55 protein-coding genes, 1 tRNA gene, 3 pseudogenes and 1 other annotated feature (1 of these 60 cut by a window edge) are annotated in these 57,671 nt (G+C 38.7%); of the genes and pseudogenes, 42 read left to right on the top strand and 17 right to left on the bottom strand.

The features are described 5' to 3' along the window. The first annotated feature begins 152 nt into the window (after positions 1-152). From msrB to HT725_RS10280, 11 genes and pseudogenes are all read left to right on the top strand, one after another. Positions 153-1,091 carry a peptide-methionine (R)-S-oxide reductase MsrB gene (msrB, locus tag HT725_RS07980; protein WP_173219099.1) on the top strand — a complete coding sequence of 313 codons (939 nt, stop codon included), beginning with the start codon at positions 153-155 and terminating at the stop codon, positions 1,089-1,091. Positions 1,092-1,151: 60 nt separating this feature from the next. Next, positions 1,152-2,876 (top strand): ABC transporter ATP-binding protein, encoded by a 1,725-nt coding sequence (locus HT725_RS07985; protein ID WP_173219096.1) that lies wholly within the window; start codon positions 1,152-1,154, stop codon positions 2,874-2,876. A 1-nt stretch (position 2,877) separates the two neighbouring features. Continuing rightward, on the top strand, positions 2,878-4,626 hold the full coding sequence (locus tag HT725_RS07990; RefSeq protein WP_112444054.1) for an ABC transporter ATP-binding protein: 1,749 nt from the start codon (positions 2,878-2,880) through the stop codon (positions 4,624-4,626). Positions 4,627-4,740: 114 nt separating this feature from the next. Next, on the top strand, positions 4,741-6,000 hold the full coding sequence (locus HT725_RS07995; RefSeq protein WP_173219093.1) for a TRZ/ATZ family protein: 1,260 nt from the start codon (positions 4,741-4,743) through the stop codon (positions 5,998-6,000). Between the two features lie 65 nt (positions 6,001-6,065). Continuing rightward, positions 6,066-6,201, top strand: a sequence feature (ribosomal protein L10 leader region). Positions 6,202-6,239: 38 nt separating this feature from the next. Then, positions 6,240-6,740, top strand: coding sequence for a 50S ribosomal protein L10 (rplJ, locus tag HT725_RS08000; RefSeq protein ID WP_001287277.1), 501 nt, complete (start codon positions 6,240-6,242; stop codon positions 6,738-6,740). Between the two features lie 72 nt (positions 6,741-6,812). Continuing rightward, a complete protein-coding gene (rplL, locus tag HT725_RS08005) occupies positions 6,813-7,181 on the top strand; it encodes a 50S ribosomal protein L7/L12 (RefSeq protein WP_001196965.1) in 369 nt (122 codons plus the stop codon). Positions 7,182-7,754: 573 nt separating this feature from the next. Next, entirely contained in the window at positions 7,755-7,982 is a 228-nt protein-coding gene (locus tag HT725_RS08010) for a hypothetical protein (RefSeq protein WP_050243459.1), read from the top strand. A 152-nt stretch (positions 7,983-8,134) separates the two neighbouring features. Continuing rightward, positions 8,135-8,611, top strand: a complete 477-nt coding sequence (pezA, locus tag HT725_RS08015; RefSeq protein ID WP_112445231.1) for a type II toxin-antitoxin system antitoxin PezA — start codon at positions 8,135-8,137, stop codon at positions 8,609-8,611. Continuing rightward, entirely contained in the window at positions 8,611-9,372 is a 762-nt protein-coding gene (gene pezT / locus HT725_RS08020; protein WP_173253370.1) for a type II toxin-antitoxin system toxin PezT, read from the top strand. Before pezA ends, pezT begins: the two co-directional genes overlap by 1 nt. Positions 9,373-9,399: 27 nt before the next feature. Beyond that, positions 9,400-11,898: a Spaf_1101 family AAA-like ATPase gene (locus HT725_RS10465; protein ID WP_173253371.1), complete on the top strand. Its 2,499-nt coding sequence runs from the start codon at positions 9,400-9,402 to the stop codon at positions 11,896-11,898. A gap of 88 nt (positions 11,899-11,986) precedes the next feature. Beyond that, positions 11,987-13,258, top strand: a pseudogene (locus HT725_RS10280) (SAG1250 family conjugative relaxase); the annotation flags it as partial. 44 nt (positions 13,259-13,302) lie between these two features. Here the strand turns inward: HT725_RS10280 and HT725_RS08045 are convergent. Then, a complete protein-coding gene (locus tag HT725_RS08045; RefSeq protein ID WP_050243183.1) occupies positions 13,303-14,154 on the bottom strand; it encodes an Rgg/GadR/MutR family transcriptional regulator in 852 nt (283 codons plus the stop codon). Between the two features lie 487 nt (positions 14,155-14,641). Here HT725_RS08045 and HT725_RS08050 point away from each other — a divergent pair, with 487 nt between their 5' ends. Together HT725_RS08050 and HT725_RS08055 are read left to right on the top strand one after the other, a co-directional pair. Continuing rightward, positions 14,642-15,205 carry an ATP-binding cassette domain-containing protein gene (locus tag HT725_RS08050; protein ID WP_226946486.1) on the top strand — a complete coding sequence of 188 codons (564 nt, stop codon included), beginning with the start codon at positions 14,642-14,644 and terminating at the stop codon, positions 15,203-15,205. Positions 15,206-15,296: 91 nt separating this feature from the next. Beyond that, complete coding sequence (locus HT725_RS08055; protein WP_050243184.1) at positions 15,297-15,467, top strand: hypothetical protein; 171 nt, start codon at positions 15,297-15,299, stop codon at positions 15,465-15,467. A 290-nt stretch (positions 15,468-15,757) separates the two neighbouring features. Here the strand turns inward: HT725_RS08055 and gdhA are convergent, their stop codons facing one another. Next, on the bottom strand, positions 15,758-17,104 hold the full coding sequence (gene gdhA / locus HT725_RS08060) for an NADP-specific glutamate dehydrogenase (RefSeq protein ID WP_173219087.1): 1,347 nt from the start codon (positions 17,102-17,104) through the stop codon (positions 15,758-15,760). A 441-nt stretch (positions 17,105-17,545) separates the two neighbouring features. Between gdhA and HT725_RS08065 the strand changes: the two are divergent. Next, positions 17,546-18,083 (top strand): annotated as a pseudogene (locus HT725_RS08065) (transposase); the annotation flags it as partial. Between the two features lie 105 nt (positions 18,084-18,188). On the opposite strand, the gene HT725_RS08070 reads toward HT725_RS08065, so the two are convergent. Further along, entirely contained in the window at positions 18,189-19,400 is a 1,212-nt protein-coding gene (locus tag HT725_RS08070; protein ID WP_173219084.1) for a CAP domain-containing protein, read from the bottom strand. Positions 19,401-19,782: 382 nt separating this feature from the next. Here HT725_RS08070 and HT725_RS08075 point away from each other — a divergent pair, with 382 nt between their 5' ends. Further along, positions 19,783-21,180: an N-acetylmuramoyl-L-alanine amidase gene (locus HT725_RS08075; protein ID WP_173219081.1), complete on the top strand. Its 1,398-nt coding sequence runs from the start codon at positions 19,783-19,785 to the stop codon at positions 21,178-21,180. A 157-nt stretch (positions 21,181-21,337) separates the two neighbouring features. After that, a pseudogene (locus HT725_RS08080) lies at positions 21,338-21,820 on the top strand (EfeM/EfeO family lipoprotein); the annotation flags it as partial. 114 nt (positions 21,821-21,934) lie between these two features. On the opposite strand, the gene HT725_RS08085 reads toward HT725_RS08080, so the two are convergent. The 4 genes from HT725_RS08085 to HT725_RS08100 form a co-directional block, all read right to left on the bottom strand. Then, positions 21,935-22,294: a type II toxin-antitoxin system RelE/ParE family toxin gene (locus HT725_RS08085; RefSeq protein ID WP_173219078.1), complete on the bottom strand. Its 360-nt coding sequence runs from the start codon at positions 22,292-22,294 to the stop codon at positions 21,935-21,937. Beyond that, entirely contained in the window at positions 22,284-22,568 is a 285-nt protein-coding gene (locus HT725_RS08090) for a type II toxin-antitoxin system RelB/DinJ family antitoxin (protein ID WP_173214141.1), read from the bottom strand. The genes HT725_RS08085 and HT725_RS08090 overlap by 11 nt, the downstream gene beginning before the upstream one ends. 177 nt (positions 22,569-22,745) lie before the next feature. Continuing rightward, complete coding sequence (locus tag HT725_RS08095) at positions 22,746-22,988, bottom strand: type B 50S ribosomal protein L31 (protein ID WP_000710764.1); 243 nt, start codon at positions 22,986-22,988, stop codon at positions 22,746-22,748. A 95-nt stretch (positions 22,989-23,083) separates the two neighbouring features. Further along, a complete protein-coding gene (locus HT725_RS08100) occupies positions 23,084-24,019 on the bottom strand; it encodes a bifunctional oligoribonuclease/PAP phosphatase NrnA (protein ID WP_173219075.1) in 936 nt (311 codons plus the stop codon). Between the two features lie 103 nt (positions 24,020-24,122). Here HT725_RS08100 and HT725_RS08105 point away from each other — a divergent pair, with 103 nt between their 5' ends. The 6 genes from HT725_RS08105 to HT725_RS08130 all read left to right on the top strand — a co-directional run bounded on the left by HT725_RS08105 (position 24,123) and on the right by HT725_RS08130 (position 26,222). Next, a complete protein-coding gene (locus tag HT725_RS08105) occupies positions 24,123-24,566 on the top strand; it encodes a flavodoxin (protein ID WP_001162128.1) in 444 nt (147 codons plus the stop codon). Between the two features lie 115 nt (positions 24,567-24,681). Beyond that, entirely contained in the window at positions 24,682-24,948 is a 267-nt protein-coding gene (locus tag HT725_RS08110; RefSeq protein ID WP_173219073.1) for a chorismate mutase, read from the top strand. Further along, entirely contained in the window at positions 24,945-25,319 is a 375-nt protein-coding gene (crcB, locus tag HT725_RS08115) for a fluoride efflux transporter CrcB (protein WP_049524402.1), read from the top strand. The genes HT725_RS08110 and crcB (HT725_RS08115) overlap by 4 nt, the downstream gene beginning before the upstream one ends. Next, the gene (crcB, locus tag HT725_RS08120; protein ID WP_173219070.1) at positions 25,313-25,642 is read left to right on the top strand and encodes a fluoride efflux transporter CrcB; all 330 of its coding nucleotides are present in this window, start codon (positions 25,313-25,315) and stop codon (positions 25,640-25,642) included. Before crcB (HT725_RS08115) ends, crcB (HT725_RS08120) begins: the two co-directional genes overlap by 7 nt. Before the next feature lie 118 nt (positions 25,643-25,760). Beyond that, complete coding sequence (gene rplS, locus HT725_RS08125) at positions 25,761-26,108, top strand: 50S ribosomal protein L19 (RefSeq protein ID WP_001068669.1); 348 nt, start codon at positions 25,761-25,763, stop codon at positions 26,106-26,108. 42 nt (positions 26,109-26,150) lie between these two features. Beyond that, positions 26,151-26,222: transfer RNA gene (locus HT725_RS08130), tRNA-Arg, on the top strand. 225 nt (positions 26,223-26,447) lie between these two features. On the opposite strand, the gene HT725_RS08135 is transcribed toward HT725_RS08130, so the two are convergent. Genes HT725_RS08135 through HT725_RS08145 form a run of 3 tightly spaced genes read right to left on the bottom strand, consistent with a single transcriptional unit; the run spans position 26,448 to position 29,612 of the window. Then, a complete protein-coding gene (locus HT725_RS08135) occupies positions 26,448-27,446 on the bottom strand; it encodes an SAP domain-containing protein (protein WP_173219067.1) in 999 nt (332 codons plus the stop codon). Positions 27,447-27,488: 42 nt separating this feature from the next. Next, the gene (yidA, locus tag HT725_RS08140) at positions 27,489-28,295 is read right to left on the bottom strand and encodes a sugar-phosphatase (protein WP_000023518.1); all 807 of its coding nucleotides are present in this window, start codon (positions 28,293-28,295) and stop codon (positions 27,489-27,491) included. A 12-nt stretch (positions 28,296-28,307) separates the two neighbouring features. Continuing rightward, entirely contained in the window at positions 28,308-29,612 is a 1,305-nt protein-coding gene (locus HT725_RS08145) for an HD domain-containing protein (RefSeq protein WP_173253372.1), read from the bottom strand. A gap of 71 nt (positions 29,613-29,683) precedes the next feature. On the opposite strand from HT725_RS08145, the gene HT725_RS08150 reads away from it, so the two are divergent. From HT725_RS08150 to ffh, 3 genes are all read left to right on the top strand, one after another. Then, positions 29,684-30,061: a DUF1934 domain-containing protein gene (locus tag HT725_RS08150; protein WP_078374381.1), complete on the top strand. Its 378-nt coding sequence runs from the start codon at positions 29,684-29,686 to the stop codon at positions 30,059-30,061. A gap of 90 nt (positions 30,062-30,151) precedes the next feature. Next, a complete protein-coding gene (locus HT725_RS08155; RefSeq protein WP_000402066.1) occupies positions 30,152-30,484 on the top strand; it encodes a putative DNA-binding protein in 333 nt (110 codons plus the stop codon). Between the two features lie 11 nt (positions 30,485-30,495). Beyond that, positions 30,496-32,067 (top strand): signal recognition particle protein, encoded by a 1,572-nt coding sequence (gene ffh / locus HT725_RS08160; protein WP_112445211.1) that lies wholly within the window; start codon positions 30,496-30,498, stop codon positions 32,065-32,067. 190 nt (positions 32,068-32,257) lie between these two features. Here the strand turns inward: ffh and HT725_RS08165 are convergent, their stop codons facing one another. Both HT725_RS08165 and rsmG read right to left on the bottom strand, forming a co-directional pair. Next, positions 32,258-33,541: a solute carrier family 23 protein gene (locus HT725_RS08165; RefSeq protein ID WP_173214156.1), complete on the bottom strand. Its 1,284-nt coding sequence runs from the start codon at positions 33,539-33,541 to the stop codon at positions 32,258-32,260. Between the two features lie 204 nt (positions 33,542-33,745). Beyond that, a complete protein-coding gene (gene rsmG / locus HT725_RS08170) occupies positions 33,746-34,459 on the bottom strand; it encodes a 16S rRNA (guanine(527)-N(7))-methyltransferase RsmG (RefSeq protein WP_173253373.1) in 714 nt (237 codons plus the stop codon). Positions 34,460-34,552: 93 nt separating this feature from the next. Here rsmG and HT725_RS08175 point away from each other — a divergent pair, with 93 nt between their 5' ends. Further along, complete coding sequence (locus HT725_RS08175; RefSeq protein WP_050234186.1) at positions 34,553-35,113, top strand: LemA family protein; 561 nt, start codon at positions 34,553-34,555, stop codon at positions 35,111-35,113. A 1-nt stretch (position 35,114) separates the two neighbouring features. Then, complete coding sequence (htpX, locus tag HT725_RS08180) at positions 35,115-36,014, top strand: zinc metalloprotease HtpX (protein ID WP_173219055.1); 900 nt, start codon at positions 35,115-35,117, stop codon at positions 36,012-36,014. A gap of 148 nt (positions 36,015-36,162) precedes the next feature. Here htpX and HT725_RS08185 read toward each other — a convergent pair whose 3' ends face one another. Then, complete coding sequence (locus tag HT725_RS08185; RefSeq protein ID WP_173219052.1) at positions 36,163-37,722, bottom strand: ATP-binding cassette domain-containing protein; 1,560 nt, start codon at positions 37,720-37,722, stop codon at positions 36,163-36,165. Between the two features lie 449 nt (positions 37,723-38,171). Between HT725_RS08185 and HT725_RS08190 the strand changes: the two genes are divergently transcribed. The 6 genes from HT725_RS08190 to carB all read left to right on the top strand — a co-directional run bounded on the left by HT725_RS08190 (position 38,172) and on the right by carB (position 45,770). Next, positions 38,172-38,714, top strand: coding sequence for a DUF177 domain-containing protein (locus tag HT725_RS08190; RefSeq protein ID WP_173253374.1), 543 nt, complete (start codon positions 38,172-38,174; stop codon positions 38,712-38,714). Continuing rightward, positions 38,714-39,343 (top strand): endonuclease III, encoded by a 630-nt coding sequence (gene nth / locus HT725_RS08195; protein WP_088791027.1) that lies wholly within the window; start codon positions 38,714-38,716, stop codon positions 39,341-39,343. Before HT725_RS08190 ends, nth begins: the two co-directional genes overlap by 1 nt. Positions 39,344-39,553: 210 nt before the next feature. Further along, positions 39,554-40,075, top strand: a complete 522-nt coding sequence (pyrR, locus tag HT725_RS08200; RefSeq protein WP_088791028.1) for a bifunctional pyr operon transcriptional regulator/uracil phosphoribosyltransferase PyrR — start codon at positions 39,554-39,556, stop codon at positions 40,073-40,075. Between the two features lie 18 nt (positions 40,076-40,093). Then, positions 40,094-41,017: an aspartate carbamoyltransferase catalytic subunit gene (locus tag HT725_RS08205; RefSeq protein ID WP_088791029.1), complete on the top strand. Its 924-nt coding sequence runs from the start codon at positions 40,094-40,096 to the stop codon at positions 41,015-41,017. Positions 41,018-41,066: 49 nt separating this feature from the next. Beyond that, a complete protein-coding gene (locus tag HT725_RS08210) occupies positions 41,067-42,146 on the top strand; it encodes a carbamoyl phosphate synthase small subunit (protein WP_088791030.1) in 1,080 nt (359 codons plus the stop codon). Positions 42,147-42,593: 447 nt separating this feature from the next. Next, positions 42,594-45,770, top strand: a complete 3,177-nt coding sequence (gene carB, locus HT725_RS08215) for a carbamoyl-phosphate synthase large subunit (protein ID WP_173253375.1) — start codon at positions 42,594-42,596, stop codon at positions 45,768-45,770. Between the two features lie 69 nt (positions 45,771-45,839). Here carB and HT725_RS08220 read toward each other — a convergent pair whose 3' ends face one another. The 3 genes from HT725_RS08220 to tacF are packed head-to-tail and all read right to left on the bottom strand — an operon-like array spanning position 45,840 to position 48,951. Beyond that, the gene (locus tag HT725_RS08220; protein ID WP_173253376.1) at positions 45,840-46,649 is read right to left on the bottom strand and encodes a phosphorylcholine transferase LicD; all 810 of its coding nucleotides are present in this window, start codon (positions 46,647-46,649) and stop codon (positions 45,840-45,842) included. Position 46,650: 1 nt separating this feature from the next. Continuing rightward, a complete protein-coding gene (locus HT725_RS08225) occupies positions 46,651-47,454 on the bottom strand; it encodes a phosphorylcholine transferase LicD (RefSeq protein WP_173253377.1) in 804 nt (267 codons plus the stop codon). 9 nt (positions 47,455-47,463) lie between these two features. Then, complete coding sequence (gene tacF / locus HT725_RS08230) at positions 47,464-48,951, bottom strand: type IV teichoic acid flippase TacF (RefSeq protein ID WP_173253378.1); 1,488 nt, start codon at positions 48,949-48,951, stop codon at positions 47,464-47,466. A gap of 440 nt (positions 48,952-49,391) precedes the next feature. Here tacF and HT725_RS08235 point away from each other — a divergent pair, with 440 nt between their 5' ends. From HT725_RS08235 to HT725_RS08255, 5 genes are read left to right on the top strand one after another with little or no spacing between them, the layout of a single operon-like run. Continuing rightward, positions 49,392-50,099, top strand: a complete 708-nt coding sequence (locus tag HT725_RS08235; RefSeq protein ID WP_000638487.1) for a 2-C-methyl-D-erythritol 4-phosphate cytidylyltransferase — start codon at positions 49,392-49,394, stop codon at positions 50,097-50,099. A gap of 4 nt (positions 50,100-50,103) precedes the next feature. Further along, a complete protein-coding gene (locus HT725_RS08240) occupies positions 50,104-51,126 on the top strand; it encodes a ribitol-5-phosphate dehydrogenase (protein WP_173253379.1) in 1,023 nt (340 codons plus the stop codon). A gap of 16 nt (positions 51,127-51,142) precedes the next feature. Continuing rightward, the gene (locus HT725_RS08245) at positions 51,143-52,012 is read left to right on the top strand and encodes a phosphotransferase (protein WP_173253380.1); all 870 of its coding nucleotides are present in this window, start codon (positions 51,143-51,145) and stop codon (positions 52,010-52,012) included. Continuing rightward, positions 52,002-52,880: a DMT family transporter gene (locus HT725_RS08250; RefSeq protein WP_173253381.1), complete on the top strand. Its 879-nt coding sequence runs from the start codon at positions 52,002-52,004 to the stop codon at positions 52,878-52,880. The genes HT725_RS08245 and HT725_RS08250 overlap by 11 nt, the downstream gene beginning before the upstream one ends. An 11-nt stretch (positions 52,881-52,891) precedes the next feature. Continuing rightward, positions 52,892-53,581, top strand: a complete 690-nt coding sequence (locus HT725_RS08255; RefSeq protein WP_173253382.1) for a sugar phosphate nucleotidyltransferase — start codon at positions 52,892-52,894, stop codon at positions 53,579-53,581. A 241-nt stretch (positions 53,582-53,822) separates the two neighbouring features. Here HT725_RS08255 and HT725_RS08260 read toward each other — a convergent pair whose 3' ends face one another. Continuing rightward, positions 53,823-54,779 carry a hypothetical protein gene (locus HT725_RS08260; RefSeq protein WP_173253383.1) on the bottom strand — a complete coding sequence of 319 codons (957 nt, stop codon included), beginning with the start codon at positions 54,777-54,779 and terminating at the stop codon, positions 53,823-53,825. Between the two features lie 606 nt (positions 54,780-55,385). Between HT725_RS08260 and HT725_RS08265 the strand changes: the two genes are divergently transcribed. The 4 genes in view from HT725_RS08265 to ply are tightly spaced (at most 12 nt apart) and all read left to right on the top strand, a layout consistent with a single transcriptional unit that may run on beyond the window. Further along, positions 55,386-55,844 (top strand): DUF4231 domain-containing protein, encoded by a 459-nt coding sequence (locus HT725_RS08265; RefSeq protein ID WP_173253384.1) that lies wholly within the window; start codon positions 55,386-55,388, stop codon positions 55,842-55,844. Between the two features lie 12 nt (positions 55,845-55,856). Next, positions 55,857-56,465: a hypothetical protein gene (locus tag HT725_RS08270; protein ID WP_173253385.1), complete on the top strand. Its 609-nt coding sequence runs from the start codon at positions 55,857-55,859 to the stop codon at positions 56,463-56,465. Continuing rightward, positions 56,458-56,868, top strand: a complete 411-nt coding sequence (locus HT725_RS08275; protein WP_240149618.1) for a hypothetical protein — start codon at positions 56,458-56,460, stop codon at positions 56,866-56,868. The genes HT725_RS08270 and HT725_RS08275 overlap by 8 nt, the downstream gene beginning before the upstream one ends. A 10-nt stretch (positions 56,869-56,878) precedes the next feature. Further along, positions 56,879-57,671, top strand: the 5' portion of a protein-coding gene (gene ply / locus HT725_RS08280; protein ID WP_173253386.1) for a cholesterol-dependent cytolysin pneumolysin. The gene runs 623 nt beyond the window's last position; the window shows 793 of its 1,416 coding nt (coding positions 1-793); the start codon lies at positions 56,879-56,881; its stop codon lies beyond the right edge, outside the window.

Here is a 57,671-nt window from a genome sequence, read left to right on the forward strand (position 1 = left end):
ACGAAGTCAGCTCAAAACAGTGTTTTGAGGTTGTGGATAGAACTGACGAAGTTAGCTCAAAATACTGTTTTGAGGTTGCAGATGTAAGGTGACGTGGTTTGAAGAGATTTTCGAAGAGTATTAGTTAAAAACTTGATAAAGGAGAAATAAAGATGACAGAAATTTATCTAGCAGGCGGTTGTTTTTGGGGCCTAGAGGAATATTTTTCACGCATTTCTGGAGTGCTAGCAACCAGTGTTGGCTACGCTAATGGGCAAGTCGAAACGACCAATTACCAGTTGCTCAAGGAAACAGACCATGCAGAAACGGTTCAAGTGATTTACGATGAGAAGGAAGTAGCATTCAGAGAGATTTTACTTTATTATTTCCGTGTCATCGACCCTTTATCCATCAATCAACAAGGGAATGACCGTGGACGTCAGTATCGGACCGGTATATATTACCAGGATGAAGCAGACTTGCCAGCTATCTACACAGTGGTGCAGGAGCAGGAGCGCATGCTTGGTCGAAAGATTGCAGTGGAAGTGGAGAAACTACGTCATTACATTCTAGCTGAAGATTACCACCAAGACTATCTTAAGAAAAATCCTTCAGGTTATTGTCATATCGATGTGACTGATGCTGAGAAGCCATTGATTGATGCCTCTAACTATGAAAAGCCTAGTCAAGAGATGTTAAAGGAAAGTTTATCAGAAGAATCCTATCGTGTTACCCAAGAAGCTGCTACAGAGGCTCCATTTACCAATGCCTATGACCAAACCTTTGAAGAAGGGATTTATGTAGACATCACGACGGGTGAGCCACTCTTTTTCGCCAAGGATAAGTTTGCCTCAGGATGTGGTTGGCCAAGTTTTAGCCGTCCGATTTCCAAGGAATTGATTCATTATTACAAGGACATGAGCCATGGAATGGAGCGAATCGAGGTTCGTTCTCGGTCAGGCAATGCTCACTTGGGTCATGTTTTCACAGATGGCCCTCGGGAGTTAGGTGGCCTCCGTTACTGTATCAACTCTGCCTCTCTGCGCTTTGTGGCCAAGGATGAGATGGAAGAGGAAGGATATAGTTATCTATTGCCTTACTTAAACAAATAAAACAGAGATGGTGGGCGCTTCCCACTTTCTTCATTTCTAGAATACGAATAGAAGGGATTTATGAAACACTTATTATCTTACTTCAAACCCTACATTAAGGAATCGATTTTAGCCCCTCTGTTCAAGCTGTTAGAAGCTGTGTTTGAGCTCTTGGTTCCCATGGTGATTGCTGGGATTGTTGACCAATCCTTGCCTCAGAGAAATCAAGGGCATCTCTGGATGCAGATTGGCCTGCTCCTTATATTTGCAGTGATTGGCGTTTTAGTGGCCTTGATAGCTCAATTTTACTCAGCAAAGGCAGCAGTAGGTTTTGCCAAGGAATTGACAAACGATCTTTATCGTCATATTCTTTCCTTGCCCAAGGATAGTAGAGATCGTCTGACCACTTCTAGCTTGGTGACTCGCTTGACTTCAGATACCTACCAGATTCAGACTGGTATCAATCAATTCCTGCGTCTCTTTTTGCGAGCGCCTATTATCGTTTTTGGGGCAATCTTTATGGCCTATCGCATCTCAGCTGAGCTGACTTTCTGGTTCTTGGTCATGGTTGTCATTTTGACCATCGTCATTGTAGGACTCTCTAGACTGGTTAATCCTCTCTACAGTAGTCTTAGAAAGAAAACGGACCAACTGGTTCAGGAAACACGCCAGCAATTACAAGGGATGCGGGTTATTCGTGCTTTTGGTCAAGAAAAACGAGAGTTACAAATTTTTCAAACCCTTAACCAAGTCTATGCTAGATTACAAGAAAAGACAGGTTTCTGGTCTAGTTTATTAACACCTCTGACCTATCTGATTGTTAATGGAACTCTTCTCGTTATTATCTGGCAAGGCTATATTTCTATTCAAGGAGGATTGCTAAGTCAAGGTGCTCTCATTGCCCTTATTAATTATCTCCTACAGATCTTGGTGGAATTGGTCAAGCTCGCCATGCTGATCAATTCTCTAAACCAGTCTTACATCTCTGCTAAGCGAATCGAGGAAGTCTTTGCTGAAGCTCCAGAGGATATCCATTCAGAATTAGAGAAAAAGCAAGTTACCAGTGATCAGATTATACAAGTTCAAGAACTGACCTTTACCTATCCTGATGCGGCCCAGCCTTCTTTGAGAGACATTTCCTTTGATATGCAGCAAGGGCAAATCCTTGGTATTATTGGGGGAACAGGTTCTGGTAAATCAAGCTTAGTACAACTCATCCTTGGACTTTATCCAGCAGACAAGGGGAGCATAGACCTTTATCGAGATGGATTTAGTCCTCGTAATCTTGAGCAGTGGCGGTCTTGGATTGCCTATGTGCCCCAAAAAGTCGAACTCTTTAAGGGAACTATTCGTTCCAACTTGACTCTAGGTTTCAATCAAGAAGTAAGAGACCAAGAACTCTGGCAAGCCTTGGAAATCGCGCAAGCCAAGGATTTTGTCAGTGAAAAGGAAGGACTCTTGGATGCCCTAGTTGAGGCAGGAGGTCGAAATTTCTCAGGTGGACAAAAACAACGGTTGTCTATCGCACGAGCAGTCTTGCACCAGGCACCGTTTCTCATCTTAGATGATGCTACCTCGGCACTGGACACTATCACTGAGTCCAAACTCTTGAAAGCTATTCGAGAAAATTTGCCAAATACGAACTTAATTTTGATTTCTCAACGAACATCGACTTTACAGATGGCAGACCAGATTCTCCTCTTAGAAAAAGGTGATCTCCTAGCTATCGGCAAGCACGAGGACTTGATGAAATCTAGTCAAGTCTATCGTGAAATCAATGCATCCCAACATGGAAAGGAGGACTAGCATGAGACGACAAACTGCAAACCAGACTCTCAAACGTTTGGCCAAAGATTTAGCAAGCCATCCCTTCCTCCTTTTTCTAGCCTTTCTAGGAACTATTGCCCAAGTTGGTTTATCAATTTACCTACCTATTCTGATTGGGCAGGTCATCGACCAAGTCCTAGTGGCTGGTTCTTCACCAGTTTTTTGGCAGATCTTTATTCAAATGATCTTGGTGGTCATAGGAAATACCCTTGTGCAGTGGGCCAATCCTCTCCTCTATAATCGCCTAATTTTCTCTTATACCAGAGACTTACGAGAGCGAATCATCCATAAGCTCCATCGTTTACCGATTGCCTTTGTGGATCGGCAAGGCAGTGGGGAGATGGTCAGTCGGGTGACAACAGACATAGAACAGTTGGCAGCTGGCTTGATCATGATCTTTAACCAATTCTTCATTGGTGTCTTGATGATTTTAGTCAGCATTCTAGCCATGATTCAAATTCATCTCCTCATGACTCTTTTGGTCTTGCTGTTGACGCCACTGTCTATGGTAATCTCACGCTTTATTGCCAAACGCTCCTATCATCACTTCCAAAAGCAAACAGAGACGAGGGGAATTCAGACTCAGTTGATTGAAGAATCGTTGAGCCAGCAGACCATTATCCAGTCCTTTAATGCTCAAGAAGATTTTATCCAAAGACTGCACGAGGCGAATGCCAACTATGCAGGTTATTCGCAGTCAGCTATCTTTTATTCTTCAACGGTCAATCCTTCGACTCGCTTTGTCAATGCGCTTATTTATGCCCTTCTAGCTGGAGTGGGAGCTTATCGTATCATGATGGGTTCCACCTTGACCATTGGGCGTTTAGTGACTTTTTTGAACTATGTTCAACAGTACACCAAGCCTTTTAACGATATTTCTTCAGTGCTAGCTGAGTTGCAAAGTGCTCTGGCTTGTGCAGAGCGCGTCTATGCTGTCTTAGAAAGTCCTGAGGTTGCTGAAACAGGCAAGGAAGTCTTGACCAGTGACCAAGTTAAGGGAGCTATTTCCTTTAAACATGTCTCTTTTGGTTACCATCCTGAAAAGATTTTGATTAAGGACTTATCTATCGCTATTCCAGCTGGTAGCAAGGTTGCCATTGTTGGTCCGACAGGTGCTGGCAAATCAACCCTTATCAATCTCCTCATGCGTTTTTATCCCATTAATTCAGGAGATATCTTGCTGGATGGGAAATCCATTTATGACTATAGTCGTGCCTCTTTACGCCAGCAGTTTGGCATGGTGCTCCAAGAAACCTGGCTCAAGCAAGGGACTATTCATGACAATATTGCCTTTGGAAATCCTAAAGCCAGTAGGGAGCAGGTGATTACTGCTGCCAAAGCAGCCAATGCGGACTTTTTCATCCAACAGTTGCCACAGGGATACGATACCAAGTTGGAAAATGCAGGAGAATCTCTCTCTGTTGGGCAAGCCCAGCTCCTGACCATCGCCCGAGTCTTTCTGGCTATTCCAAAGATTCTTATCTTAGACGAAGCAACTTCATCCATCGATACGCGGACAGAAGTGCTGGTACAGGATGCCTTTGCTAAACTCATGAAGGGGCGTACAAGCTTTATCATTGCTCACCGTTTGTCAACTATTCAGGATGCAGATTTGATTCTTGTCTTGGTGGATGGCGATATTGTGGAGCATGGCAATCATCAGGACCTCATGGCTAGAAAAGGCAAGTATTACCAAATGCAGCAAGCTGCAGCTTTTAGCTCTGAATAAGCCATTCTCTTTTGAAAGTTTATGGACGAAAAAAGTTGCCTTCGGGTGACTTTTTTGTTACAATAGCTAGAAAAATTGTTCACTGTAAATTGTCTTTTAGAAAAGGAGCCTAGAATGAAAGTCTTTCATCATGTAAATATCGTGACTTGTGACAAAGATTTCCATGTTTATCTAGATGGAATCTTAGCTGTTAAGGATTCTCAAATAGTCTATGTCGGTCAAGAGCAGTCAGAGATTTTAGAGCAAGCTGAGCAGATTATAGACTATCAGGGGGCCTGGATTATGCCTGGTTTGGTCAATTGTCACACCCATTCTGCTATGACAGGATTGAGAGGAATTCGAGATGATAGCAATCTCCATGAATGGCTTAATGACTATATCTGGCCAGCAGAAGCAGGATTTACTCCCGACATGACTACAAGAGCGGTTAAAGAAGCTATGATAGAGATGCTCCAGTCGGGAACAACAACCTTTAACGATATGTATAATCCCAATGGTGTGGATATTGAACGGATTTATCAGGCAGTGAAAACTTCCAAGATGCGTTGTTATTTCTCACCGACTCTTTTTTCTTCAGAGGCAGAGACAACTGCTGAGACCATAAGCAGAACTCGAGCAATCATTGAGGAAATTATTGGATATAAAAATCCAAATTTCAAGGTGATGGTAGCCCCACATTCTCCCTACAGCTGTGATAGAGACTTGCTGGAAGAAAGTTTAGACATGGCAAAAGAGCTTGCTATTCCAATCCATATCCACGTGGCGGAGACCAAGGAGGAGTCAGGAATTATCCTGAAACGATACGGCAAACGCCCCCTCGCCTTTCTTGAAGAACTGGGTTACTTAGATCATCCGTCTGTCTTTGCTCACGGGGTCGAATTAAACGAGAGAGAAATTGAACGCTTGGCAACTTCTCAAGTGTCTATTGCCCACAATCCTATTAGTAACCTCAAACTGGCATCAGGGATTGCTCCTATCATTCAACTGCAAAAAGCAGGAGTAGCAGTCGGAATTGCGACGGATTCGGTTGCCTCCAATAACAATCTAGATATGTTTGAGGAAGGACGGACTGCAGCCCTTCTTCAGAAGATGAAAAGTGGGGATGCCAGCCAATTCCCTATTGAAACAGCTCTCAAGGCACTAACAATCGAAGGGGCTAAGGTCCTAGGAATGGAAAATCAGATAGGAAGTCTAGAAGTCGGCAAGAAGGCAGATTTTCTCGTTATTCAACCACAAGGCAAAATTCATCTCCAACCTCAGGAAAATATGCTTTCTCACCTCGTCTATGCTGTTAAATCCAGTGACGTTGATGATGTTTATATCGCTGGAGAACAGGTTGTTAAGCAAGGCCAAGTCCTAACAGTAGAACTTTAAAAGAAAAATCACGAAAAAAGTTTGCAAAAGTCTTGCATTCTTTTTTTGACTATGCTATACTTATATACGGTTTGAAAAAACTGCCTAAGACAGTAGGGGAGTTCGACTCATAAATATCCTACCGAGGACAAAACGTATCATGTAAAAAGAAGCGTATTGTACTTTCGTGTCTAGGTTTGGGCGCGTTTTTCTTTTGAAAAATTTCCCCAAGCAAAATAATAACGGAGGTGAACACACTAATGAGTGAAGCAATTATTGCTAAAAAAGCGGAACTAGTTGACGTAGTAGCTGAAAAAATGAAAGCTGCTGCATCTATCGTCGTTGTAGACGCTCGTGGTTTGACAGTTGAGCAAGATACAGTTCTTCGTCGTGAGCTTCGTGGAAGCGAAGTTGAGTATAAAGTGATTAAAAACTCAATCTTGCGTCGTGCAGCTGAAAAAGCTGGTCTTGAAGATCTTGCATCTGTATTTGTTGGACCATCTGCAGTAGCATTTTCTAACGAAGATGTTATCGCACCAGCGAAAATCTTGAACGACTTTTCTAAAAACGCTGAAGCACTTGAAATCAAAGGTGGTGCAATCGAAGGCGCTGTCGCATCTAAAGAAGAGATTCTTGCTCTTGCAACTCTTCCAAACCGCGAAGGACTTCTTTCTATGCTCCTTTCTGTACTTCAAGCGCCAGTGCGCAACGTTGCTCTTGCAGTCAAAGCGGTTGCAGACAACAAAGAAGACGCAGCTTAATCTTAAGCTACGCAGCGTAGCCTAGCTACGAAAATCTATTATAAATTTAAAACATATTTGGAGGAAATAACAATGGCATTGAACATTGAAAACATTATTGCTGAAATTAAAGAAGCTTCAATCCTTGAATTGAACGACCTTGTAAAAGCTATCGAAGAAGAATTTGGTGTAACTGCAGCTGCTCCTGTAGCTGTTGCTGCAGCTGGTGCTGCTGACGCTGGTGCTGCTAAAGATTCATTCGACGTTGAACTGACATCTGCAGGCGACAAAAAAGTTGGCGTTATCAAAGTTGTACGTGAAATCACAGGTCTTGGACTTAAAGAAGCTAAAGAACTTGTTGACGGTGCACCAGCACTTGTTAAAGAAGGCGTTGCAACTGCAGAAGCTGAAGAAATCAAAGCTAAATTGGAAGAAGCTGGAGCTTCAGTTACTCTTAAATAAGAGGCATATACCAATTAGAATTCGGGATACTATAGTATCAGCCTTTTAGAATCGTGAACACATTTTAGAAACTGATAAATTAATTTAGTTTCCTACCAAAAACCCTACCAAAAATTAATTTGGCAGGGTTTTTCTTTTTAATAAAATTATTTTGGAGAACAGGGTTCGTTTTAAATGACCAGAAGTAAGCTATGTATAGATTCGAATTATAGTAGAATTTCGTATTTCAAATTTTGTAGAAATTTTTAAGACCCCTGACTATCGTTGTCACTATTTTGCAAAACATAAAAAATCAGAGTCAGATTTAGATTTTGCGGAATTTGTCTTTCAAAATCGGGGAAATCCAGATGAATTACAACACCAATTTGGTTTTATCTATGGTGTTCAGACTGATGACAATCCACCCCAAGCTTTAGCTCGTTTTCGTCAGAATGAAATTACAAAAGAAGAAATGCTTGCTGAGTTTAGAAACCCCTATTCTTTTAAATAATTATCCATTCACAACCAATCTTTTTGTGATATAATGAAAATAGAGAAGGTTTATCAATCAAAAACAGGAGAGGAGTTACAAAAATGGCAGTAGTATCATTGGAAAATAATATTAAACTATATAGTTCAGAATTATTTCAAGCACTATTAAAAGCCTCCAATTATAAATTGGATGAGCGTATTGCTCAGACTGTTACAGAAGTCTATGCTCGTAATCTAGATTATTCTGATCCTGAACGGATGCATGTTGGTGTAACTTCTGTTGCTAACAATTTGCTTACAAAAATTAAACAAGAGTATTTTAATGTATAGTATTTTGAAAAGCCACCGAAAAAGGAATTACTCTTTAAGGTGGCTTTTATAGAAGTAAAGTTTAGGCTAGAAAAACAAGAAATAACGCACCATTTTTGGTGCGTTTTGCTTTTTTATGCTATAATGGATTTATAAAAATAAAGGAGTTTGCCATGATTGGAAAGAACATAAAATCCTTACGTAAAACACATGACTTAACACAACCCGAATTTGCCCAAATTATAGGAATTTCTCGCAATAGCTTGAGTCGTTATGAAAATGGAACTAGTCCAGTCTCTACGGAACTAATAGATATCATTTGTCAGAAGTTTAATGTATCTTATGTTGATATCGTAGGAGAAGACAAAATGCTCAATCCTGTTGAAGATTATGAATTGACTTTAAAAATTGAAATTGTGAAAGAACGAGGTGCTAATCTATTATCTCGACTCTATCGTTATCAAGATAGTCAGGGAATTAGCATTGATGATGAATCTAATCCTTGGATTTTAATGAGTGATGATCTATCTGACTTGATTCATACGAATATCTATTTAGTAGAAACTTTTGATGAAATAGAGAGATATATCGGTTATTTGGATGGAATTGAACGTATGTTAGAGATATCTGAAAAACGGATGGTAGCCTAATGGAAATCCAAGATTATACCGATAGTGAATTCAAACATGCTTTGGCACGGAATCTTCGTTCTCTGACAAGAGGAAAAAAGTTCAGTAAGCAACCTATAGCGATTTTGCTTGGAGGGCAAAGTGGTGCTGGCAAGACTACAATTCATCGTATTAAACAGAAAGAATTTCAAGGAAATATTGTTATCATAGATGGCGATAGTTTTCGTTCTCAGCATCCACACTATTTAGAACTGCAGCAAGAATATGGCAAAGATAGCGTTGAATACACCAAGGATTTTGCAGGGAAAATGGTAGAGTCTTTAGTAACCGAATTGAGTCATTTGGGATACAATCTTTTGATTGAGGGAACTTTACGAACGATAGATGTTCCAAAGAAAACAGCACAACTCTTGAAAAGTGAGGGATATGAAGTACAATTAGCCTTAATTGCGACAAAGCCCAAATTGTCCTATCTGAGCACCCTTATCCGATACGAAGAACTGTACGCTGTCAATCCAAATCAAGCACGCGCAACTCCAAAAGAACATCATGATTTCATTGTAAATCATCTAGTTGATAATACACGACAATTGGAAGAACTGGCTATCTTTGAAAGAATTCAAATTTATCAACGAGATAGAAGTTGTGTATATGATTCAGGAGAAGATAAAACTTCAGCAGCAGAAGTGCTACAAGAATGCCTCTTCGGAAAATGGAGCAAGGTAGAGAAAGAGATGTTGAAGGTGGGGGAAAAGAGACTTAATGAATTACTTGAAAAATAAACAATTGATATTTTTAGGAGAGTAGAAGTGAGAGGATTTAATAACAAGATAAAGTTTGTTTATCAAGAACTAACAAATTCCAAAGAGAAATTCGGTAGCTTTCACAAGACTTTAATTCATTTGCATACACCTGCTTCTTATGATTACAAGCTATTTTCTAATTGGACTGCAACGAAATATAGAAAAATTACTGAAGATGAACTATATGATATATTTTTTGAAAATAAGAAAATAAAAGTTGATAAGACAATTTTTTTTAGTAATTTTGATAAGGTTGTTTTTTCTAGTTCAAAAGAATATATTAGTTTTCTTATGTTAGCAGAGGCAATCATAAAAAATGGAATAGAAATAGTTGTAGTAACTGATCATAATACTACCAAAGGTATTAAAAAGTTACAAATGGCAGTCTCAATCATAATGAAAAATTATCCGATTTATGATATACATCCTCATATTTTACATGGAGTAGAAATTAGTGCAGCAGATAAATTGCATATTGTATGTATATATGATTATGAACAAGAGTCATGGGTTAATCAATGGTTAAGTGAAAATATTATAAGTGAGAAAGATGGAAGTTATCAACATTCACTGACTATCATGAAAGATTTCAATAATCAAAAAATAGTTAATTATATTGCTCATTTCAATAGTTATAACATTTTGAAAAAAGGTTCTCACTTATCAGGTGCATATAAACGAAAAATTTTTTCTAAAGAAAACACACGATTTATTGGTGTTAAAAATATAAATTCTGTTGAAGGTTCTAGAAAAAAACTATTAACAGATTTTAATTGTGAGCTCAATTTTCTATTAGATAATGATTCTCACGAAATTGATTCACTCGGGAAGAACAATCTGTGGTTGAAAGGTGGAAAAATTTCTTTCAAGATGTTTCAAGAAGCATTGTTTGATTATAATGTATCAGTTAGTTTATGTGAGCCAAGCTTTAAACAAAAGTCCTATATAAAAGGATTATATATAGAAAATCGTGGGGAAAATAGAAGTTTTCTTGCAGGTGATAAGTTAAAAAAAGATAAAGACTTCTTTTTAACATTTTCACCATCTATGAATTGTTTAATTGGAGGGAGAGGTACAGGTAAAAGCACATTAATTGATATGTTACAATTTGTACTTTCTCAAGATTGTGATAAGCAAAGCAAATTGGAATTTCTATGTAACCATGCAAATGCTTTTGTACTCTATGTTTTAGAAGAAACTGAATATATTATTGAAGTTAGTTTGCCAGATGTCAAACAAGAAAATAAGGATAATATTTTACAATATTATGGGCAAAATCGAGAGAATAGGTTTGGCTATTCTTATATATTTAATTCTGACTCTATTAAAGAATGGACACGGTCTCAGTACACAAAAGTTTATAAAGTTGAAGGTAACCATTTTAAATTAGTTGATAAAACTAGAATTTTAGAGAAAATGTTTGATAGGAGATATTCTGTTAATGAGTTAGTTAAAACAGCTGACGGTGAAAAAATTACAGAATTTATTTCTAATTTAATGATTAAAAATAAAAAATTACCGAGACCAGACTATGGGCTAAGAACTCAGACACTCGAATCGTTTGAAGCAAAATTAAAGGAACTTGATGAATATTTAAAACAGCGGAAGCAATTAATACTCGAAATTATTGAGGATTTTAATGAAACTCAGATTGGTAAGTTAAGAATTTGTTATGAGCAAATTGATAGATGGGAAGAACCGCATTTCGAAAATTATCTTTTCAAGAATAATCGTTCTTCGTTTGATAATTATAGAATTAGTATGCAAGATGTAGCAGACGTTTTATATCTTATCTATCGGGAATTAGGATTGAAAGAATTTGTTAAAGTCATTGTAAGACAAAATATCCCTAATAAGTATTTTATGCTTTTAAAAAGTATCTCTGAAGATAATTTTGCAAAACAAGAAAATAATTGGAGAGATAAATCTGAAATTAATGAATACAACATTACGCATTTAAAAAAGAGTATCTACTCTTTAATTGAAAATAGTAGTTTATTAAATGAGTTTAAAAGAGTTTTAAAAGAGCATGTAGCTAATGAAAGGTTATTTTTGGAGTTTAATATTAACTCGAAAGAATCTTCGCACCAACTTGATATTGTCTATAAAGAAGTTGGTGTATTAAGTTTGGGACAAAAAGTTGTAGCCATGCTTGATTTTTTATTAGCATATAGTGATTATTCTAAAGACTTCAGACCATTGATTATTGATCAGCCTGAAGACAATCTAGACAATCGTTATATTTACAGGCATTTAGTTCAGCAGTTTAGAGATGTGAAAGCTCAACGTCAAATTATTTTAGCAACACATAATGCTACAATTGTAACAAATTCTATGACAGATCAAGTTGTTATTATGGAGTCAGATGGAGTTAACGGATGGATTGAATCACAGGGATATGTTAGTGAAAAATATATAAAAAATCATATCATCAATCAATTAGAGGGAGGAAAAGATTCCTTCAAGCATAAAATGTCTATATATGAGACGGCTTTATCAGAGTAGAGTCAGAAAAAGTAGGTTAGAAATTTAGCCTACTTTTTTCTTTGTCCGACAGGCATAGTGTACATCTGAGGTACAAGTCCTCTGTGGATATTTGTTGCAGCAATCTAAATCGTTTGATGATTTTTTAGAGAAAGCAAAGCAGTTGTATGTTCAGATTGATTTTAGTCAAAAGCATAGCCGTTTTTTGATGACAGATAGAACGATGATAAAACCAATTCGAGGACGCCAACTCAGCAAACGAGATTTATATGATGAAGAATTTTTTAGAATACATTTTGCCAAACAAGAGATTGAAAGTCGTTTAGAATTTTTGTTGAACCGTGTCAATTCTTTAGAAGATTTAATAACAAAAGCAAAAGAATTGAATCTAACCATTGACTTAAAACAAAAAAATGTAACTTTTATCCTGGAAGAAGATAATCAAAAGATAAGCCTGAATCATAAAAAAATTAGCGATAAGAAATTGTACGATGTTCAATTTTTTAATCGTTATTTTGAAGATAGAGAAGTTAGAGATATTCAAGCATTAGAAAATCTTCAGGAAGATTTTCAGACTTTTCGAGAGGAGCAGCATAAGGAGAAAGTCTCCGCTGAAGAAATCGAGGAAGCCTTCAAGAAATACAAGGAAAAACGAGATGCTATCCATGAGTTTGAGATTGAACTTACGGATAATCAGATAGAGAAGTTGGTTGATGATGGTATCTATATCCGGGTTTCGTTTGGTATTAAACAGAGTGGACTCATCTTTATTCCTAACTACCAGCTAGATATTTTTGAGGAAGACAATCAGAAAAAATATAAAGTCTACATTCGAGAAACGTCTTTTTACTTTGTCTATAATAAAGAAAACAAGGATAATAATTGTTTCATCAAGGGTAGGACTTTAATCAGATAATTGAGCAACGATAGCCAAAAACTCCCATATAGACGACCAACTTTAAAAAGTCTTTAAGACAAGATTTCTGAAATTAATCTTATGATTGAACTATCTAACACGAACAAACAATACCAAGAAATCAAAGATGAGCTTGTATTAGAAATTGCAGAGATTGATATGAAGCTAGAAGAAACCCAAGAAAAAATCGCCACCTTAAACAAGATGGTGGAAGTCCTTATCAATTTGAAGAGTGAAGATCATGAGACTAGAAAATTAGCTAAGTATGATTTTGCCCAAATGAACATGACGGAATCAATAACGTTAGATCGACTCAATACAGATATTTTAAAATTACAACAGGAACTTGGTAATGAAATTAATGAATATGAGGAGATAGCTAGAAGACAGGATTCGTTTGTGAAAATTATTAATACCAATAAATTTACAGTCCTAAAATTTCACGAGAATGCTTTACTAGAATAATAGTATTTACGACTAATTCGTTAAAATATAGAGAATAATTTCATTTATTTTTTATTTACTAGTTTATTAAAATGATCAGTATGGTGTAATCTTAACTTGTCTTCTCTTAAAATATCGAGAACTTGTATGGCCTGTTTCATTTTTTCAATTCCACTACTTAATTGGCGTTTAAATTCATAGTATCCAGTTGCATAGAGAAAAACTGTCTGTTCATAGAAGTTAAATTCATTATCTAATAATGTTTTTATCTCACTAATTAAATAGGAACAATTAGAAAATTTTTCCTCATCTATACTAAGAATTAAACAATTTATAGCAAGTTGAGTGACCATTCGTTTATTGGTTTTATTCAGAGAAGAGTAGATATAATTCTTTAACAATTCCTTTGTCAATAAGAAGTAGGAATTGTAGTTAATTGTTCGTGCACAGTTACCAAATATAATAATCTCATAGTAACCCCATTTTTCGACTTTAAAAAGATAGTCTGTCAGTTGAAGTAGTTCTTCATCTGATGGAATGATCCTCGAATCCATTGTGTGCAGAATGGATTTTACCATAGTTTTCTCTAAAGGATCTAGAGTGTAATTTGTAGTGTCAGATAGTAGGCACGCTATATTATCAATACTTTGTGATGAGTATTGTTTACGAATATATTGAACTAGGTTAGCAAATGATTCACTATTGGTGTAGTCATCATCGTGTAAAATAAGAAACTCATCTAGGGTAACGTGCAACTTGTCTAAAATATTGATTAGTCTAATACATGAGATTTCTGATTCTCCACGTTCGAATCGAGATATTTGAGATTTAGAAAGATGCTCGTCAGCAACAGAACATAAACTGATTTGTTTTCCTTTACGAACTTTTCTGAGTGTGATACCAAGTTTTGATTTCATAATTTTCCCGTTTTCCCAACAAAAAAGTAATTGATTCTTATTTATTGTACAATAAATAAAAACTGAAAGGAAGTCTAAATATGAAGAAAATTTTAAAAAATTCCCCAATTTTATTGTTGGTAATGGATATTATTATTGTCGGTGGATAAAATGTTTAGGTGTACACCTAAGAGTCTGGGACAAAAAGATTTTGATTTTAGGAATTCTTGATTATAAATTTTAAAAATCGATAGATTAGACAAAAAAGCGAATAAGACAGAATTCTGAGTGTCAGATAACTCGTTTTGTTAGCTTTTTATATTTAAGGTTAGACTTTTGTCCCAGACTCTTAGTACTGGTTGGAGGATACGATGAAAGATAGTATGGTTAATTATTGGTTAAATTATTTTCCGGAGTATAGTTTAGAAACGTTTGAAGTAGAATAGATATTAAGGGCCTATCTTTCTCTTATTCCAAAGACTCAGCTCCTGTAATAGAAAATTTAAATTTGACTATTGATTCAGGACAGAGAATTGCACTAGTCGGTCAACCGGGGTCAGGAAAAAGTACGTTATCAAAAATACCATCAGGATTATATAAGATTGATACAGGAAAAGTTTTATTTGATGGTGTAAATATTAATCAAATAGATAAAAAAATATTAAGTCAAAATTTAGGAGTAGTTCCACAGGATTCATTTTTATTGAACAGAAGTATTCTTGATAATATAACTTTAAAGCACGAAGTTACTTCACAAAAGATAGAGGAAGTTTGTAAAGCAGTTCAAATCTATGATGAAATCATGGCTATGCCGATGAAATTTAATACTATCATCTCAGAGATGGGTTCAAATATTTCAGGTATTCAAAGACAACGGATAGCACTGGCACGTGCATTAATAAATAATCCTAGTATTGTAATTTTAGATGAGGCAACTAGTGCATTAGACACTATTAATGAGGAAAGAATAACAAAGTATATAAAAAGTCAGGGCTGTACTCAAATAATTGTAGTTCACAGATTGTTATCGATTAAGGATGCGGGATATTATTTTTGTAATGAAAGGTGGTAAGATTGTTGAGTCAGGAAATCATAAGTACTTAATGGCTCTTGGTGGAGATGACTAGAGCTTATATACAAAAAGGAAATGAGGTGTACAGAAAATGAAGAAAGAAAATGAATATGTAATTTCAACAGCAGCCTCACTAGGGGTGATGATTGGAATAGTGTTTGCAATTTTTTTAGATTTTCCAGTTGAATATGGTATTTCTTTAGGCTTGTTGAATGGAATAGTATTGGGTTCGCTGATTGTTTACAAAAACAATAATAATTAAGCATAATTTTTTGCTGTAAACTAACGAGTAGAGATGGCTATAGTTGAAATTATAAATCTAACAAAAAACTTTAAAGATATTGAAGTTATTCATAACACTTCATTTTATTTAAATAATAGAGCGACTACATTAGTAGCTTAAAAACATGATTAAACCGTTATTCTTAGGACTAGCGGTTTTTATTTTTATGTGCCAGGGGGCAAAAAAGGGGGCGAGTAAGTAATTTTCCAACTGTTTAATTCAAGCTAAAAATCCCCAATCGTAGTGATTGAGGATTGAGCAAATAAATCTTAAACAATACCTTGGGCAATCATAGCGTTTGCTACATTTTCAAAGGCAGCAATGTTAGCTCCTGCAAGGTAGTCTTTATCAAGACCGTATGTTTCTGAAGTTGTTTTAGCTGTGTTGAAGATATTTGTCATGATGTCTTTGAGACGTCCATCAACTTCTTCACGAGTCCATGAGAGGCGAAGACTGTTTTGGCTCATTTCAAGGGCTGAAACGGCTACACCACCAGCATTGGCAGCTTTGGCAGGTCCGTAGAAGATACCATTTTCTTTGTAAACTTTGATAGCATCAAGGTCGCTTGGCATGTTGGCACCTTCAGATACACAGATAACGCCTTGAGCTACTATACGTTTAGCTGCTTCACCGTTGATTTCGTTTTGAGTAGCACATGGAAGAGCGATGTCATAGTTTCCAGCGTAAGTCCATACAGAACCTTCATGATAAGTAGCAGTTGCTTTCTCAGCTGCATACTCAGTCAAACGGGCGCGACGTTTTTCTTTAACATCAACCAAAAGATCAAAGTCGATACCATTTTCATCGATGACATAGCCATTTGAGTCAGATACAGAGATGACAGTAGCGCCGAGTTCAGTTGCTTTTTGAAGAGCATATTGAGCAACGTTACCAGAACCTGAAATGACCACTTTCTTACCAGCAAAGCTATTACCGTTAGCTTTGAGCATTTCTTCAGTGTAATAAACCAAACCGTAACCAGTTGCTTCTGGACGGATCAAGCTACCACCAAATCCAAGAGGTTTACCAGTCAAGACACCAGCATCAAATTGGTTAAGACGCTTGTATTGACCGTAAAGATAACCAATTTCACGTCCACCTACACCGATATCACCAGCAGGTACGTCAAGTGATGGCCCAATGTATTTTTGCAATTCAGTCATAAAGCTTTGGCAGAAGCGCATCACTTCAGCATCTGTTTTACCTTTAGGATCGAAGTCTGATCCACCTTTACCTCCACCGATAGGAAGTCCAGTTAAGACATTTTTAAAGATTTGTTCAAATCCGAGGAATTTCAAGATCCCTTGGTTTACAGTTGGGTGGAAACGAAGTCCGCCTTTGTATGGTCCAACAGCTGAGTTGAATTGAACACGGTAGCCACGGTTTACTTGAACTTTTCCATCACGGTCAACCCAAGGAACACGGAAAGAAATCACGCGCTCAGGCTCAGTAATACGTGCCAAGATATTTTCTTCGATATACTCAGGGTGTTTTTCAAATACAGGTTCTAAAGTGTTGAAAAATTCTTCAACAGCTTGGAGGAATTCAGCCTCGTGCCCGTTACGAGCTTTTACAGTTTCAAACACGCTTTGGATATATTCTTTAGCAGATGTCATATCGTTCTCCTTTTATTGTCATATTTTATTACATGAGTCATTATAGCAGAATTTTTTTTCACTGTAAAGAAAAAAACAGAAATTTTCTAAAAATTCTTTCAATTCAGTTTTTGGGATTTTTTGAAAATAGATAAAAAAACGAACCTTTTTTTGGAAATATCTTTCTCAAAGAGAAAATCTGAAAATATGCTATAAGAAAGGAAAATGTTTAGCAATTCAGAAATCACTTGTTAATTTATCCGTAATATGTTAGATTTGCCAGTAAAACTATGATCATTTTGGAGGAAAGCAATATTTACATCCCCTTATTCAGGGCAGGATTTTCTATACAAGTATAGATGTCTTGCTGGAGTTGGATCATGGAACCCAAGCGATTATTGAGATTTAGAACTATCATCAGAATTTTTTCATTAGACTTGTTCGGTAACCATACAGTACTATACTATCCATGAACAAGACCTAGAAAAAGTAGCTTTATTTCTTAAGAATTTTAATAGTTTAAAGCACCTAGCACCTGTTTATATTGATGAAACAGGATTCGATACTTATTTTTATCGAGAATATGGTCGCTCTTTAAAAGGTCAGATAATAAGAGGCAAAGTATCTGGAAGAAGATATCAGAGGATTTCTTTGGTTGCAGGATTAACAAATGAATGGTGAGTTAATCGCTCCAATGACCTACGAAGAGAGGATGACGAGCGACTTTTTTGAAGCATGGTTTCAGAAATTTCTCTTACCAACATTAAACAAACCATCAGTTATTATTATGGATAATACAAGATTCCATAGAATGGCTAAGATAGAAGTCTTGTGTGAAGAGTTTGGGCATAAATTTTTACCTCTTCCTCTCTACTCACCGGAGTACAATCCTATTGAGAAGACATGGGCTCATATCAAAAAGCACCTCAAAAAGGTATTACCAAGTTGCAATACCTTTTACGAGGCTCTTTTGTATTGTTCTTGTTTCAGTTTGTTATAAACGCCTAAGATAAGAGCTATACTAGGTAAATAAAAATCTCTATACTATCTGAAAGTGAAGATTACTCACTGTGAGATAGTATAGAGCCTTTTTGTTGTAGTTAAATTATCCTACCCACTCACCGTTGGCATTGACACGATAGCCATCAGGGGTCGTTGTATTGATTGCTAGGGCACCAGAGCTATAGGCATAGTACCATTTGCCAGATACTTTCATCCAGCCTGTTTTCATAGCACCTGAATCTTGAAGGTAGTACCAGCTACCATTATCTTTGAGCCAACCAGTCTTCATAGCGCCTGAACCGTCGAGATAGTACCAGCTACCGTCTTTCACCCAGCCTGTTTGCATCCAACCAGAGTTGTCAAAGCGATACCAAGTTCTATTTATTTTTTCCCATCCATTACTCGTGTATGAGCCGTCATTATGTTTAAACCACCAACGTCCGTTTGATCGAATCCAACTTCCGAAGTATTGGGAATGATTGAACCCATTTTTCTGACTTGAATTTGTATTTGCAGTTTTGGTTTTATGAGTTCCGATAGCCTTCAAGTCTTTGTCAAAAAGATTCGCCTTAGTCGCAAATGTTTGAGTCTGAGAAGAATTTGCTTCTGTATATTGAATGGCCTTTCCATAACCACCAGCTAATTCTTCAGAGCCACCAGATGCTGTTCCGAAACTTTGTGCAACGGTAATCCATCCATTTTGAGTGACAGGGTTTTCAAAGGCTGCAAGCCCCATATAGGTCAGCTTTGGATCAATTAAGGATTTATAGTGTCCAGTTTGACCTGTAACACTGACACCACTACGAGATTTAACATAATCGGCTTTTTCATCATACCATTGCTGGATGGCCTTCATAAATCCGTCATAGTTCCAAGCCAAATTTTCTGAAAGGGAGAAATTTCCTGTAGGCCAAGCGCTCCAAATGTTCTTACTAGACAAGCGTGTGTGATTAATGGTGATCGAAGCTTCTGCTGCACGAACAAAGGCAGTTTTTTCTAGTGCAGTTGACCATTTGATAGGAACATAGCTAGTAACTAGACCTTCGTCTGCTGCCTCTTTTCGAATGGCATTGATACGGTCTAAGATAGCCTGTTTATCTGGCGTTAAGAAAGTCCCTTCAATCCCAACTAGAGTAGTACCAGAAGAAGCACTAGTGACCTCAGAGTTTAAGATATTGTAGGATTGACCATTGATTGCTTGAGTGGAAACCAGCCTATCATTAGCAGCTACTGATTGTGATGTAAGAGTTCCAGCTCCTAACAAGGAAAGTACTAAAACTGTAGCAAGTGTGAACTTTTTAGTTTTATTGTTCATTTTGTGTCCTCCTATTTTTATTATAACATCTCTACTGGGCAGAGTAAACTAAAATTCGGTATAGCTAGGGACTAGATTTATTTTAAATTTAGATGTTTGCAAAAATTTTTCTTAAATTTGGTGTATAATATAAATAGATGATTTTAATGAATCTACTCGACTTGTTCGATAACGATCTGAAGCGAGATTAGGTGTTCAGAAATTGAATTTTTAAGGTTCCAACTTAGCCATACTTTTTAGGTTTCACATCTTTAAATAAGCTAAACACTCCATAATATCATATAAATTATAGTTTAGAGGATGTAGAACAACTCTTCTTTCATCAAGGAAGTAAAATAACTCAATAACACAGGGATTCCATTCCCCTAGAAAGGTTAAATAAATGAAATCATATAAGAAATTTACGATTCTTGCTCTAGCTCTTCTTGGATTTACTAGCCAAACAGTTCTAGCTAATGGTGCTAGTCATTCTACGAATAACTCTACCGGTAGTTCAGCTACTAGCTCTGCAAGTGATTCTCAAGCAGCTACAGAAAACCAGCCAACGACCCCTAGTTCGAGTGAGCAGGAGACAAAACCAACTCTTCCTACTGAGTCTAAGCTACAAACTGGTTGGGTAAAAGAAGATGGGAAGTGGACTTATTATAGTCAAACGGGTGTCAAATTTACAGATACTCTCTATGAGGGCTACCTATTTGATAAGAATGGTTACTTACTTGAAAATAGCTGGTATCAGATGGCTAACAAGTGGTACTACGCCAATGGCTCAGGAAAATATTTGTCTAACCAATGGAGTCAAATCAATGGTAAGTGGTATGCATTTGATCAAAATGGTACCATGATGGCTAATACCTGGAAGGGAAATTATTACCTGAAGTCTAGTGGGGCTATGGCAGATAAAGAATGGGTGTACGATCCTAACTACTCTAGCTGGTTTTATCTCAAGTCAGGTGGGCACTATGCTGAACAGCAATGGGTTGGCTCTTACTATCTGAAATTTGGTGGCTACATGGCTCACAAAGAGTGGCTTTATGATCAAGATTATCAAGCTTGGTATTATCTTAAAGAAGATGGCGTTTATGTCACTGGAACTTATACTATTGATGGAAGTAGTCATTTTTTCAAAGATAATGGTAAATGGGTGCAAGAACTTCCAAAAGGATTTGAAAAGGGGCGCTATAGTAAGACTATTTTCCTAGATCCTGGGCATGGTGGACGTGATTCGGGTGCTTACTATTATGGAATAGCTGAAAAAGATTTGAATCTACAGGTCTCTCGTAAATTACGGAAACGTTTAGAAGAATTGGGCTATACAGTTTTAACATCTCGTGATAGTGATGTGGATGTTGACTTTGTGACAGAGCGTTCTCGTATGGTAAATAAGACGAATGCAGACTTCTTTATTAGTATTCATTTTAACGCTACTGGGAATGACACAACACTGAATCTGGGAATACAGACTTATTCTTATAAGGAAGAAGTGGGTTATCCGAGCAAGATTAACCAGTACTGGCACAATAATCCAGACCGTATAAGTGAAAGTAATCGTTTGGCTGCTGACCTTCATTCATCTCTCTTGACCGAGACAGGAGCTAGAGATGCTGGACTTCTGCAAGCCACCTTCGCTGTTCTTCGTGAGACTGCGAAACCTGCTGTGTTATTAGAGTTGGGTTATATGGATAATTCAGAAGAAAACCAACGAATCCGTAGTGACCAATACCAAGATAAGTTGGTTGAAGGAATTATTAAAGGAATTCAAAAATATTACGCTGGAAATTAAGAAACTAGATCAAACTAAGCTTTGGAGATTGTCCTAGGCTTAGTTTTTTGCATTTGTAATGCTATTCATAACATTAAATTTTCTGAAAATTTATTGAAAACATGATATAATAAAACGTAAAATTAATTCAGGTTTCCTGGACCGATAGGAGTAAACAATGAAAAAACTAGGTTTTGTCCTTTTATCTTCAGTCTTGCTATTGACAGCATGTGCAGTCCGTTTTGAAAAATCAACCGAGACAAATGATTCATCTAAGGTGACAGCCTTGTCTGAAGACAAGCAGAAAATGCTTGATAAGGCCACTGCTGACTATAAGATTTTTGTGCAAGAGCAAATCGATAAACTGTTGACAGATACAGAAGGCTTTGTCAAACTGTTGAAAGAAGGTAAGTTAGAAGAAGCCAAAAAGGTTTATCCACTGATTCGTATGTCTTATGAGCGTTCAGAACCAATTGCCGAAAGTTTTGGTGAGTCAGATGTCAAGATTGACTTCCGTTTGGCAGACTATATGGACGAAAACAAGACAGAAGAAGGTTGGTCAGGTTTCCACCGTATCGAGCGTATCCTTTGGGAAGACAATACAACTAAAGGAACTGAAATCAAGATAAGGAAGAGTAAATCTGCACTAATAAAAAAAACTTTGTACTTTGGAAGCCATTGTGTGGCTAGCTAGAGTGCAAAGTTTTTTTATTTTTTAGTTAAAATGAAGACTGTGTTCCTTATAAGTACAAGGTTATTAAGAGAGTGGTGGACATTAAAATGATGATTTTGAGTTTTTGTTATTTTTGCTTTGGAGCAAGGTAACATAGTCACTTTTGGTGTGGAATAAGTGGGTAAGAAAAACAGTTCTTTGAGTTTGGTCGATAAAGTAAAGCAAGATATACTGACCGATAATTTTTCCTCGCGTAGGGTACTTACTGTTGATTTTTAGTCCTATTTTTTCATCTGCATCAAAGCCAGCTTCAGGAAAAGTTTCTAAACTTTTTAAGCCGTCTAAAATTTTGGCTACAGTATTCTTAGCCGACTGGGGTGATAAAAGAACAGTGCTGATGTAGTTATGGATACTGTCAATTGCCTGACTCACTTCAGTAGATAGAATCACTTTATAAATCATATCGTAGCCTCATGTCATCTAGGGGAGTTCCTTGTCCGGATTCATATTCTCTTAAGGCGCGTTCAGATTGGGCTTGTAGCTCCTGAATCAATCGTTCACGGTGTAAATCTTCTGCAGTTTTTATTGGCAAATCTTGTTCGAGAACAATCTGCTCGATAAAAAGACTAATAGCATCCGTCATAGTCATTCCTTTTTCCTTGATGATAGCTCTAGCTTGTTCCATTGATGACTCATTGATTTTAAAATTGTACTGTTTAGTAAGTGATGTCGTCATGGTATATCTCCAATCTATACTATATATAGCTAGTATATATCTTTTATATTTTTTAGGCAAGAGAAAACTTTGTACTCTAGAAACTACCGAGAGTGCAAAGTTTTTTGAGTCTGGAATATAAAAACAGCAGTTGATTTCAAGAAACAAAAAAGAACAGCCGAAGCTGTCTTTTTATCATTATTTGAGACCGTATTTTTTGTTGAAACGATCCACGCGTCCATCTGCTTGAGTGAACTTTTGACGTCCAGTGTAGAATGGGTGTGAGTCTGATGAAATTTCCACACGGATCAATGGGTAAGTTTCGCCTTCGAACTCAACTGTTTCGTTAGAGCGTTTTGTTGAACCGCTAAGGAATTGGTAACCAGTAGTTGTGTCCATGAAGACAACTGGGCGATATTCTGGATGGATATCTTTTTTCATTTTGCAATAGTTCCTTTCTGCCATGGTCTCTTTGCGAGCCATAGATTGTTACCATACTAGTCTATCAGATTCTGAAAAGTTTGGCAAGTATTTTATCAGTTTTTAAGCAAGTTTTTTAACTTTTGGTAGATGATTTCGTTTTCTTCTAAGCTATAGGAATTAGCACCACTTGCTAGAGGGTGGCCTCCACCATCATGTTCCTTGGCAATTTCATTGATAGGATGGATTTTACTGCGTAAGCGAACTCGGTAGTGGCCATCAGCCTGCTCCACAAAAATTCCCCAGAGACTAACACTGTCAATGCGTCCAGGTGCACCGACAATGGCTGCAGTTTCAGCATCGGTAACATTAAATTGTTTCAAGACTTCTTGACTCAGGATAACTCGCGCTGCACCATTTTCATCCACTTCCAGATGGTCATAGATGTAGCCTTGAAGTTTAGCAATTTTGTAGCTCATAGTGTCCATTTTGCGAGTGAGAGCCGCAAAGTCAAAGTTATGTTCTCTCAAATAAGCAGCCAGGCGAAGAGTCCGTGTAGTCGTAGAAGGATAAAGGAAGCGACCTGTATCACCAACAATTCCTGCAAAGAGCAACTCAGCAGCACGATCTGATAAGGCCAGTTGGGTTGTTTGGGCAAATAGGGTAATCATCTCGCTAGCACTGCTTGAACTAGTATCCACCCATGATAGGTCACCATATACATCATCATTTGGATGGTGGTCAATCTTAATGAGAAAATCACCTTGACTATAGCGCTTATCATCGATACGAGCGGTGTTAGCCGTATCACAGACGATGACAAGGGCTCCTTGGTAGGCACTATCTTCAACAGAATCCATTTCAGCCATCCAAGTAAGAGTTGGTTCATCAAAACCAACTGCTTTGATGGTTTTTTCTGGGAAATGATGTTTGAGAAGAACTTTCAATCCCACCTGACTTCCCAAGGCATCAGGGTCTGGTTTCATATGACGATGAATGATAATCGTGTCGTATTCTTTGATTTTTTCTAAAATTTGATGGCAAATGTCCATAAATGACCTCAATTCTTTCTTATTTCATTGTAGCACAAGAATTTTTATTTTTAAAATGAAAAAGATGTGATATAATGGAGAAAGATAAATTGAGGAGGACGATATGGCATTAGCAAAAATTGTATTTGCCAGTATGACCGGTAATACCGAAGAAATTGCAGATATTGTAGCAGACAAATTACGTGACTTGGGCTTGGATGTCGATGTTGATGAATGTACAACTGTTGACGCTTCAGACTTCCTGGAAGCAGACATCGCTATCGTTGCGACCTATACTTATGGTGATGGAGAATTGCCAGATGAGATGATGGACTTCTATGAAGACCTAGCAGACCTCAACTTGAATGGCAAAATCTACGGAGTGGTTGGCTCAGGTGACACCTTCTACGATGAATTCTGTAAGGCTGTCGATGACTTTGACCGTGTTTTTGTGTCAACAGGAGCAGAAAAAGGTTCAGAGTGTGTTAAAGTTGATCTTTCTGCTGAGGAAGAAGACATTGAACGCTTGGAACAATTCGCAGAAGAATTGGCTGCTAAAGTAGGATAAGCATAAACGTGCGCTGATGCAATCAATCAGTGCATTTTTCTTATCGTGAGTTGGAATTTTACTAGCCTATTTGCTGGCTTTTTGATACAATAATTCAAATAAAGGAGGAGACTGTATGGATTTAGATATTATTCGTCAAGAAATTGATCAAATCGACGACCAAATCGTCAAGCTCTTAGAAGAACGAATGCATTTGGTTGAGGGTGTAGTTGCTTATAAGAAGGCTTCAGGGAAACCGATTTTAGATACCAAGAGAGAAGCAGTTATTTTTGAAAAGGTCAGAAATCGTGTAGAGGACAAGCGCTATCAGGAGACTATTGTCTCGACTTTTTCGGACATACTCAAACGTTCGCGTGATTATCAGGATCAAAATATCAAATGAAAAAAGAACAATTTTATCCGCTAGGGATTTTTCTAGCTGCTATGTTGGGCGGACTTGTCCGCTACCTAGTTTCCACTTGGTTGCCAGCCAGTCCAGACTTTCCTTGGGGCACTCTCTTTGTCAACTATCTGGGAGTTTTCTGCCTGGTTTATCTTGTCAAGGGTTATCTGGTCTATAAGGGGACTAGTAAGGGCTTGGTTTTAGCACTAGGTACAGGTTTTTGCGGAGGTCTAACAACCTTTTCTAGTCTCATGCTTGATGCTGTGAAACTACTGGATACTGGGCGTTATCTTAGTTTAGTTATGTATTTGCTTTTGAGTATTGGTGGAGGTCTACTCTTGGCTTATTTTCTAGGGAGGAAGAAATGGTAATGGTCTATCTTGCAATTGCTTGTGGTTGCGGAGCTTTAGTGCGCTATTTCTTTTCCCGCTATAATCAATCTTCTAAATTGCCACTTGGAACGCTTATAGCAAATCTTTTAGGGTGTTTTTTGATTGGATTATTCTACAATCATGTGGAGTCTAAGGAAGTTTATGCTATTCTAGCAACAGGATTTTGTGGCGGTTTAACGACTTTCTCTACCTTGAATGACGAACTCCAAAGACTGTTAAGTGATAAGAAGGTATTTTATAGCTACCTAGCCTTAACCTACATAGGTGGTTTAGTTGCGATTTTTTTAGGAATTCTGCTATAAATTTCTTTACTTTTTTGTGGAAATTTGGTAAACTGTATCTTGTGTGTAATGGACGCACAAAAATACAGTTTATCCGCTGAGGAAGATTCCTCAAGATTGACAAAGATAGGAGAATAAAATGAATCCATTAATCCAAAGCTTGACTGAAGGTCAACTTCGTACAGATATCCCATCATTCCGTCCTGGTGACACTGTTCGTGTACACGCGAAAGTTGTCGAAGGTAACCGTGAACGTATCCAGATTTTTGAAGGTGTTGTTATCGCACGTAAAGGTGCTGGAATCTCAGAAAACTACACAGTTCGTAAAATCTCTAACGGTGTAGGTGTTGAGCGTATCTTCCCAATCCACACTCCACGTGTTGAAAAAATCGAAGTTGTTCGTTACGGTAAAGTACGTCGTGCGAAATTGTACTACTTGCGTGCTCTTCAAGGTAAAGCAGCTCGTATCAAAGAAATCCGTCGTTAATTCGACTAAAAAACTCTGCTTTTTCAGCAGAGTTTTTATCTAGCCCCCTTAGTTCAATGGATATAACAACTCCCTCCTAAGGAGTAGTTGCAGGTTCGATTCCTGCAGGGGGCATGTAATTAGATATCAAAGAAGTTTGTCAAAAAGTCTTTGATATTAAAAGAACGCATAATATAGGGGATTTATGTACTGACCCCCAAAAGTTAGATTTTTTCTGTCTAACTTTTGGGGTGCAGTTCATTATCTCCATAATATTATGCGTTTTATTATTGAAAAATTTGGGCAATCATCAGATAAAATTGAGACTATATCGAGTATATAAATGTTTGTATAATCAATTTATTCAAAATCGTCAAGTTCTAAATTATTTAAAGGACTATAACATTCATATTTCTTTAAGTAATTGTTTATTTCTTCAGCAGTAGAACAAGGTAAATTAACTCTTAAATAGTCAATATCTTCTTTAGATAAAAAATGATTTGCATTCAAAATTGAGAAGCGAAATAATGCTTCATCAAAAGCAAAATCATAATCGTCATCAGATAATGATTCCATTAATGTTTGAATATGTTTTAGTGAGTAGTCAGGTATCGAATCGGGATAATATACTGGATAATCAGTGACTGAAAAATTGTTTTCTAATCCTGAACTAGTAATTATCAAAGATTCTATGTAATATATTAAAGAATGTTTAATATTACCTTCTTGTTCCAAATGTCTTCCTTGAGCCTTTCGTGTGTTAGATAAACATCCAAAATCTCCTGATACAGTATTCCTATGAGCTTGTTTATTTAAAAGACTCCATTTTATATCACCAAAAGTTGCTTTAAAAGAGATATTATTTTTTTCTTTACAATAATCTTCCATAGTTATGTCTTTATCATAGTATGCTTTGATATAGTCACTATGTTCGATAATAAGATTTTGTGCTTCTTTTGTTAGTTTAAATTCGAACGGAATATCTAATTTGTCAACGTTGATATTATTAATTATTCTTGTAATTAATTCTGCTTTTTTTCCAGAAGTAGGTAAATTATGTTTAGATAATATAGTTTTTAATTCTACTACTTTAAGATATGATAAAGTCTTATTTTTAGTGAAGTATCCTAATTTGTATAATTGATTGTGTGTAGATTCAGGGTCAATTTGAAGAGAGTATTTAAAATATCTTGGGAAATTATAATTTCTCCCTGTTTTTTGAGTCCAATCTATGAGTATGAGTTGCCCAGGAGTAAGGCCGCACTCTAATTTGTTTAGGTAAAAATTGTTACAATCAGAATTTGTGTCTCTATTATGATTATTTTGTTTTAAATTAAATAGTTTGCTAAAAAAATTCATTGGATTTTATTGCTAATCAATTCTTATTGAAAAATGATACTTTTACAGTACCCATGTTCGGATGGCGTGGGCAACGCCGGATTCGTCATTTGTTTTAGTGATGTATTTGGCGATTTTTTTGATTTCTGGATTTCCATTTTCCATGACAACGGGGTTTCCAACGACTTCCAGCATGGCACGGTCATTTTCTTCGTCACCGATTGCCATGGTTTCATCTTTGGTCAATCCGAGTTTTTCAGCCAAGTGAGTAATAGCTGAACCCTTGTCTACATTCTTTTTAAGGAGTTCGAGGTAGAAAGGAGCAGATTTGTTGATAGAGTAGTGCTCGTAAAATTCGGCTGGTATTTTTTCAATCGCAGCATCGAGAATTTCTGGTTCATCGATGAACATACACTTGACAATTTCCTTGCCAGCCATTTCTTCAGGGGTACGGTAGAAGATAGGCATGCTGACGAGGGTTGATTCGTGTACAGTGTATTTTCCGATATTGCGATTTGCAGTATAGATACCGTCCTTGGTAATGGCATGCATGTGGACACCGAGCTTGCGACTGAGGAATTCCATATCCAGATAATCCTCATAGGTCAAGGATTCGCTGATAATCTCATGGCCAGTAGCAGTTTCTTGGACAAGGGCACCATTGAAGGTCACCACATAGTCACCTTGGTCTCTCAACTGCAAGTCGTCCAGAAGTTTGGCAACACCTGCGATGGGGCGGCCAGTTGCAATCACGACTTTGACACCAGCTTCTTTGGCATCTTGGATGGCAGAAAAGACTTCAGGAGTGATTTCCTTTTGGCTGTTGACTAGGGTTCCGTCAATATCGACGGCGATTAGTTTAATACTCATAAATTTCCTCTTTTAGTTTTTATTTGGGGTAAAATGATCGTTCTCAATCAAGTGTAAAAATTGCTGGGTGATGCTTGCGAAGATGCTGTTTTGGTCTAACATTTCTTTCGGGAAATAAAAGCGATTATCTCCGTGGCGACTTCCAGCAAGGGATTGGACGATAGGGGACAGGCTAGAGAGTTCTGCCAGTTCTCCATTTTTTTGTAAAATCTCAATCTGTGTCCTTGGATTTTCAGATTCGGGACGGTAAATATCATAAGGGAGGTCAAAGTTCTTATGAATGGCAGTATAGTAGTCGGGATCAAAGCCGATGTCCTCAACCAATTTTCTCATGCTAGCGAGTTGGTCTTGGTCTTCTTGTGAAAAGGTAATGGATTTAAAGACCTTGCGGTTGACAAAGCGATGCGATAAATCTGCAAGAATCTTGTCAGGACTGGTCATCCAAAGCTGGAAGTAGGTATTCATCACGCCATCATCCAGAGCCAGATAGTCAGTCAAGGTCACATTTTTTTCGAAGAAAGGCAGGAGGTGTGGAGAAGTTCGGGCAAAGAAATCCTTGTCCTCAGGATAGAGTTCCTTGGCGCGTTTGAGAAGATTCTGTAGGAGAACTTCCATGGCGCGTGTTGCTGGGTGGAAATAAACCTGCATATACATCTGGTAGCGACTGAGGACGTAGTCTTCGATGGCATGCATGCCATTGCGCTGAAAGGCAATACCGTTTTCGACAGGACGAATGACTCGGAGAATTCGAGTTAGGTCAAATTCCCCATAAGATGCTCCTGTAAAATAGGAGTCGCGCAAGAGATAGTCCATGCGGTCTGCATCAATCTGACTGGAAATGAGTTGCACAACCTGCTTGTTAGGGTAGGTATGGTCTATGACACTGGCAACTTTTTCTGGGAAATCGGGCGCTACTTGTAGTAAGACTTGGTGAATCTCTGTCTCAGGACTTTGAATAATCTCCTGAGTAATGGCTTCGTGGTCTGTATCAAAGAGATGTTCAAAAGTATGGGAGTAGGCACCATGCCCAAGGTCATGTAGGAGAGCAGCTGTCATGGTCAAGAGAGACTCGGCAGGATTCCATTCCTCAGGATATTTTTCTTCGAAAATCTCTGTGATGCGTCGTGCAATTTCATAGACTCCTAGACAGTGAGAGAAGCGACTGTGTTCTCCACCGTGGAAGGTATAACTGGAAGTCCCCAGTTGCTTGATTCGACGCAAACGCTGAAATTCTTTTGTATTGATCAAGTCATAGATGATTTGATTATTGACATGGATGTAGTTGTGAACTGGGTCACGGAATACTTTTTCGTTCATATGACCATTATAGCAAAATCCTGCTCTTTTTGGTAAAATAGTAGGACAAGAGACAAGAAAGAGGACTTGATGTGAAGATTCGGATGCGAAATACGATTCAGTTTGATGAACAGTTGGAAGTGATTGACCAGCTTTATGATGTTGAAGTGCATGAAAAGGGAGATTATAGCTACCTGCTTTTCTATAATGAGGAAAAGGAAAAAGTAGTGATTAAATTCCATGGTCAAGAACTGGTGATGAGCCGTTTTTCAAATCCCAAGACCATTATGCGCTTTCTAAAAAATAGCGATAGTTTAGCCTATATTCCCACACCTATGGGCATGCAGGAGTTTGTCATCCAAACGAGCCATTATCAAGTTGATGGGCAAAAGATTGAACTAGATTATCAGCTACAAAATCAAGAGGGACATCCCTTTGCCAGCTATCAATTGGAAATTACTTGGGGCTAGGATTATGTCTTTTTCAAATTTAGCTAGCTATCTTCTTGGAGCGGCTTCCTAGTGTGGTAGATTAGGCTAATTTTTGGTATAATAAAAGTTATGGAAATTGAAAAAACCAATCGTATGAATGCGCTCTTTGAATTTTATGCGGCGCTTTTGACAGATAAGCAAATGAATTATATCGAACTCTACTATGCTGATGATTACAGCCTTGCTGAGATTGCAGAAGAGTTTGGTGTCAGTCGTCAGGCTGTCTATGATAATATCAAGCGGACAGAAAAGATTCTGGAAGATTATGAGATGAAATTGCACATGTACTCGGACTACATTGTCCGCAGTCAGATTTTTGATCAGATTTTGGAGCGCTATCCCAAGGATGACTTTCTGCAAGAGCAGATAGAAATTTTAACAAGCATTGATAATAGAGAATAAGAGGAAGAAAAATGGCATTTGAAAGTTTAACAGAACGTTTGCAAAACGTCTTTAAAAATCTACGTAAAAAAGGAAAAATCTCTGAATCTGATGTCCAAGAGGCAACCAAAGAAATTCGCTTGGCCTTGCTTGAGGCCGACGTTGCCTTGCCTGTTGTAAAGGACTTTATCAAGAAAGTTCGTGAGCGTGCAGTCGGGCATGAGGTCATTGATACCCTTAATCCTGCTCAACAGATTATTAAAATTGTAGATGAGGAACTGACAGCTGTTTTAGGTTCTGATACGGCAGAAATTATCAAGTCACCTAAGATTCCTACCATCATCATGATGGTTGGTTTGCAGGGGGCTGGTAAAACAACCTTTGCAGGTAAATTGGCTAACAAACTCAAGAAAGAAGAAAATGCCCGTCCCTTGATGATTGCGGCGGATATTTATCGCCCTGCTGCTATTGATCAGCTTAAGACCTTGGGACAACAGATTGATGTGCCTGTCTTCGCTCTTGGAACAGAGGTTCCAGCTGTGGAGATTGTACGTCAAGGTTTGGAACAAGCCCAAGCTAATCATAATGACTATGTCTTGATTGATACGGCAGGTCGTTTGCAGATTGATGAGCTTCTGATGAATGAGCTTCGCGATGTGAAAACACTAGCTCAACCAAATGAAATTTTGCTCGTCGTTGATGCCATGATTGGTCAAGAAGCGGCCAATGTTGCGCGTGAGTTTAATGCTCAGTTGGAAGTGACTGGGGTCATCCTTACCAAGATTGATGGGGACACTCGTGGTGGTGCTGCTCTATCTGTTCGTCATATTACTGGAAAACCAATCAAGTTCACTGGTACAGGTGAAAAGATTACGGACATTGAAACCTTCCACCCAGATCGCATGTCTAGCCGTATCCTTGGTATGGGGGATATGCTCACTTTGATTGAGAAAGCTTCTCAAGAATACGATGAGCAAAAAGCCCTTGAAATGGCTGAGAAGATGCGTGAAAACACCTTTGATTTCAATGATTTCATCGATCAATTGGATCAGGTGCAAAACATGGGGCCAATGGAAGACTTGCTCAAGATGATTCCAGGTATGGCCAACAATCCAGCCCTTCAAAACATGAAGGTAGATGAGCGCCAGATTGCGCGCAAACGTGCCATTGTGTCTTCCATGACACCTGAAGAACGTGAAAATCCAGATTTGTTAAATCCGAGCCGTCGCCGTCGTATCGCAGCTGGTTCTGGAAATACCTTTGTCGAAGTTAATAAATTCATCAAAGACTTTAACCAGGCTAAACAGCTCATGCAGGGAGTCATGTCTGGTGATATGAACAAGATGATGAAGCAGATGGGAATCAATCCAAACAACCTTCCAAAAAATATGCCAAATATGGGAGGAATGGATATGTCTGCCCTTGAAGGAATGATGGGACAAGGCGGTATGCCTGACCTGTCAGCTCTCGGAGGGGCAGGAATGCCAGATATGAGCCAAATGTTTGGTGGCGGACTAAAAGGTAAAATCGGTGAATTTGCCATGAAACAGTCTATGAAACGCATGGCTAACAAAATGAAAAAAGCGAAGAAGAAACGTAAGTAAGACAAGAGATTGATGCAAATCTCATTTGATGAGAAAATGAAGTAAAAATTTCTATGATAAAACGTATAGTATCAAGGTTTTAGAATACCTGATATTATACGTTTTTTGATTTTAACAATTTACAGATATTTGTATTATAGTGTACGAAAAAATCCACTCAGTTGTCTGAGCGGATTTGGTGTTTAGACATTTAATCTTTATTTTCGTATGGTAAGATCAAGTTCAAGATGATTCCTGTCATAGCTGATAGGGCAGTACCTGAAAGGGTAACTGGACCAAGTTTAAGGATAGCTCCTCCAAGTCCAAGGACCAACATAGCACTTGCGATGATCAGGTTTCGCATTTGAGCGAAATCAACACGTTCTTTAATCAAAACTTTCAAACCGTTGCTGGCGATAACTCCGTAGAGAAGGATTGACATACCACCAAGTACAGCATTTGGAATGGTTGAAATCAAGGCAGTGAATTTACCAAGGAAGCTAAGGGCAATCGCGATGAAGGCAGCGTTACGGATAACTGAGACAGAAGCGATACGAGTCATACCGATAACCCCAGTATTTTCTCCGTAAGTTGTATTGGCTGGTCCACCAAGGAAGGCAGAAACAGAAGTTGCGATACCGTCACCAAGAAGAGTACGGTGAAGACCTGGTTCTTTCAAGAATTGACGGCCACAGATTTGACCCAAAACAGTATGGTCTCCGATATGTTCAGAAATTGTTACGATAGCAATTGGTAAGATGGCGATGGTTTCTGGCCCAAAGTAAAGATTGTACTCTTTAAAGGCACCACCTGTGCTAAATGGCAAGTAGAAACCAGGAATCTCGAACCAGTTAGCTTTAAGAACTGGTGTAAAATCAACCAAGCCAAGAGTTAGTGCGAAGAGGTAACCACCGATAATGGCAAAGAGGAAAGGAATGATTCGTAGGAAGCCTTTTCCTTTTGTATTGATAAAGGCAGCAATCAAGAACGTAACAACGGCTACAAGAGCATTTTTCCAATTTCCGTCTGCTACAAGACCTGCATTGGTAACAGCTGAACCTGCAAGTCCAAGACCGATAACGATGATCATAGGACCGATAATGATTGGTGGCAAGAGTTTATCAATCCATTTTGTTCCTACAAATCGGATGCTGGTAGCAACAAGGACATATACCAAACCAGTCAAGATAACCCCTGTTTGAGCAGCAGATACATCACCACCCATTTCTTTCATAGCAAGTGACATTGCTGTGATAAAGGCAAATGAAGAACCTAGATAAACTGGAACTTTAAAACCAGTAGCAATCATGTAGATGAGTGTTCCAACACCTGAAGCAAAAAGGGCAACAGATACAGGCATTCCCAAAATCAATGGTACCAAGATGGTCGCTCCAAACATGGCGAAAACGTGTTGGAAACTAAGGAGAATTCCTTTTCCAGCTGAAGGACGTTGGTCAACGTCTAGTAACAAATCAACAGTTGATTCTTGTTTCATATAAACCTCACTTTTGGGCATCAAAAAAGAGCCCATTATTTTACAGCAATAGGCCCTCAGAGTAAGACTTCTCTAAAATCTAGACTTTAAAGAGTTTTAAATATTTCTGCGTCTTCGTCACCTCACGGGATGACATTAAAAACCTTTGCTTGTGATAGTATAGCAAAAATTACAAACTTTGTAAATATTTTTTTACTAAAAAGATTAAAGTGGGCGTTTATTGGGCATGCCAGCCTTACGTGGATATTTATTTGGTGTTTCCTTTTTCTTTTCTACCACTGTGATGTAGCGCGGATCTCCATTTGGTAGGGCGTAACTGAGATTATCTTCGACCTTACTAAAGAGGAGGTTGAGAGCATTCTTAGCTTCTAACAACTCCTCAGGCGCATTGCTGGCCTTGAGTGCCAGTAGTTTTCCTCCAACTTTAAGGTAGGGAATGGTCAATTCAGACAAAACCTGCATACGGGCAACCGCACGAGCTGTTACAAAATCATATTGAGCACGGAAGTTCTTGTCTTGAGCCAAGTCTTCTGCACGTCCATGATAGAAATGAACACCGTCCAAATCAAGTTCTTGAGCCAAGAGTTGTAGGAAGTTGATGCGCTTATTGAGTGAATCAATAATGGTCACATCAAGCTGAGGATAGAGGATTTTCATTGGTAGACTAGGAAATCCTGCCCCAGCTCCAATATCAAGAAGTTTGATAGTTTCATTGGGAATCAAGCCTTGAAGAATGGGTGCAATCGAATCATAAAAATGTTTGAGATAAACTTCTTCCTTGTCTGTAATAGCTGTTAGATTAATCTTTTCATTCCATTCAACTAATAGCTCAAAATAACGTTCAAATTGTTTTTTTTGCTGGTCCGACAGTGGAAAATTTTGCTCGGCAAGCAAGTTGTAAAATGTTTCTGGTTTCATAGTTATTTCCTTCTTTAGTATCATCTTATTTTACCACAATCATTAAAAATTTGATATACTGGTACTAATCTAAAAGTAGAAAGGACTTATATAATGACTTGGATTATTCTTGGAGTTATCGCTCTTATTGTTATTTTTGTAATTGTTAGCTATAACGGTTTGGTTAAGAATCGTATGCAAACAAAGGAGGCCTGGAGCCAAATTGATGTTCAGTTGAAACGTCGAAATGACCTTTTGCCAAACTTGATTGAAACTGTAAAAGGTTATGCCAAATATGAAGGTTCTACCCTTGAAAAGGTGGCAGAACTACGTAACCAAGTGGCGGCAGCGACTTCACCATCAGAAGCTATGAAAGCTAGTGATGCCCTTACACGTCAAGTTTCAGGTATTTTTGCAGTTGCAGAAAGCTACCCAGACTTGAAAGCTAGTGCCAACTTTGTTAAATTGCAAGAGGAGTTGACAAACACAGAAAATAAAATTTCTTATTCTCGACAACTCTATAACAGTGTTGTCAGCAACTACAATGTAAAATTAGAAACTTTCCCAAGCAATATTATCGCTGGAATGTTTGGATTTAAAGCAGCAGATTTCCTTCAAACACCAGAAGAGGAAAAGGCAGTTCCTAAGGTTGATTTTAGCGGTTTAGGTGACTAAGATGTTGTTTGATCAAATTGCAAGCAATAAACGAAAAACATGGATTTTGTTGCTGGTATTTTTCCTACTCTTAGCTCTTGTTGGCTATGCAGTTGGTTACCTTTTTATGCGGTCTGGGCTTGGTGGTTTGGTTATCGCGCTGATTATCGGCTTTATCTATGCCTTGTCCATGATTTTTCAATCGACAGAGATTGTCATGTCCATGAATGGAGCGCGTGAGGTTGATGAGCAAACGGCACCAGACCTCTACCATGTAGTAGAAGATATGGCTATGGTCGCTCAGATTCCTATGCCTCGTGTTTTCATCATTGATGATCCAGCCTTAAATGCCTTTGCGACAGGTTCTAACCCTCAAAATGCGGCGGTTGCTGCGACTTCAGGTCTCCTAGCTATCATGAATCGTGAAGAACTAGAAGCTGTTATGGGACATGAAGTCAGTCATATTCGTAATTACGATATCCGCATTTCGACTATTGCTGTTGCCCTGGCCAGTGCTATCACTATGCTTTCTAGTATGGCAGGTCGTATGATGTGGTGGGGTGGTGCAGGTCGCAGACGAAGTGACGATGACCGAGATGGAAATGGCTTAGAAATCATTATGCTAGTGCTCTCCCTACTTGCAATTGTGCTGGCACCTCTCGCTGCAACCTTAGTGCAACTAGCTATTTCTCGTCAGAGGGAATTCCTAGCTGATGCTTCCAGTGTTGAGTTGACGCGCAATCCGCAAGGAATGATCAATGCTCTACGTAAGTTAGACAATAGTAAACCCATGAGTCGTCCTGTTGATGATGCCAGCAGTGCACTTTATATCAATGATCCCAAGAAAGGGGGAGGATTCCAAAAACTATTTTATACCCACCCACCTATCGCAGAGCGGATTGAACGTTTGAAACATATGTAAAATGAAGGCTGGGAAAAAGCCTTTAAAGTCTGAAAAACGCATAATATCAGGTGTGAAAACTTGATATTATGCGTTTTATTATGGGAAGATTTACTTCTTTTTCTCCTAAAATTGTGTTTTTGCCCCACCTATCTGCTATGTTGAAAATTTATAAATCTTCTAAATTAACTATCTCCAAACCGTGTTCTGTTAAGCGATAGATGATTGAACAGACCTCTTTTAAGAAACGACGGTCATGTGAAACAGTTATGAGACCACCTGGATAGGTTGCAAAGAGTTTTCTGATTTGGGGTTGAGAAGTGGGAGAAAAGTTTCGTGTGGGCTCATCCAGAAGGAGAAAGTTTGGTTTTCGTAGCACTAAATCCAAAAGCAGGAGTTTTCCCTGTTGTCCGCCAGATAAGGAGCGAATTTGATGTTGCATTTCTGGATAACTGAAATTGAGACTTGCTAAGTGAGATTGGATTTTTTGTAGTTCCTCTTTTTCTCCAGTTTTGCTGAGGTAAGCTATTGGTGATAAATTCAATTGCAGTTTTTTATGGTAATCTTGTGGCATATAACCAAGCGAAATCTCTCTTTTATCATTAAGAAGTTGCTGTAACTTGGCTAACAGAGTTGATTTTCCAATACCATTTGGGCCGATGATACCAATTTTTTCTTGGCCATGGACAGTTAGTTGTAGTTCCTGAGCCAAAACACGGTCGTCAATGGACAAATTTTCTTTTTCCAGTTGGATTAAGACTTTAGATGCCGGTAATGGCTGTATATCTGAGAAAAAAAGTCTAATTTCTTCCTCTTCAAGTGGTTTTTGGGTCATGGACTGAGCTGTCTTTTCAAAGCGTTTTTCTTGAGAGAGAACATTTTTCATCTTTTTAGCCAATAGGCGACCTGCAGTACTGTCTTTAGTAGCTCGAAGCGCAGTTTCTACATTTTGCTTGACTCGTCGATGTTTTTCCATAGTTTTATCGTAGGTTCTTTGGTCGTTAGCAGCTTGCTGGCTTTGTCTGGCAAAATTAGCCTTTCTCTGCTCACTATAGCGATCATAGTCTAAATGCTCTACTAGCGTTTCTGCTTCTTTACGGTGTTTGACCAGTCGCAAGTGAACAATAGTGTCTGCCGTTTCAGAAAGAAAGTCCTCATCATGGGAGATGAAAATAGCAGTTTGCCGAATCTTTTGAATCTGACTTTTTAGCCAATCAACCGTCTCAAGGTCTAGGTCATTTGAAGGTTCATCTAAAAATAGAATCTCAAAGGGTTTGGCTAACTCATGGATGAGCTGAATTTTCAAAGCTTCACCCCCTGATAGACTGCCAATCTCTTGGTCGCTTGCGAAACGATTGCTATCAAAATGCAATTCCTCAGCCAAACGATAGAGGATACTGTAGTCTAAATCAATAGAATCTAAAAAGAAGTAGTCGTGTAGAGTTTTCTTTTTCAGCTCCTCGGGGAGTTTTTGAGGAATGTAGGCTAGTGATTGATGGTCAGACTGGATGTCTCCCCTGATAGTGAAATCAGGCAAAGCTTCCCCCATTAAAGTTTTAAGTAAGGTTGATTTGCCATTTCCTTCCTCTCCAATAATAGCTACCTTTTCCCCATCCTGGATGGTCATGCTTAGATCAGAGACAAGGTCTCGTAAATCTTTGTTTTGTGTGATGGTCAGGTGATTGATTTTTATCATATGATTGCCCTTTCTAGAATGTCCATAGTGCATAACAAAAAGCTCTACTTTACCTAGTAGAGCCCAAAGTCTATGTCAAAAAAACTCTATGAAAATGCCAGAAAAAAGAGCATAAAAGAGCACACAAAAAGAGACAAAAACAAGATCTACTAAATAAAGGTTCTTTATTTGATAGACTTAGTTGTTCATGTCTCCCTTACCTCCGAGTATTAGTATCTTTATACTATACCTTTAAGGAAATTTTGTCAACAGAAAACTGGAAATTCTATGCTCTAAAATCCGTGTGGTAGGCATTAGTAATGAGTTCTTTGTCTTCCATGTGAGTATCTTCCTTGCTCTGATGTATTCTTGCCTATAGTATAGAACTAAAAAAATGACATAGTAAACATGTTAAAAACTCGAATGTTAATTACAAAGTTTGCTGTGCTGATTTGTAGCCTTTTCATGGTATAATCAAGAGAGTAAATCTTTATGGAGGAAGTATGAAATTAAATATTCAAGAAATTCGTAAGCAGTCTGAAGGCTTGCATTTTGAACAAGCGTTAGATTTAGTTGCTGACCTACGTGCACGTAATCAAGAAATTTTAGATGTAAAAGATATCCTTGCAGTTGGGAAAGTCCAATATGAAGACCGTATGTATTTCTTAGATTATCAGTTGTCTTATACCATTGTCCTTGCTTCAAGTCGTAGTATGGAGCCAGTTGAGTTGGCTGAATCTTATCCAGTCACAGAAGTTTTCATGGAAGGCGCAACTAACCAGCTAGATCAAGAAGTTTTAGACGATGATTTGGTCTTGCCTATCGAAAATGGAGAACTTGACCTTGCTGAGAGCGTGTCAGACAATATCCTACTAAACATTCCTAGCAAGGTCTTGACGGCTGAAGAAGAAGCTGGTCAAGGTTTTGTGTCAGGAAATGACTGGCAAATCATGACAGAAGAAGAATACCAAGCCCAACAAGCGGTTAAGAAAGAAGAAAACAGTCCTTTTGCTGGCTTACAAGGACTATTTGATGGAGACGAATAATGGTCTTGTCAAAAAAACGCGCACGAAAGGTGCTAGAAGAAATTATTGCTCTTTTTCCAGATGCCAAGCCCAGTCTTGATTTTACCAATCATTTTGAACTACTAGTTGCGGTCATGTTGTCAGCTCAGACAACAGATGCAGCGGTAAATAAGGCCACACCAGGTCTCTTTGCTGCCTTTCCAACGCCACAAGCCATGTCTGTGGCGACAGAGGGTGAGATTGCTTCACATATTTCTCGCCTGGGACTGTATCGGAATAAGGCTAAATTCCTTAAAAAATGTGCCCAACAGTTACTAGACGATTTTTATGGCCAAGTTCCTCAAACACGTGAGGAATTAGAGAGTTTGGCAGGTGTTGGTCGCAAGACAGCCAATGTTGTTATGAGTGTAGGATTTGGGATTCCAGCTTTTGCAGTGGATACTCATGTAGAGCGTATTTGCAAACACCACGATATCGTCAAAAAATCAGCGACACCACTTGAGGTGGAAAAGCGGGTCATGGATATCTTGCCGCCTGAGCAGTGGTTAGCAGCTCATCAGGCCATGATTTATTTTGGAAGAGCCATTTGCCATCCTAAAAATCCAGAGTGTGACCAGTACCCACAGTTATATGATTTTAGCAATTTATAAGATGGGGTTTCAAAAGTTTTTGCTTGATTTTAGGCTCGCTTTGTGCTATAGTAATTGATAATTAAATATTCCTTTAAACCTGTCCCGTGAGGCAGGCAAGGAGCGTGATAAAGTAGAAGGGTGAAGTCTATACTGTTTGTAGTAGGGCTTACTTAGCTATACATTTCAAGTCTCCTTGTTTAAGGAGACTTTTCTTTTTGGAGGTTTGTCATGAAGACAAAAGAAGTTGTAGACGAATTGACCGTCAAACGAGCGATTACGCGTATTACTTATGAGATTATCGAACGCAACAAAGATTTGAATAAAATCGTCTTGGCTGGTATTAAAACTCGCGGTGTCTTTATCGCCTACCGAATCCAAGAACGTTTGGAGCAGCTAGAAAATCTTTCAGTTCCTGTTGTGGAATTAGATACTAAACCTTTCCGTGATGATGTTAAAAGTGGAGAAGATACTTCTTTGGTTTCTGTAGATGTGACAGACCGTGAAGTTATCTTGGTGGATGATGTGCTTTATACAGGCCGTACCATCCGCGCTGCTATTGATAATATTGTAGGTCATGGTCGTCCTGCGCGCGTGAGTTTAGCAGTTCTAGTCGATCGTGGACATAGAGAATTGCCAATCCGTCCAGATTACGTTGGAAAAAATATCCCAACTAGTCGTTCTGAAGAAATCATCGTAGAGATGGCAGAACTTGATGGCCAAGACAGAGTTCTGATTACTGAAGAAGCTTAGAAAGCTAAAGGAGTAGCCATGTCAGAAAATCAACAAGCATTGAACCATGTGGTGTCCATGGAAGACCTCACTGTCGATCAAGTGATGAAATTGATCAAGCGAGGAATTGAGTTTAAAAATGGAGCCCAGCTTCCTTATGAAGACCATCCGATTGTTTCCAATCTTTTCTTTGAGGATTCTACACGGACGCATAAGTCCTTTGAAGTGGCAGAGATTAAACTGGGGCTGGAACGACTTGACTTTGATGTGAAGACTAGTTCGGTTAATAAGGGTGAGACACTTTATGATACCATTTTGACTTTGTCTGCTTTAGGAGTGGATGTCTGTGTGATTCGCCACCCAGAGGTTGACTACTACAGAGAGTTGATTGCTAGTCCTACGATTACGACTTCCATCATCAATGGTGGAGATGGTTCGGGCCAACACCCTAGCCAGAGCTTGCTTGATTTGATGACTATTTATGAGGAATTTAGTCACTTTGAGGGTCTCAAGGTTGCGATTGCAGGTGACTTGGACCACTCGCGCGTTGCCAAATCTAATATGCAGATTTTGAAACGCTTGGGAGCTGAACTCTTTTTCGCTGGACCTGAGGAATGGAGAAGTCAAGAGTTTGCAGACTATGGACAGTTTGTAACCATTGATGAAATCATTGATCAGGTGGATGTCATGATGTTTCTTCGTGTGCAACATGAACGTCATGATAGTGGAGCTGTCTTTTCAAAAGAAGACTACCATACCCAACATGGCTTGACTCAAGAACGTTACGATCGTTTGAAAGAAACAGCAATCCTCATGCACCCAGCTCCAGTCAACCGTGATGTAGAAATTGCAGACCATTTGGTTGAAGCACCAAAATCACGGATTGTCCAACAAATGACCAATGGTGTCTTTGTTCGAATGGCAATCTTAGAATCCGTACTGGCGAGTAGAAACGCCAACTAAAACACAAGACGTTAAAAGACGCCAGTGAGCGTCCACGAGAGGTGAGAATATGACAAAAAGACTTCTAGTATTAGAAGATGGCACAGTTTTTGAAGGCAAGGCCTTCGGAGCAGATATTGATGTAACAGGCGAAATCGTCTTTAATACAGGGATGACCGGCTACCAAGAATCCATTACAGACCAGTCTTATAATGGACAAATCTTGACCTTTACTTATCCTTTGGTAGGAAATTATGGAATCAACCGTGATGACTACGAATCCATTATTCCAACTTGTAAGGGAGTCGTTGTTTTTGAAGAAGCGCGTAGAGCAAGCAACTGGCGCAACCAAATGACCTTGGATGAATTTTTGAAAGCCAAGAAAATTCCAGGTATTTCAGGAATTGATACGCGTGCCCTTACCAAGATTATCCGTAAGCATGGTACCATGCGTGCAACCTTGACCCATGTTGGGGATAGCATGGACCATGTGACGGACCAGCTGCAAGCAACAGTCTTGCCGACAGACAATATCAAACAAGTTTCTACTAAAACTTCCTATCCAGCTCCAGGAGTTGGTTTGAGCGTGGTTCTAGTGGACTTTGGTCTCAAGCACTCAATCCTACGTGAACTTTCTAAACGCAACTGTAACGTGACCGTGGTTCCATACACGACAACGGCTGAAGAAATTCTCCATCTTAATCCTGACGGAGTGATGTTGTCAAATGGGCCAGGTAACCCAGAAGACGTTCCACAAGCACTGAACATGATTCGTGGTGTGCAAGGGAAAATCCCAATCTTTGGTATTTGTATGGGGCATCAACTCTTTGCAATGGCAAATGGTGCTAAGACCTACAAGATGAAATTTGGACACCGTGGATTCAACCATGCGGTACGCGAAATTGCTACAGGACGTGTAGATTTTACAAGTCAAAACCATGGTTATGCAGTTAGCCGTGAGGATTTGCCAGAACACTTGATTATCACCCACGAAGAAATCAATGACAAGTCAGTTGAAGGTGTGCGTCACAGATACCAACCTGCTTTCTCTGTCCAATACCACCCAGACGCAGCTCCTGGTCCTCATGATGCAAGCTACCTATTTGACGAGTTTATCGAGATGATGGAAGCTTTTAAACAATCAAACTAAGAACGAGTAAAAGCTCGTCGGAGAATTTATGTAACTGAACACGGACGGAAAGCTCGGAATTTAGAGAAACCAACTGGGATTGTCAATCCTTCCTTGGTTTCCTAAAATTCAATCGCTTTCTATTCGTCCTTTGTATCTTATTTAATGGCAACCCGAGAGTTGCCGAGTAGAAAGGCAGGTCGTTTCTTTTAGTCGCTATCAGGCGAACTAAAAACTCCCTGCACTAGATTTTTTATCGAAAAATATCGTTTCGCTAAAAAATTGTCGGAGAATTTATTTAATGTCGCCCTGAGAGGCGACGAATAGAAAGGAGAAGATACATTGTTCGCGGAAGTGAACACGCCCTAAGAACTGTGTGAAAAAGATAAACATCGTCTTGACGCTGAAGGCGTCTGCACCGAGTTTCCTATTTTCACTGTGTTCTTTACGGGCTTTGTATCATAAACTATGCCTAAACGTACTGATATTCAAAAAATTATGGTGATTGGTTCTGGTCCGATTATTATTGGTCAGGCTGCTGAGTTTGACTACGCTGGGACCCAGGCTTGCTTGTCTTTGAAAGAGGAAGGTTATGAGGTTGTTTTGGTTAACTCAAATCCTGCAACTATCATGACGGACAAGGAAATTGCTGATAAGGTTTACATCGAACCGATTACACTTGAGTTTGTGACACGTATTCTTCGTAAGGAACATCCAGATGCCTTGCTACCAACACTCGGTGGTCAGACAGGTCTCAACATGGCCATGGAATTGTCTAAAAATGGTATCCTCGATGAGCTTGGTGTTGAACTTCTGGGTACTAAATTATCTGCCATTGACCAAGCCGAGGACCGTGATCTCTTTAAACAATTGATGGAAGAGCTCAACCAACCAATCCCAGAATCTGAAATTGTCAACACAGTAGACGAAGCAGTTGCCTTTGCAGCGACAATTGGCTACCCAGTCATCGTCCGTCCAGCCTTTACACTTGGTGGTACTGGTGGTGGTATGTGTGCCAACGAGGAAGAATTGCGTGAAATCGCTGAAAATGGTTTGAAATTGTCACCTGTTACCCAGTGTTTGATTGAACGTTCCATTGCTGGTTTCAAGGAAATCGAGTACGAAGTCATGCGTGACTCAGCTGACAATGCTTTGGTTGTTTGTAACATGGAAAACTTTGACCCAGTTGGGATTCACACAGGGGATTCCATCGTATTTGCCCCTGCGCAAACCATGTCAGACTATGAAAACCAAATGCTTCGTGACGCAAGCTTGAGCATCATTCGTGCCCTTAAGATTGAAGGTGGATGTAACGTTCAGCTGGCCCTTGATCCACATAGCTTTAAGTATTATGTTATCGAAGTAAACCCCCGTGTATCGCGTTCGTCAGCCCTTGCTTCTAAGGCGACAGGATATCCGATTGCTAAGTTGGCTGCTAAGATTGCAGTTGGCTTGACCTTGGATGAGGTTATCAACCCAGTTACAGGTTCAACCTATGCCATGTTTGAGCCTGCCCTTGACTACGTGGTTGCTAAGATTCCTCGTTTCCCATTTGACAAGTTTGAAAAAGGTGAGCGCCGTCTTGGTACCCAGATGAAGGCGACTGGAGAAGTCATGGCAATCGGTCGTAACATCGAGGAATCTCTCCTTAAGGCTTGTCGTTCCCTTGAAATTGGGGTTCATCACAATGAAATACCTGAACTTGCATCAGTTTCTGATGATGCCTTGATTGAAAAGGTTGTGAAAGCCCAAGACGATCGTCTCTTCTATGTATCAGAAGCTATTCGTCGTGGTTACACACCAGAAGAAATTGCTGACTTGACTAAGATTGATATCTTCTATCTGGATAAACTCTTGCATATCTTTGAAATTGAGCAAGAATTGGGCGCTCATCCACAAGATCTAGAAGTCTTGAAAACAGCCAAACTCAATGGTTTCTCAGACCGTAAGATTGCTGAACTATGGGAAACGACCGCTGATCACGTTCGCCAACTTCGTTTGGAAAACAAGATTGTTCCAGTTTATAAGATGGTCGATACTTGTGCGGCAGAATTTGACTCTGAAACACCATACTTCTATTCAACCTATGGATGGGAAAATGAATCTATCAAGTCTGATAAGGAATCCGTCCTTGTTCTAGGTTCAGGTCCAATCCGTATCGGTCAAGGGGTTGAGTTTGACTACGCAACTGTTCACTCGGTTAAGGCTATTCAGGCGGCTGGCTATGAAGCCATCATCATGAACTCAAACCCAGAGACCGTTTCTACAGACTTCTCTGTTTCAGATAAGCTTTACTTTGAGCCATTAACTTTTGAAGATGTCATGAATGTTATCGATTTGGAGCAACCAAAAGGTGTTATCGTTCAGTTCGGTGGTCAAACAGCCATCAACCTTGCGGAGCCATTGGCAAAAGCAGGTGTGACTATTTTAGGAACGCAAGTCGCTGACCTAGACCGAGCTGAAGACCGTGACCTCTTTGAGCAAGCTCTTAAAGATTTGGATATTCCACAGCCACCAGGACAAACGGCTACCAATGAAGAAGAAGCAGTTCTTGCGGCTCGTAAGATTGGCTTCCCAGTTCTTGTCCGCCCATCTTATGTACTTGGTGGACGTGCCATGGAAATCGTTGAAAACGAAGAAGACCTCCGCTCTTACATGCGAACTGCTGTTAAGGCTAGTCCAGACCACCCAGTTCTTGTTGACTCATACATCGTTGGGCAAGAGTGCGAAGTTGATGCCATCTCAGACGGAGAAAATGTCCTTATCCCTGGTATCATGGAGCATATCGAACGTGCTGGTGTCCACTCAGGTGACTCAATGGCCGTTTACCCTCCACAAACCTTGTCGCAAAAGGTTCAGGAAACCATTGCAGACTACACTAAACGCCTAGCAATTGGTCTTAACTGCCTTGGAATGATGAACATCCAGTTTGTTATCAAGGATGAAAAAGTCTACGTTATTGAGGTCAATCCGCGTGCCAGCCGTACAGTTCCATTCCTTTCTAAGGTAACCAATATTCCTATGGCTCAAGTAGCGACCAAGCTCATTCTTGGGCAAAGTTTATCAGAACTTGGCTACCAAGATGGTCTTTACCCTGAAAGCACTCGCGTTCATATCAAGGCACCTGTCTTCTCCTTCACGAAACTAGCTAAGGTAGACAGCTTACTTGGTCCTGAAATGAAGTCAACAGGGGAAGTTATGGGTTCTGATACGACTTTGGAAAAAGCTCTCTATAAGGCCTTTGAAGCTTCTTACCTCCACTTACCAACTTTTGGTAACGTTGTATTTACCATCGCTGATGATGCCAAAGAAGAGGCCTTGGACTTGGCTCGTCGTTTCCAAAATATTGGCTATGGAATCCTCGCGACAGAAGGGACAGCAGCCTTCTTTGCTAGTCATGGATTGCAAGCCCAACCTGTTGGTAAGATTGGTGATGATGATCAGGATATCCCAAGCTTTGTTCGCAAAGGAAGAATCCAAGCTATCATTAACACAGTAGGAACCAAACGAACTGCTGACGAAGATGGAGAGCAAATCCGTCGTTCAGCCATTGAACACGGGGTGCCCCTCTTCACAGCCCTAGATACAGCTAATGCCATGCTTAAGGTACTTGAAAGCCGTAGTTTTGTCACAGAAGCGATTTAAATAGAAAAAAGAGAAGGTGTAACGATCTTCTCTTTTTTGTTATATTTTTTCTTGTAAACTACTGATTAATCAGCTTTTGCGATAAGCTTTAATACTGTGGCTATACCACTCTTGCATTTCCTTTGATGGTGGTGTCATATAATCCCCATACATCTGGGTTAAAAATTGGTCATATTTTTTTGGCACAGGCAACATACGACCTTCAAACTCAGTTAAGATGAGTTCTTTAAAGGTATCAACTGGGAAGACTTCTTTCATTCCTTCCTTACCGATCCCAATTCCTCCTTCATATTGAGGAGAGTTGGTTGCAGCATTTTTGACTAGTTGATCAATTTTCTTGTAAAAGTAACGGGGATTGACCACTCGGAGGGCGTACCAGCTACATAATCTTAGAAAATCTTTTAACTTGCTATCACCGTGAACTGCGCGTGATTTTTTGATATAAGCTAGTTGACGAAGAGCTACATACTTATAGCTCTTGTCAACAATGCTCAAGTCTGTAAATCGATCAATTGGGAAGACATCGATGAAAAGGCTGGTATCATGACGCTTGTACTTAACATGGTCTTCGATAACAGTAGAAGTATCCAAAATTGATGCGAAATTATGGAAGTACCAAGAAGATGTATCGTAGGAAAGAACCTTGTAGCGAGGGTGGTCTTCTTCCTCAATAATCTTCAATAAGCGCTCATAATCTTCACGATAGAGGGAAATATCAATATCATCATCCCATGGAATCATACCTTTGTGGCGGATAGCTCCAAGCATGGTTCCATAACTGAGAAAATAAGGAATATCATGTTTCTTACAAGTCTCATCAATATAGTCTAGCAGGGCTAGTTGAATTTCTTTAATTTCTTTTTTTTCTAAATACTGCATCCTAATCCTCCAATTTATAAGCGTGAAATTCATGACTGTAGAAGCGTTTTTCTTCTGGTGGTAGGGTCATATAATCTCCATAAAATTGTGTCAAAATAGTATCAAATTTTTCTGGCGCAGGAAGGGTCAAATTCTCAAAGGGCAAATCGATTGTTTTATCAAAAGTACCACTTGGGAAGACTTCCTTTTCCTTAAATTTAGAAGGGATAAAAGCCATATACTGCCCATTCTCACGGCTATATTTTTGAATTTCTTTCTCGATTTTATGTGCAAAATAACGAGGAGAAACCGGTCGAAGGAGCAACCAAAAGGCTGTTCGTATCCAATCTTTTAAAAGGCTATCCTTATAGACAATATTTTTATGTTTACTGAAAGACAGTAGTTTGAAGCTTTCCAGTTTGTAACAAGTATCAATGACCTTAGGATCATCAAAGCGATCCATAGGGAAAATGTCAATAAAGACACCAGACTCATAGGTTTTTGTATTCCGAGTATCAATAATTTTAGTCGTACTGTCGGTGATTTTGATAAAGTTGTTAAAGTAGTTTTTATCCGTTTCTAAGGATAAAAGTTTGTATTTACTTTTTTCCTTTTGAAAGATGTTAATAAATCGTTGGTAGTCTTCTCGAGGCATGGATAAATCAATATCGTCGTCCCAAGGAATAAAGCCTTGATGTCGAACTGCCCCAATCAGAGTACCGTAGTTAATAATATAGTGGATATTGTGCTTTTTACAGAGAGTATCAATATAATCCAAAATTTCTAATTCAATTTGTTTGGCATCTTCAATGGTTAGTTGTTTCATTCTATACTCCTATGATTTTTTGAATTTACTTTTTAAGGCTAGGACATGGTTTAAAAATTCATAGAAAATGCTATCTTTTGTGAAGAAAAGTAGACTAATATAAGAGGTAGCTGATAGCAAGACAATCAAACCAGTATTCATCAAAAATGGTAAATTAATGACCATATCCACAGGATACACGAAATTGATCAGGAAATAAATTCCTACAAAGGAAAGTGAAAAGAGAGAGTATCGAATAGTATAGCTAAAGATATGTCCCAAGTGAATAAGCTGTTTTCTATGGATGAAAACGATATAGAAAACAAGTAGAGAAGCCTCTGATATCATAGTTGTCAGTAAGTAGTATTCAGGAGCTACGATATGGTTAAAAAAGAGGAGACTATTCAAGCCCAAATTGAGTAATCCTGCAAAGACTGTATAGACTGTGATACGTTTTTCATAGCCATTGGTAAAGAGAATTTGGGAACCAAGAATGGTATCTAAGGCCAGGATAATCGTACGAAAAGCGAAGAGAGAGGTTAAGATACCACCTCCGATATATTTTTCACTACCGTAAAGTAGGATAGCATTTGGTCCTAAAACCATGAGTCCAAAACTTAAAGGAATGATAAAGAAGTTAAAGATTCGACTTCCTCTATTAACCAGAGAAACATAGGCTTCTTTGTCTCCTTTACCCAAATAGTAACTGAGACGAGGCACACTCACTCCAATTGCACCTGTTACAACCCCAGCTATAACGGTCACAATTCGTTGAGCCATGGTATAGTAACTAACGTTGACATCAATCCCTGTTTTAACGAGGAAGAGACGATCCAAAAAAGTGAAGAGCATATTGGCATTAGCAAAGACCAACATGGCTGTCAGAGGGAGAAAGAGCGGTTTAAAATCACTGATGTGGATTTTAACAAGCTTAATGTCTCTTTTAATCCAAAAATAACTAATCAGATAGTTAATCAGCGTCGATAAACTCATCACAAGTGTATAGACAACAATATCGTGTTCATTCTTGACAAACAGGAAAATAGAGACCAGCATCAGGATACGGATGAAGGCAGTCTTGTAAAAGAGAAAACTGTAATTTTCCAGAGCTTCATTGACCCACTCGATTGAAAAAATCTGGGCAATGAGTTGAATCCCCATAACAAGGTAGACTTTTTTGACGATTGGATTATCTGTAAAGAAGAGAGGATAGGCTAGGATATAGACAGCGGTGGTCAAAATCGTACAAGCTATGCACAAATAAAAAAGACTAGAGAAGGTTCTATTCAGATCTTTTTTGTTATCCTTGACATTACTGATGGCCCGTAAACCGTAGTTATAGACCCCATAAGTCGCAAAGGGCAAGAAAAATGACAAAATAGTGTCAACTGAGTTGAAGTAACCATAGTCAGTTCGGTCCAAGACACGCGCGACATAGGTTCCAGTTAGGATGGGAAAAATAATATTTAAGACACGAATTCCCATGTAGGATAGAGCATTTAATTTTATACTTTTCATTCAATTTACCTCGTTTTTCATTATATCATAAAGTTAGCTAATAAGAAATGAAGGGCAGTAATACTCTTCGAAAATCAAATTCAAACCACGTCAGCGTCGCCTTACCGTACTCAAGTACAGCTTACGGCTAGCTTCCTAGTTTGCTTTTTGATTTTCATTGAGTATAAGTCAAGTAATCACTTTGAAGTTTCAAATCTTAATTTTAAGTTTTCTTTAAGGAAATTATATTATTCTGGAGAACTCTAAAATTTCACAGCCATTTATTGGTAATGACTACAGAATTCCTAGTCATTGCTAGAAATGGGCTAGTTTCTTTGAATAATAGAACTCCTTAATCCTCCTATTCTAGAACGGGATGACTAGTATTTCTTTTATGATAGAACTAGATTGTGGTATAATAGAGAGAATAAGTTTTTTTAGTAAGACAAAGGAGAAAATAGATGATTTATGCAGGAATTCTTGCTGGTGGAACTGGCACACGCATGGGAATCAGTAACTTGCCAAAACAATTTTTAGAGCTAGGTGATCGACCTATTTTGATTCATACAATTGAAAAATTTGTCTTGGAACCAAGTATTGAAAAAATTGTGGTTGGGGTTCATGGAGACTGGGTTTCTCATGCAGAGGATCTTGTAGATAAATATCTACCTCTTCATAAGGATCGTATCATCATTACAAAAGGTGGTGCTGACCGTAATACGAGTATTGAGAAAATCATTGAAGCCATTGATGCTTATCGTCCGCTTACTCCAGAGGATATCGTTGTTACCCACGATTCTGTTCGTCCATTTATTACACTTCGCATGATTCAAGACAATATTAAACTTGCCCAAAATCATGACGCAGTGGACACAGTGGTAGAAGCGGTTGATACTATCGTTGAAAGTACTAATGGTCAATTTATTACAGATATTCCAAATCGTGCTCACCTTTATCAAGGACAAACACCTCAAACATTCCGTTGCAAGGACTTCATGGACCTTTACGGTTCTCTATCTGCCGAAGAGAAAGAAATTTTAACAGATGCATGTAAAATCTTTGTGATCAAAGGAAAAGATGTAGCCTTGGCCAAGGGTGAGTATTCAAATCTGAAGATTACAACCGTGACAGATTTGAAGATTGCAAAAAGTATGATTGAGAAAGACTAGTGATATGATTAATCAAATTTATCAACTAACTAAGCCTAAGTTTATCAATGTCAAATATCAGGAAGAGGCTATTGACCAAGAAAATCATATCCTTATCCGTCCCAACTACATGGCGGTCTGTCATGCGGATCAGCGTTATTATCAAGGAAAACGTGATCCCAAGATTTTGAATAAAAAACTTCCAATGGCAATGATTCACGAGTCATGTGGAACCGTTATTTCTGATCCGACAGGAACCTATGAGGTTGGGCAAAAAGTTGTTATGATTCCCAATCATCCTCCTATGCAGAGCGATGAAGAATTTTATGAGAACTACATGACAGGGACCCATTTCTTGTCTAGTGGATTTGATGGCTTTATGAGAGAGTTTGTTTCTCTCCCTAAAGACCGTGTGGTGGCTTATGATGATATTGAAGACACGGTTGCAGCCATTACAGAGTTTGTCAGTGTCGGCATGCACGCTATGAATCGTCTATTGACTCTTGCTCATAGCAAGCGGGACCGAATCGCCGTTATCGGAGATGGAAGTTTAGCTTTTGTGGTTGCCAATATTATCAACTATACTTTGCCAGAAGCAGAGATTGTGGTTATTGGTCGTCATTGGGAAAAGTTGGAACTCTTCTCTTTTGCCAAAGAATGCTATATTACGGATAATATTCCTGAAGATTTGGCCTTTGACCATGCTTTTGAGTGTTGTGGTGGTAATGGTACTGGACCGGCTATAAATGACCTGATTCGCTACATTCGTCCTCAGGGAACGATTCTCATGATGGGCGTTAGCGAGTATAAAGTCAATCTCAATACACGCGATGCCTTAGAAAAAGGCTTGCTCTTGGTTGGTTCCTCTCGTTCTGGTCGCATTGATTTTGAAAATGCTATCCAAATGATGGAAGTCAAGAAATTCGCCAATCGTCTTAAAAATATCCTTTATCTAGAAGAACCTGTAAGAGAAATTAAAGATATTCACCGTGTCTTTGCGACCGATTTAAACACAGCCTTTAAAACTGTGTTTAAGTGGGAAGTATAAGTCCTGGAGGTTAATTGTGGAGAAAATCATTAAAGAAAAAATTTCTTCCCTACTTAGTCAAGAAGAGGAAGTCCTCAGTGTTGAACAGCTGGGGGGAATGACCAATCAAAACTATTTGGTCAAAACAACAAATAAGCAATACATTGTTAAATTCTTTGGTAAAGGGACAGAAAAGCTGATCAATCGACAAGATGAAAAGTACAATCTTGAACTACTAAAGGATTTAGACTTAGATGTAAAAAATTATCTTTTTGATATTGAAGCTGGTATCAAAGTAAATGAGTATATCGAATCTGCGATTACGCTTGATTCAAGGTCAATCAAGACCAAATTTGATAAAATTGCTCCAATATTACAAACTATTCATGCTTCTGGCAAGGAATTAAGAGGAGAATTTGCTCCTTTTGAAGAAATCAAAAAATACGAATCCTTGATTGAAGAGAAAATCCCTTATGCCAACTATGAAGCTGTTCGAGAAGAAGTCTTCTCCTTAGAGAAAAGATTGGCTGACTTAGGTGTTGACAGAAAATCTTGTCATATCGATTTGGTGCCTGAAAACTTTATCGAATCACCACAAGGACGACTTTATCTGATTGACTGGGAATATTCATCAATGAACGATCCAATGTGGGATTTGGCTGCCCTCTTTTTAGAGTCTGAATTCACTCGTCAAGAGGAAGAAGACTTCTTGTCTCACTATGAGAGTGAGCTAACACCTGTCTCTCGAGAAAAGATTGCAATCTATAAAATTTTGCAAGATGCTATTTGGAGTCTATGGACAGTCTACAAAGAAGAGCAAGGTGCAGATTTTGGTGACTATGGTGTGAGTCGTTACCAAAGAGCTGTTAAAGGTTTGTCATATTATGGAGGTTCTGATGAAAAATAAAAATGGAGTTTCTTTTGGTCTACTCTCAGGTATTTTCTGGGGTTTAGGTCTAACGATTAGTGCTTATATCTTTTCGATTTTTACAGATTTGTCGCCCTTTGTGGTGGCCGCTGCTCACGATTTCTTGAGTATCTTTATCTTACTAGCTTTTCTCTTGGTAAAAGAAGGAAAAGTTCGTCTCTCAATTTTCTTAAATATTCGTAATGTTAGTGTTATCATCGGAGCCTTGCTAGCAGGTCCTATCGGTATGCAGGCCAATCTTTATGCGGTTAAGTATATCGGAAGTTCTTTAGCTTCATCTGTGTCGGCTATTTACCCTGCGATTTCAGTTTTATTGGCTTTCTTCTTTTTGAAGCACAAGATTTCGAAAAATACTGTGTTTGGGATCGTCTTGATTATTGGAGGGATAATTGCTCAGACCTATAAGGTTGAACAGGTTAATTCTTTCTACATTGGGATTCTCTGTGCTTTGATTTGTGCCATTGCATGGGGGAGTGAGAGTGTTCTTAGCTCTTTTGCCATGGAAAGTGAATTGAGTGAAATCGAAGCCCTCTTAATCCGTCAAGTAACTTCATTCTTGTCCTATCTTGTGATTGTGCTCTTCTCTCATCAGTCATTTGCAGAAGTGGCCAATGGACAATTGCTAGGTCTTATGATTGTCTTTGCAGCCTTTGATATAATTTCCTACTTGGCTTATTATATCGCTATCAATCGCTTGCAACCAGCCAAGGCTACAGGCTTGAACGTGAGTTATGTAGTTTGGACTGTCTTGTTTGCAGTTGTTTTCTTGGGTGCACCGCTAGATATGCTGACAATTATGACGTCACTTGTCGTTATTGCTGGAGTTTATATTATTATTAAAGAATAAAGGAGATTCGTGTGAAAGCCATTATCTTAGCAGCGGGATTGGGAACTCGCTTGCGTCCTATGACTGAAAATACCCCTAAAGCCTTGGTTCAGGTTAATCAAAAACCTTTGATTGAATACCAAATTGAGTTTCTCAAAGAAAAAGGAATTAATGACATCATCATCATTGTTGGTTACCTTAGAGAACAATTCGATTACTTGAAAGAAAAATACGGAGTTCGCCTCGTTTTCAATGATAAATACGCTGATTACAATAACTTTTACTCTCTCTATCTTGTAAAAGAAGAATTAGCTAACAGTTATGTTATCGATGCCGATAATTATCTCTTTAAAAATATGTTCCGCAATGATTTGACACGTTCGACTTATTTTAGTGTTTATCGTGAAGATTGTACCAATGAATGGTTCTTGGTCTATGGAGATGACTACAAGGTTCAAGACATTATTGTTGATAGCAAGGCAGGTCGCATCCTTAGTGGTGTATCCTTCTGGGATGCTCCAACAGCAGAAAAGATTGTCAGCTTTATCGACAAGGCTTATGCAAGTGGTGAATTTGTTGATCTATACTGGGACAATATGGTTAAGGACAATATCAAAGAGCTAGATGTCTATGTTGAAGAATTAGAAGGCAATAGCATCTATGAGATCGATAGTGTCCAAGATTATCATAAATTAGAAGAAATTCTTAAAAACGAAAATTAAAGATTTTGTATGTGAGTTATAGTCTCGATAAAAATAGTTACATCAAAATGAAATAGGAATTAGGCGAATCAATTGGGGAAGTCAAATTAATGTGTTCGTATCCTATTTCAATCTATTATACAAGAAAAGTACAAATAAGAAATCTCCAGATTAGGAACCATCAGTGAGTTCTCTAGTTTGGAGATTTTTCAATATACTTCGTTATTGGACGGTTACAATTGAGTGTTATCTAGCTTCCGGCTCATTTATTTGTTGATTTAGCCCCATCCCTATCCAGCGGATATGTCGGTGTAATGGAATCCCTAGACAGAGGCGAAACTAAGTCCTTATTTAGTACTCGATCTGTTCCTTGTTGAACATAAGCCACGATAAGACGTAGCGGTTTATCGCCTATGGATTGCTTTTTATACTGAGTCGGATATAATACTGATGTTCCATCTGCTCCTACTAGCCCCCATGCAACGATGTCATAACCTTCTGCTGAGGTTTCAATTCCACCAAAATTTTCATTATGTCCACCTTGAACCAAATACATTTTCAATTGAGAGCCTTGCGGAATATTAGAACTAGAGAATCCATTTGGTGGAGTAGGAATTTTCCCCTTAACTATAGGTTTTTCTCCTGCTTTTCCCTCTACATCTTGTTGAGCAGTCTTTCCTGGATTTAGTGGAGATTCATCAAATTCTGGTTTTGGTAGTTGATACAGAACCTCTTGAATCTTACTAGACACGTGACCGCTTCCTTCAGTTACTGTTAAGGTTGTATTGTATAGCCCATAGAGATTTTTAGGAGACTGACCGGTAATAGTTAAAACAGCTCGTTTTCCATTACTATCAATTCTTGTTTTGATTGTAGCCCAAGTTTTACCGTCCTTACCCACCGTTGGGAACCCTGATAAAGAAATATTTCTAATAGTTCCAGTTTCTACAGTAGCAATATATTTTAAAGGTATCTCGTTTAAGTTTTGACCGTTATATAAATTACGAGTGTCTCTTTCTCTTCCTGAATCATCCCTAGATCTTTTTTCCTTCCCGGTACTTCCTGTAGCAAACCCATAAACAAGCCCGGAAACACTTCTACGATTCCTAGTTTTTCCAGTTCCCTCCTCGCCTTTCTTTAGGTGAGCAGTCTTTTTATACTCCTCAAGCGCAGCATTAAAGACCTCCTGATTGACAAGCCCATTTTCTGATTGTCCCAATGCTTCGTTGAGTTTATCGTAAGCTTCCTTGAGTTTTTGGACTTGTTCTGGATTTTCAGTGCTGGTCTTCAGTTCTTGGAGGAGATGATGGATTTTGTCCGATAGAGGATAGCTACCTGAACCATTTGTGTAGTCTGTAATTTCCTCCGCTGTTTCCTTGTTTTCTAAAATATTGTTAAAAATTAGTTTGAATTTCTCAACTAATTTTATTCAGTTACTACTTTATTATGCTATAAAAAATCAAGCAACTCCTTCTTACAATAGCAAAAACAAGCATGTAATAAAAAATTAATAATTCTGACATTTTAAGATACAGAGCTTGCAATCATTGATAAAATCAGCTACCATGAGTAAGTAAGTAAGTAAGTAAGTAAGTAAGTAAGTAAGTAAGTAAGTAAGTAAGTAAGTAAGTTTTTTTGTCCCGATTATGATATAATAATTAAACTAGGTGAACTTTGCTAGTAGGAGAAACGATCTTTTCCGCTAGATGTAAACATGAAACTTCCTTTCCAAAATAACATGACAACATTATTAATATTTGCTAAACCTACTAGACAGTTATCCTAGTTTTTTGAATAGAATGAATAGATAAAAGGGGTTACGAACATGACGCCAGAAGAAATGTACTTGACAGATCGATTGGATGTACAGATAGCTCATTTTTTAAAGAAAAGCGTTCAACATCGTAGACGCTATAAGGTATTAAAAATAACAGAAATCGTGGCAGGTTTCCTCATAGCTGTCTTTTGTGCTATTCCTATGCCAGGTGATCGCTACCGTTTGATTTCGGTTGCCTTGTCCAGTTTAGGCTTGCTGTGTGAGGGGATTCTCAATTTGTATAATGCCAAGGAACACTGGATTTCTTACCAAAAGACTGCGCAACTCCTGGAGAGAGAAAAATTCCTCTATCAATGCCAAACAGAGAAATATGCAGGAAAAACCAAGGCTTTTGCTCTATTTGTCAAGACATGCGAAGGTCTTATCTCAGAGGAAATCAACCAGTGGGAAAGTATCCAGTCAAAAGAAGTGGCAACTAGTGCAGAAGCTCCAGGGCAAAAAGAATAGGAGGTGGAGGAAATGTCTCAATCTAGTTACCTGTCGCCCTTGCTCTGGTTAAAAAAAGAAGCCGATAAGGAAAAGATGAGTGCGCCCCAGTGCCAGATATTTTTCTTTTATTATCAACTGTTTGAACTCTTATTTGCTAGAGAAAGCGACTTGAGAGACTTGTGTCTGGGAAGGCAAGGTTTTTATTTCTCGCAGTTAGAGAAAGATTTGCTTTCTGGAGTTTCCCAATTTCTAACAAACTTGGAGGGAAAAGGGACTCTCAAGACTAACCAAGAAGTATCAGCTCGCAAAGCCCTTTTTCTAGCTTTGACAACTAGCCCGTCAGATTGGCAGGAATTAGCTCCTGTTTTTGATTTTTATCAGGCTGTAGGGAGGCTTGAACATCCTTCTCTCTTGAGTTCTCAGGACAGACAATATCTGATGTGGATTTACCAGTCAGCTTTGGAGAAGGATTATAGTGTCAAGGTAATTGGCGACAAGCATTTTGTATTGAAGAGACAAGATGCTACTAAATTGACAGGACGCCAAACTCAAACTTTGGAAATGCTGAGTCAATCAGAAGACTTGGTCAATCCTGTCTATGTTACATTAGGAGAAAAGGGGGTGCTCTTGCTTGATTAAGAGAGGAGATGTTGTAGCTCTTTATTTGCCTTTTCCGACTATTAGTAGCGATTTGGCTGTGAAGAATCATATGTATATTTGTATTGACAACAGTATGACTAAAAACAAAGAGTTGGTTAAAAATCAGACCTTCAAACCAGCTCTCTTGACCAGACGTTTGGTCAAGAACTTTATGATAGAAGAGCCGGATCTAGCTCGTAATCCTTTTACAAGACCAACCTTGATTGACTTAGATAAGGTATTTATGTTGGATAATACGGTCATTCCGACTTCTTATCTAGCCAGACGGCGACGCAATGTCTCAGAAGAATTGTACGAGGAAATTTTGGATCACTTAGTCCAACCACGGCTGATTTCGCTGAACAAGTCTGAGTTTATGCAACTCAATCTAGGAACTTATTAGGAGGTAGAAGATGGCAAATAAAGCAGTAAATGACTTTATACTAGCTATGGATTATGATAAAAAGAAACTCTTGACCCATCAGGGAGAGAGTATCGAAAATCGTTTCATCAAAGAGGGGAATCAGCTACCCGATGAGTTTGTTGTTATCGAAAGAAAGAAGCGGAGCCTGTCGACAAACACAAGTGATATTTCCGTGACGGCTACCAACGACAGTCGCCTCTATCCTGGAGCACTTCTCGTAGTGGATGAGACCTTGTTGGAGAATAATCCCACTCTTCTTGCGGTCGATCGTGCTCCGATGACTTATAGTATTGATTTGCCTGGTTTGGCAAGTAGTGATAGCTTTCTCCAAGTAAAAGACCCTAGCAATTCAAGTGTTCGCGGAGCGGTAAACGATTTGTTGGCCAAGTGGCATCAAGACTATGGTCAGGTTAATAATGTCCCAGCTAGAATGCAGTATGAAAAAATCACGGCTCACAGCATGGAACAACTCAAGGTCAAGTTTGGTTCTGACTTTGAAAAGACAGGGAATTCTCTTGATATTGATTTGAACTCTGTCCATTCGGGCGAAAAGCAGATTCAGATTGTTAATTTTAAGCAGATTTATTATACAGTCAGCGTAGATGCTGTTAAAAATCCAGGAGATGTATTTCAAGATACTGTAACGGTAGAGGATTTGAGGCAGAGAGGAATTTCTGCCGATCGTCCTTTGGTCTATATTTCGAGTGTTGCTTACGGGCGTCAGGTTTATCTCAAGTTGGAAACTACGAGTAAGAGTGATGAAGTAGAGGCTGCTTTTGAGG

Origin of the sequence: Streptococcus sp. 2579, from assembly GCF_013277195.1 — a bacterium.
Taxonomy (GTDB): Bacteria; Bacillota; Bacilli; order Lactobacillales; family Streptococcaceae; genus Streptococcus.

What these genes read in the sequence shown, in the direction of transcription:
- HT725_RS08055 (WP_050243184.1), top strand. Translation starts at nt 15,297, where the DNA reads ATGAAGAAAGAAAATGAATATGTAATTTCAACAGCAGCCTCACTAGGG.
- ffh (WP_112445211.1), top strand. Translation starts at nt 30,496, where the DNA reads ATGGCATTTGAAAGTTTAACAGAACGTTTGCAAAACGTCTTTAAAAAT.
- HT725_RS08105 (WP_001162128.1), top strand. Translation starts at nt 24,123, where the DNA reads ATGGCATTAGCAAAAATTGTATTTGCCAGTATGACCGGTAATACCGAA.
- gdhA (WP_173219087.1), bottom strand. Translation starts at nt 17,104, where the DNA reads ATGACATCTGCTAAAGAATATATCCAAAGCGTGTTTGAAACTGTAAAA.
- rplL (WP_001196965.1), top strand. Translation starts at nt 6,813, where the DNA reads ATGGCATTGAACATTGAAAACATTATTGCTGAAATTAAAGAAGCTTCA.
- HT725_RS08075 (WP_173219081.1), top strand. Translation starts at nt 19,783, where the DNA reads ATGAAATCATATAAGAAATTTACGATTCTTGCTCTAGCTCTTCTTGGA.
- HT725_RS08210 (WP_088791030.1), top strand. Translation starts at nt 41,067, where the DNA reads ATGACAAAAAGACTTCTAGTATTAGAAGATGGCACAGTTTTTGAAGGC.
- HT725_RS08010 (WP_050243459.1), top strand. Translation starts at nt 7,755, where the DNA reads ATGGCAGTAGTATCATTGGAAAATAATATTAAACTATATAGTTCAGAA.
- HT725_RS08235 (WP_000638487.1), top strand. Translation starts at nt 49,392, where the DNA reads ATGATTTATGCAGGAATTCTTGCTGGTGGAACTGGCACACGCATGGGA.
- htpX (WP_173219055.1), top strand. Translation starts at nt 35,115, where the DNA reads ATGTTGTTTGATCAAATTGCAAGCAATAAACGAAAAACATGGATTTTG.
- pezT (WP_173253370.1), top strand. Translation starts at nt 8,611, where the DNA reads ATGGAAATCCAAGATTATACCGATAGTGAATTCAAACATGCTTTGGCA.
- pezA (WP_112445231.1), top strand. Translation starts at nt 8,135, where the DNA reads ATGATTGGAAAGAACATAAAATCCTTACGTAAAACACATGACTTAACA.
- rplJ (WP_001287277.1), top strand. Translation starts at nt 6,240, where the DNA reads ATGAGTGAAGCAATTATTGCTAAAAAAGCGGAACTAGTTGACGTAGTA.
- HT725_RS08155 (WP_000402066.1), top strand. Translation starts at nt 30,152, where the DNA reads ATGGAAATTGAAAAAACCAATCGTATGAATGCGCTCTTTGAATTTTAT.
- HT725_RS08165 (WP_173214156.1), bottom strand. Translation starts at nt 33,541, where the DNA reads ATGAAACAAGAATCAACTGTTGATTTGTTACTAGACGTTGACCAACGT.
- nth (WP_088791027.1), top strand. Translation starts at nt 38,714, where the DNA reads ATGGTCTTGTCAAAAAAACGCGCACGAAAGGTGCTAGAAGAAATTATT.
- HT725_RS08265 (WP_173253384.1), top strand. Translation starts at nt 55,386, where the DNA reads ATGACGCCAGAAGAAATGTACTTGACAGATCGATTGGATGTACAGATA.
- rsmG (WP_173253373.1), bottom strand. Translation starts at nt 34,459, where the DNA reads ATGAAACCAGAAACATTTTACAACTTGCTTGCCGAGCAAAATTTTCCA.
- yidA (WP_000023518.1), bottom strand. Translation starts at nt 28,295, where the DNA reads ATGAGTATTAAACTAATCGCCGTCGATATTGACGGAACCCTAGTCAAC.
- HT725_RS08220 (WP_173253376.1), bottom strand. Translation starts at nt 46,649, where the DNA reads ATGCAGTATTTAGAAAAAAAAGAAATTAAAGAAATTCAACTAGCCCTG.
- HT725_RS07995 (WP_173219093.1), top strand. Translation starts at nt 4,741, where the DNA reads ATGAAAGTCTTTCATCATGTAAATATCGTGACTTGTGACAAAGATTTC.
- HT725_RS08145 (WP_173253372.1), bottom strand. Translation starts at nt 29,612, where the DNA reads ATGAACGAAAAAGTATTCCGTGACCCAGTTCACAACTACATCCATGTC.
- HT725_RS08175 (WP_050234186.1), top strand. Translation starts at nt 34,553, where the DNA reads ATGACTTGGATTATTCTTGGAGTTATCGCTCTTATTGTTATTTTTGTA.
- tacF (WP_173253378.1), bottom strand. Translation starts at nt 48,951, where the DNA reads ATGAAAAGTATAAAATTAAATGCTCTATCCTACATGGGAATTCGTGTC.
- HT725_RS08250 (WP_173253381.1), top strand. Translation starts at nt 52,002, where the DNA reads ATGAAAAATAAAAATGGAGTTTCTTTTGGTCTACTCTCAGGTATTTTC.
- HT725_RS08070 (WP_173219084.1), bottom strand. Translation starts at nt 19,400, where the DNA reads ATGAACAATAAAACTAAAAAGTTCACACTTGCTACAGTTTTAGTACTT.
- HT725_RS08205 (WP_088791029.1), top strand. Translation starts at nt 40,094, where the DNA reads ATGTCAGAAAATCAACAAGCATTGAACCATGTGGTGTCCATGGAAGAC.
- carB (WP_173253375.1), top strand. Translation starts at nt 42,594, where the DNA reads ATGCCTAAACGTACTGATATTCAAAAAATTATGGTGATTGGTTCTGGT.
- HT725_RS07990 (WP_112444054.1), top strand. Translation starts at nt 2,878, where the DNA reads ATGAGACGACAAACTGCAAACCAGACTCTCAAACGTTTGGCCAAAGAT.
- HT725_RS08110 (WP_173219073.1), top strand. Translation starts at nt 24,682, where the DNA reads ATGGATTTAGATATTATTCGTCAAGAAATTGATCAAATCGACGACCAA.
- HT725_RS08270 (WP_173253385.1), top strand. Translation starts at nt 55,857, where the DNA reads ATGTCTCAATCTAGTTACCTGTCGCCCTTGCTCTGGTTAAAAAAAGAA.
- crcB (WP_049524402.1), top strand. Translation starts at nt 24,945, where the DNA reads ATGAAAAAAGAACAATTTTATCCGCTAGGGATTTTTCTAGCTGCTATG.
- msrB (WP_173219099.1), top strand. Translation starts at nt 153, where the DNA reads ATGACAGAAATTTATCTAGCAGGCGGTTGTTTTTGGGGCCTAGAGGAA.
- rplS (WP_001068669.1), top strand. Translation starts at nt 25,761, where the DNA reads ATGAATCCATTAATCCAAAGCTTGACTGAAGGTCAACTTCGTACAGAT.
- HT725_RS08225 (WP_173253377.1), bottom strand. Translation starts at nt 47,454, where the DNA reads ATGAAACAACTAACCATTGAAGATGCCAAACAAATTGAATTAGAAATT.
- HT725_RS08240 (WP_173253379.1), top strand. Translation starts at nt 50,104, where the DNA reads ATGATTAATCAAATTTATCAACTAACTAAGCCTAAGTTTATCAATGTC.
- HT725_RS08190 (WP_173253374.1), top strand. Translation starts at nt 38,172, where the DNA reads ATGAAATTAAATATTCAAGAAATTCGTAAGCAGTCTGAAGGCTTGCAT.
- crcB (WP_173219070.1), top strand. Translation starts at nt 25,313, where the DNA reads ATGGTAATGGTCTATCTTGCAATTGCTTGTGGTTGCGGAGCTTTAGTG.
- HT725_RS07985 (WP_173219096.1), top strand. Translation starts at nt 1,152, where the DNA reads ATGAAACACTTATTATCTTACTTCAAACCCTACATTAAGGAATCGATT.
- HT725_RS08135 (WP_173219067.1), bottom strand. Translation starts at nt 27,446, where the DNA reads ATGAATTTTTTTAGCAAACTATTTAATTTAAAACAAAATAATCATAAT.
- HT725_RS08095 (WP_000710764.1), bottom strand. Translation starts at nt 22,988, where the DNA reads ATGAAAAAAGATATCCATCCAGAATATCGCCCAGTTGTCTTCATGGAC.
- HT725_RS08100 (WP_173219075.1), bottom strand. Translation starts at nt 24,019, where the DNA reads ATGGACATTTGCCATCAAATTTTAGAAAAAATCAAAGAATACGACACG.
- HT725_RS08090 (WP_173214141.1), bottom strand. Translation starts at nt 22,568, where the DNA reads ATGACGACATCACTTACTAAACAGTACAATTTTAAAATCAATGAGTCA.
- HT725_RS08185 (WP_173219052.1), bottom strand. Translation starts at nt 37,722, where the DNA reads ATGCACTATGGACATTCTAGAAAGGGCAATCATATGATAAAAATCAAT.
- HT725_RS08045 (WP_050243183.1), bottom strand. Translation starts at nt 14,154, where the DNA reads ATGAAATCAAAACTTGGTATCACACTCAGAAAAGTTCGTAAAGGAAAA.
- pyrR (WP_088791028.1), top strand. Translation starts at nt 39,554, where the DNA reads ATGAAGACAAAAGAAGTTGTAGACGAATTGACCGTCAAACGAGCGATT.
- HT725_RS08085 (WP_173219078.1), bottom strand. Translation starts at nt 22,294, where the DNA reads ATGATTTATAAAGTGATTCTATCTACTGAAGTGAGTCAGGCAATTGAC.